Annotated in this window: 43 protein-coding genes, 2 tRNA genes and 1 pseudogene; 30 read left to right on the top strand and 16 right to left on the bottom strand. The window is 38.6% G+C overall.

What is annotated here, in order from left to right; genetic code table 11:
• Nucleotides 1-194: 194 nt before the first annotated feature.
• From CRJ00_RS04835 to CRJ00_RS04810, 6 genes are all read right to left on the bottom strand, one after another.
• Entirely contained in the window at nucleotides 195-1,451 is a 1,257-nt protein-coding gene (locus CRJ00_RS04835; protein WP_099365747.1) for a hypothetical protein, read from the bottom strand.
• A gap of 13 nt (nucleotides 1,452-1,464) precedes the next feature.
• Nucleotides 1,465-2,277 (bottom strand): DNA-methyltransferase, encoded by an 813-nt coding sequence (locus CRJ00_RS04830; RefSeq protein WP_099365746.1) that lies wholly within the window; start codon nucleotides 2,275-2,277, stop codon nucleotides 1,465-1,467.
• Nucleotides 2,270-3,331, bottom strand: a complete 1,062-nt coding sequence (locus CRJ00_RS04825) for a DNA methyltransferase (protein ID WP_099365745.1) — start codon at nucleotides 3,329-3,331, stop codon at nucleotides 2,270-2,272. Before CRJ00_RS04825 ends, CRJ00_RS04830 begins: the two co-directional genes overlap by 8 nt.
• Complete coding sequence (locus tag CRJ00_RS04820) at nucleotides 3,328-3,624, bottom strand: helix-turn-helix domain-containing protein (protein WP_099365744.1); 297 nt, start codon at nucleotides 3,622-3,624, stop codon at nucleotides 3,328-3,330. The genes CRJ00_RS04825 and CRJ00_RS04820 overlap by 4 nt, the downstream gene beginning before the upstream one ends.
• Nucleotides 3,625-4,440: 816 nt before the next feature.
• Nucleotides 4,441-4,513, bottom strand: a tRNA-Lys gene (locus CRJ00_RS04815).
• 469 nt (nucleotides 4,514-4,982) lie between these two features.
• Entirely contained in the window at nucleotides 4,983-8,165 is a 3,183-nt protein-coding gene (locus CRJ00_RS04810) for a S41 family peptidase (protein ID WP_099365743.1), read from the bottom strand.
• A 95-nt stretch (nucleotides 8,166-8,260) separates the two neighbouring features.
• Between CRJ00_RS04810 and CRJ00_RS04805 the strand changes: the two genes are divergently transcribed.
• The 5 genes from CRJ00_RS04805 to CRJ00_RS04785 all read left to right on the top strand — a co-directional run bounded on the left by CRJ00_RS04805 (nucleotide 8,261) and on the right by CRJ00_RS04785 (nucleotide 17,872).
• A complete protein-coding gene (locus tag CRJ00_RS04805; RefSeq protein ID WP_099365742.1) occupies nucleotides 8,261-9,442 on the top strand; it encodes an MFS transporter in 1,182 nt (393 codons plus the stop codon).
• A 348-nt stretch (nucleotides 9,443-9,790) separates the two neighbouring features.
• Nucleotides 9,791-12,913: a SusC/RagA family TonB-linked outer membrane protein gene (locus tag CRJ00_RS04800; protein WP_099365741.1), complete on the top strand. Its 3,123-nt coding sequence runs from the start codon at nucleotides 9,791-9,793 to the stop codon at nucleotides 12,911-12,913.
• Nucleotides 12,914-12,930: 17 nt separating this feature from the next.
• Nucleotides 12,931-14,886, top strand: coding sequence for a RagB/SusD family nutrient uptake outer membrane protein (locus CRJ00_RS04795; RefSeq protein WP_099365740.1), 1,956 nt, complete (start codon nucleotides 12,931-12,933; stop codon nucleotides 14,884-14,886).
• On the top strand, nucleotides 14,855-16,189 hold the full coding sequence (locus tag CRJ00_RS04790) for a DUF4959 domain-containing protein (RefSeq protein ID WP_218962185.1): 1,335 nt from the start codon (nucleotides 14,855-14,857) through the stop codon (nucleotides 16,187-16,189). Before CRJ00_RS04795 ends, CRJ00_RS04790 begins: the two co-directional genes overlap by 32 nt.
• Before the next feature lie 9 nt (nucleotides 16,190-16,198).
• Complete coding sequence (locus CRJ00_RS04785; protein WP_209023086.1) at nucleotides 16,199-17,872, top strand: DUF4998 domain-containing protein; 1,674 nt, start codon at nucleotides 16,199-16,201, stop codon at nucleotides 17,870-17,872.
• Between the two features lie 114 nt (nucleotides 17,873-17,986).
• Here the strand turns inward: CRJ00_RS04785 and CRJ00_RS04780 are convergent, their stop codons facing one another.
• On the bottom strand, nucleotides 17,987-18,589 hold the full coding sequence (locus CRJ00_RS04780; protein WP_099365739.1) for a hypothetical protein: 603 nt from the start codon (nucleotides 18,587-18,589) through the stop codon (nucleotides 17,987-17,989).
• Nucleotides 18,590-19,122: 533 nt separating this feature from the next.
• On the opposite strand from CRJ00_RS04780, the gene CRJ00_RS04775 reads away from it, so the two are divergent.
• From CRJ00_RS04775 to CRJ00_RS04710, 14 genes are all read left to right on the top strand, one after another.
• Nucleotides 19,123-20,937: a fasciclin domain-containing protein gene (locus CRJ00_RS04775; protein ID WP_218962184.1), complete on the top strand. Its 1,815-nt coding sequence runs from the start codon at nucleotides 19,123-19,125 to the stop codon at nucleotides 20,935-20,937.
• 68 nt (nucleotides 20,938-21,005) lie between these two features.
• Nucleotides 21,006-24,179: a SusC/RagA family TonB-linked outer membrane protein gene (locus tag CRJ00_RS04770; protein WP_257213690.1), complete on the top strand. Its 3,174-nt coding sequence runs from the start codon at nucleotides 21,006-21,008 to the stop codon at nucleotides 24,177-24,179.
• Nucleotides 24,180-24,200: 21 nt separating this feature from the next.
• The gene (locus tag CRJ00_RS04765; RefSeq protein ID WP_099365736.1) at nucleotides 24,201-25,727 is read left to right on the top strand and encodes a RagB/SusD family nutrient uptake outer membrane protein; all 1,527 of its coding nucleotides are present in this window, start codon (nucleotides 24,201-24,203) and stop codon (nucleotides 25,725-25,727) included.
• Between the two features lie 21 nt (nucleotides 25,728-25,748).
• A complete protein-coding gene (locus CRJ00_RS04760; protein ID WP_099365735.1) occupies nucleotides 25,749-27,197 on the top strand; it encodes a fasciclin domain-containing protein in 1,449 nt (482 codons plus the stop codon).
• A 21-nt stretch (nucleotides 27,198-27,218) separates the two neighbouring features.
• Nucleotides 27,219-29,978, top strand: a complete 2,760-nt coding sequence (locus CRJ00_RS04755; RefSeq protein ID WP_099365734.1) for a SusC/RagA family TonB-linked outer membrane protein — start codon at nucleotides 27,219-27,221, stop codon at nucleotides 29,976-29,978.
• 21 nt (nucleotides 29,979-29,999) lie between these two features.
• Complete coding sequence (locus CRJ00_RS04750; protein ID WP_099365733.1) at nucleotides 30,000-31,520, top strand: RagB/SusD family nutrient uptake outer membrane protein; 1,521 nt, start codon at nucleotides 30,000-30,002, stop codon at nucleotides 31,518-31,520.
• 28 nt (nucleotides 31,521-31,548) lie between these two features.
• The gene (locus CRJ00_RS04745; protein WP_099365732.1) at nucleotides 31,549-33,444 is read left to right on the top strand and encodes a sialidase family protein; all 1,896 of its coding nucleotides are present in this window, start codon (nucleotides 31,549-31,551) and stop codon (nucleotides 33,442-33,444) included.
• Nucleotides 33,434-34,687, top strand: a complete 1,254-nt coding sequence (locus tag CRJ00_RS04740; protein WP_099365731.1) for a sialidase family protein — start codon at nucleotides 33,434-33,436, stop codon at nucleotides 34,685-34,687. Before CRJ00_RS04745 ends, CRJ00_RS04740 begins: the two co-directional genes overlap by 11 nt.
• 120 nt (nucleotides 34,688-34,807) lie before the next feature.
• A complete protein-coding gene (locus tag CRJ00_RS04735) occupies nucleotides 34,808-35,500 on the top strand; it encodes a FadR/GntR family transcriptional regulator (RefSeq protein ID WP_099365730.1) in 693 nt (230 codons plus the stop codon).
• A 102-nt stretch (nucleotides 35,501-35,602) separates the two neighbouring features.
• A complete protein-coding gene (locus CRJ00_RS04730; RefSeq protein WP_099365729.1) occupies nucleotides 35,603-37,246 on the top strand; it encodes a sialidase family protein in 1,644 nt (547 codons plus the stop codon).
• A gap of 12 nt (nucleotides 37,247-37,258) precedes the next feature.
• Nucleotides 37,259-38,170, top strand: coding sequence for a dihydrodipicolinate synthase family protein (locus tag CRJ00_RS04725; protein ID WP_099365728.1), 912 nt, complete (start codon nucleotides 37,259-37,261; stop codon nucleotides 38,168-38,170).
• Between the two features lie 8 nt (nucleotides 38,171-38,178).
• On the top strand, nucleotides 38,179-39,246 hold the full coding sequence (locus CRJ00_RS04720) for a Kelch repeat-containing protein (RefSeq protein ID WP_099365727.1): 1,068 nt from the start codon (nucleotides 38,179-38,181) through the stop codon (nucleotides 39,244-39,246).
• Between the two features lie 2 nt (nucleotides 39,247-39,248).
• Nucleotides 39,249-40,508, top strand: coding sequence for an MFS transporter (locus tag CRJ00_RS04715; protein WP_099365726.1), 1,260 nt, complete (start codon nucleotides 39,249-39,251; stop codon nucleotides 40,506-40,508).
• 9 nt (nucleotides 40,509-40,517) lie between these two features.
• Nucleotides 40,518-41,921 (top strand): sialate O-acetylesterase, encoded by a 1,404-nt coding sequence (locus CRJ00_RS04710; protein ID WP_257213689.1) that lies wholly within the window; start codon nucleotides 40,518-40,520, stop codon nucleotides 41,919-41,921.
• Nucleotides 41,922-41,988: 67 nt separating this feature from the next.
• Here CRJ00_RS04710 and CRJ00_RS04705 read toward each other — a convergent pair.
• Nucleotides 41,989-42,060: transfer RNA gene (locus tag CRJ00_RS04705), tRNA-Arg, on the bottom strand.
• 106 nt (nucleotides 42,061-42,166) lie between these two features.
• On the opposite strand from CRJ00_RS04705, the gene CRJ00_RS04700 reads away from it, so the two are divergent.
• The 8 genes from CRJ00_RS04700 (at nucleotide 42,167) to CRJ00_RS04665 (ending at nucleotide 49,493) form a co-directional block, all read left to right on the top strand.
• Complete coding sequence (locus tag CRJ00_RS04700) at nucleotides 42,167-42,889, top strand: 2OG-Fe(II) oxygenase (RefSeq protein ID WP_306473099.1); 723 nt, start codon at nucleotides 42,167-42,169, stop codon at nucleotides 42,887-42,889.
• Between the two features lie 34 nt (nucleotides 42,890-42,923).
• Nucleotides 42,924-43,163 carry an Ada metal-binding domain-containing protein gene (locus tag CRJ00_RS04695; protein WP_099365725.1) on the top strand — a complete coding sequence of 80 codons (240 nt, stop codon included), beginning with the start codon at nucleotides 42,924-42,926 and terminating at the stop codon, nucleotides 43,161-43,163.
• A gap of 327 nt (nucleotides 43,164-43,490) precedes the next feature.
• Nucleotides 43,491-44,123, top strand: coding sequence for a peroxiredoxin (locus tag CRJ00_RS04690; protein WP_099365754.1), 633 nt, complete (start codon nucleotides 43,491-43,493; stop codon nucleotides 44,121-44,123).
• A 73-nt stretch (nucleotides 44,124-44,196) separates the two neighbouring features.
• Nucleotides 44,197-44,511: a thioredoxin family protein gene (locus CRJ00_RS04685; RefSeq protein WP_099365724.1), complete on the top strand. Its 315-nt coding sequence runs from the start codon at nucleotides 44,197-44,199 to the stop codon at nucleotides 44,509-44,511.
• Nucleotides 44,492-44,749, top strand: coding sequence for a DUF6952 family protein (locus CRJ00_RS04680; RefSeq protein WP_099365723.1), 258 nt, complete (start codon nucleotides 44,492-44,494; stop codon nucleotides 44,747-44,749). The genes CRJ00_RS04685 and CRJ00_RS04680 overlap by 20 nt, the downstream gene beginning before the upstream one ends.
• 292 nt (nucleotides 44,750-45,041) lie before the next feature.
• The gene (locus CRJ00_RS04675; protein WP_099365722.1) at nucleotides 45,042-47,483 is read left to right on the top strand and encodes a PIG-L family deacetylase; all 2,442 of its coding nucleotides are present in this window, start codon (nucleotides 45,042-45,044) and stop codon (nucleotides 47,481-47,483) included.
• A gap of 12 nt (nucleotides 47,484-47,495) precedes the next feature.
• Nucleotides 47,496-47,693, top strand: a complete 198-nt coding sequence (locus CRJ00_RS04670) for a hypothetical protein (protein WP_099365721.1) — start codon at nucleotides 47,496-47,498, stop codon at nucleotides 47,691-47,693.
• Between the two features lie 105 nt (nucleotides 47,694-47,798).
• Nucleotides 47,799-49,493, top strand: coding sequence for a sodium:solute symporter (locus tag CRJ00_RS04665; RefSeq protein WP_099365720.1), 1,695 nt, complete (start codon nucleotides 47,799-47,801; stop codon nucleotides 49,491-49,493).
• Here the strand turns inward: CRJ00_RS04665 and CRJ00_RS04660 are convergent.
• The 8 genes from CRJ00_RS04660 to CRJ00_RS04625 all read right to left on the bottom strand — a co-directional run bounded on the left by CRJ00_RS04660 (nucleotide 49,490) and on the right by CRJ00_RS04625 (nucleotide 55,596).
• Entirely contained in the window at nucleotides 49,490-50,410 is a 921-nt protein-coding gene (locus tag CRJ00_RS04660; RefSeq protein ID WP_218962183.1) for an N-acetylmuramoyl-L-alanine amidase, read from the bottom strand. The two genes, CRJ00_RS04665 and CRJ00_RS04660, sit on opposite strands and share 4 nt — an antisense overlap.
• Before the next feature lie 5 nt (nucleotides 50,411-50,415).
• Nucleotides 50,416-51,465, bottom strand: a complete 1,050-nt coding sequence (locus tag CRJ00_RS04655) for a DUF3078 domain-containing protein (protein WP_257213688.1) — start codon at nucleotides 51,463-51,465, stop codon at nucleotides 50,416-50,418.
• 1 nt (nucleotide 51,466) lies between these two features.
• A complete protein-coding gene (locus tag CRJ00_RS04650) occupies nucleotides 51,467-52,228 on the bottom strand; it encodes a hypothetical protein (protein WP_134776018.1) in 762 nt (253 codons plus the stop codon).
• A 66-nt stretch (nucleotides 52,229-52,294) separates the two neighbouring features.
• Nucleotides 52,295-53,146, bottom strand: coding sequence for a glucosaminidase domain-containing protein (locus tag CRJ00_RS04645; protein WP_099365717.1), 852 nt, complete (start codon nucleotides 53,144-53,146; stop codon nucleotides 52,295-52,297).
• A gap of 10 nt (nucleotides 53,147-53,156) precedes the next feature.
• On the bottom strand, nucleotides 53,157-53,606 hold the full coding sequence (locus tag CRJ00_RS04640; RefSeq protein WP_167554205.1) for a glycoside hydrolase family 73 protein: 450 nt from the start codon (nucleotides 53,604-53,606) through the stop codon (nucleotides 53,157-53,159).
• A 78-nt stretch (nucleotides 53,607-53,684) separates the two neighbouring features.
• Entirely contained in the window at nucleotides 53,685-54,320 is a 636-nt protein-coding gene (locus CRJ00_RS04635; RefSeq protein WP_099365715.1) for an O-methyltransferase, read from the bottom strand.
• 209 nt (nucleotides 54,321-54,529) lie between these two features.
• Nucleotides 54,530-55,162: a GTP cyclohydrolase I FolE gene (folE, locus tag CRJ00_RS04630; RefSeq protein WP_099365714.1), complete on the bottom strand. Its 633-nt coding sequence runs from the start codon at nucleotides 55,160-55,162 to the stop codon at nucleotides 54,530-54,532.
• A gap of 20 nt (nucleotides 55,163-55,182) precedes the next feature.
• The gene (locus CRJ00_RS04625; RefSeq protein WP_099365713.1) at nucleotides 55,183-55,596 is read right to left on the bottom strand and encodes a 6-pyruvoyl trahydropterin synthase family protein; all 414 of its coding nucleotides are present in this window, start codon (nucleotides 55,594-55,596) and stop codon (nucleotides 55,183-55,185) included.
• Between the two features lie 49 nt (nucleotides 55,597-55,645).
• On the opposite strand from CRJ00_RS04625, the gene mqnB reads away from it, so the two are divergent.
• The 3 genes and pseudogenes from mqnB to CRJ00_RS04610 form a co-directional block, all read left to right on the top strand.
• The gene (mqnB, locus tag CRJ00_RS04620) at nucleotides 55,646-56,272 is read left to right on the top strand and encodes a futalosine hydrolase (RefSeq protein ID WP_099365712.1); all 627 of its coding nucleotides are present in this window, start codon (nucleotides 55,646-55,648) and stop codon (nucleotides 56,270-56,272) included.
• Between the two features lie 76 nt (nucleotides 56,273-56,348).
• Complete coding sequence (locus CRJ00_RS04615; RefSeq protein WP_099365711.1) at nucleotides 56,349-57,335, top strand: pyruvate dehydrogenase complex E1 component subunit beta; 987 nt, start codon at nucleotides 56,349-56,351, stop codon at nucleotides 57,333-57,335.
• 146 nt (nucleotides 57,336-57,481) lie between these two features.
• A pseudogene (locus tag CRJ00_RS04610) lies at nucleotides 57,482-57,671 on the top strand (IS5/IS1182 family transposase); the annotation flags it as partial.

Raw genomic sequence — 57,671 nt, 5'->3', positions numbered from 1 at the left:
ATATTTTGGATGCTGTCAAGTATAGATATTGAGGCGTGTGAAGGTTTTGGTTCAGATGTTGGTTAATATAACTGAAAGGTTAAAAGATACTTTTAATGTAAGAGAATATCTTTACTTTTAATAAGTTCTTTTAAAATGTTCTTGATTTTTCAAGTTTACTAATAATGTTTTCAGCTCTTTTGATATTTATCCTTTTATATAAAGTTTAAAGGGTCAAAGTTCTCATCTTCAAATGTTGTTGCATTGTAAGTTTTAAATATCGCTTCCTCTAACCAAATAACTCTAATGTTTTCCATTGTGCAGAATTCAATAAGACTACTTAGTGGTCTTTGGGAGTATACTATAAACTCATTTATATTTTCATAACCCATTTGTCTATTTACAATAGAAAATTTATAATATTTAAGCTGTCCTACGCCTTTAATCGTTTGTTTTTCTTGATCAGAGATTGAATTTAAAATTGTTTTAATTTCAAAAACTAAGGCTGTTTCATCCAATGTTGATAAACAATCAAATTTACCTTCGTACAATTCAAATCCTTTTTGCTCACAAAATACCCCAAGTCTTCTTACTATTTCTTGATGTTCAGCTAAACGCTGTTGACGGATCCTAATTGATTCTGTGTAATCAATACTTACAGTTGAAATAATATTAAAAATGGGATCAACGGCAATTGTGTCAGATGTCACAGACCTATATTGAGAATATGGAATCCCATCCTCGTTTATTGTTTCCTCTGGTATAATGGTTAAAACTTCATCCTCCGTAATTATAACTTTTCCAATGGGATAAGAGTTATTCCCCTTTCTTGTAATATCTCCCAATTGTTCTGCAATTCCCGGAAGAATTTTAACTGCATTTTTTGCCATAGCTTCTGAAGTACCGGTTACAGCAAGTATTTCTTGGAATGTTAACTCAGATAGATGTATTATTCTATCATATTCCTCAGGGGAATCATTTTCAGCTTCAAGTGAAAGCATCAATTTCTTTGTTTCAATTCCTGATTTATCTTGAACAAGTTTTAGTAAGATTCTATATGGATGACTTATTTCCCCATCATTTCCTTCTAGCCCCAATTGTAAAAAAGAATTTTTCCATAATTCTCTTTTTATCCCTACACTTTGGGAAGATAAAAGTTGTATTGCTTGAGGACTAAGAACACCAGATTTATTCTCGTAAACCGTCAAAAAACCAAGAAGTTGAAATAGACGTCTAATATCCCTAGCGACAGTTAAATACCCTCTATTTGACTTTGGTTTTTCTTCTTCTAATGCAAGAAATTCATCTACTGTAAGGTGCTTTTCTCTATATGTATAAATACCATTTCTTGTTAAAATCTCACCGAAATTTTCATCTTTTAAGGCTATTTCCTCATCTATCAGTTGTTTAATTGATGATAATGCATTAAATAGTTTGTCTAAATCATTGAATTGATGAGGAAAATTTTTCATTAATTTTCAGAATTTAAGTTGAAACAAATATAACATTTGTTTCAACTTTTTCAATATCTTGCTTTTTGATGTTCAATTCCTTTATACGAGAATTAGCTATTTTAATATATTCTTTGTTTTTCTCATAAGCAATAAAGTTTCTATTATTATTAATTGCACTAACACATTCACTACCTGATCCAGCAAAAGGAATAAGAATTAAATCATTCTCGTTAGAAAAGTGTTTAATAATTCTATCGCAAATTGCTAATGGCTTTTGCGTTGGATGATTAACTTTTTCCTGTGAAAATCGTTTTCCTGCTAGTACAGGAATATTCCAAACATCTCCTGCATGTTTTCCATCTGGATGAGGTGTCCAAATTTTACCGTTTTTTGTTATTTTGTTTTTTAATCGTTGCGTACTCTTATATGGTTCTCTTATTTGATGATAAGTGTAATTGTCAGTTTTAGAGAACCAAAGAATTGGTTCATAATTTGCTGATGGAGAATTTTTATATCCTGAAAATCCATTTTCATAATACCAAATTATTTGCCTTCTATACTTTAAATTTTTTTGATATAAATGAACATGAAGATGACATAAATAATGATGGATACCATAAACGAAAATAGATCCTGTTGGTTTTAATTTCAGAATCGCAACATCAAGCCATTTTTTAGACCATACAATCCAATCTTCTACATTATTCCAATTGTCTGAAGAATTTCCAAAATCCTTATTCAAGTTATACGGCGGGTCTGCAATAATTAAATCAATTGACTGATCTTCCAGTTTATTCATTTCTCTAATACAGTCTCCTTGGTATATTTTATTTATCTCAATCATCTTTTTTTTTGATATTTTGGAAAATTAAAACGTTTTGGTGGTGCATATTCGGAACAAACGAAAAAGGATATCCATAAGGGTAAATACTTTTATGCCTTTGATACAATATCTTAATTCCCTTTAGAGCAAAATTCCCCTTTTTTTCTATCTCGTTAGCTAAATCCGCATGGAAAGTATAGTACTTTTCTTTTTTTCTAAAGTCACTAACAATTACACACATATATTTCCCTACTTTTAAAGGCTTAGAACAATCGTTAAAAAACTTAGCAAGTGTATTAAGGAATTGTTTATAATCCTCGATATTAGCCAAATCTTCATTATTGTCACTATACTTATAGTCTAAATTGTTTTCCACTCGTTCTTTACCTTTGTGGTCAACAGTTTCTAATATATTCCAATAAGGAGGACTTGTTACAATAAAATCAAATTCATTACTTTTAAACTTCTTAATTTCCTTTTGACTATTACCATTTATTAAATACTGCTTTTCTTTAAAAGGAAAATTATCAGGAACCTCTAATTTGATTCTTTGTAATCCTAGATTATGATACTTTAGATTTAATTCTATACCGTATCCAATTCTTTTATTGTAAGCACATGCTTTGACTGTTGATGCTACACCAGAAAAAGGATCCAGTACTTTATCGTTTTCTTTTGTAAAAAATTGAATAAGTCTACCAACGTCTTGAAATGAAAAAGGCGCGGGATGTTGCTTTTCAATTTGTGCATCTTTATTGCCTGCACCCAAGCCCTTTTGACTAAATACTGTAATTGTTTCAGGTAACCATTCTTTTGCTGTCAAATCATTCAATCCGTTATTTATTGCGAATGCAGACTCTTCACTTGGAAAAAGAATAGCATTCGCCTTATCTAAATCACCTGCGGAGTGAAATAAAGCAACATCATCCCAATTATCAATAAATCTACTTGGAATTCTCAATTGAACTCTATTTTTCAAAATTTCATTGAGTTTTCTTCTCGCAAGTATATTTTGTTGTTCCTGTTTTACAGGAACTACTTCTTTTTTCTCTTTTTTATAGAAATGGTATTTCATTTAGTTTTTTTCTCGTACTTAACCTGCTCTTCTGCGACTTTTAAGGCATTTATAGCCTCGTCTTCATTCTTGACAATATCATAAATCTTCGAACCAATCCACAAAGCATCTAATTCAGCGTATGAATAGTTGAATGTTTCACTAATTGTTTTCAAGTGTTCTCTTTTCAATGCCTTTTGGTCAGATTCAACTTTACTTAAAAAACCATCTCCAACCTCAAGTATGGATGCTAATTGCCTTTGAAGCATACCTTTAGATTCTCGTAATTCTCTTATTTTTTGTCCAAGTGTCATTTTACCAAATTTAGACTTGACTAATTTAGGTCAAATATAATAATTATTTTTGAATTCAGTTTTCTTATTTCTCCCTTTTAAGTTATCCTTAAAAAATCAATACTGAAAATAAGGGGGGGCTAACCAATATTAAATTTTAAACTAAAATTATGAATATTTATAATAGGTTATAAGGCATTCCGTTTTGGAATTACCGCCATTAATATACGCCAAACCAAGCTATAAATAAAACGGTTTCCCGTAATTTATTTATAGAGCTACGCTGTTTGTCATAATTATTGGCTTGGTAATCCCTTCACTCCATAAAAGTTCCTTTGTCTTTTAACTAGGTATTGACATACCTGGTTAAAATCCAACCACTTTTAGAGTTTGGCTCGCCTGCTGATCACTTAGGCTTCGATGTTGTCATTATTTTTGATATACCCACCACACAATTCATTTTCAAAAATATCGCCAACAGTCTTCGTATACTTCGTATATATCGTTGAATCGTCCTTGCGGACTTTTTTTCAACGACCTGCGTTCAACTCGCAGTCGGCGAGCAATTCTGAGCTTGTGCAAATTGGAGGGGCACGGAAAATTTCAATGGGTTTAAATTGTAAAAAATGGAGTCCAATATCTTGGTCTCTTCAAAAAGTGAGACGAAAGTGAGACGAAAACAAACATTTTTACTGCTTTTTCTTTATTTTTATGAAAGGAATATTTAATAGAATTTTTTAATCCTCGTTTTAACTGAACTTAAAAAAAACAGGCATAAAGCGCACTTCAGAGTCATAAAACAAAAAACCATCCCTATTATCTAGAGATGGTTTCCAGTGACCCCGCTGAGGCTCGAACTCAGGACCCACAGATTAAGAGTCTGTTGCTCTACCAACTGAGCTACGAAGTCGTCATTAATCCAAATGTACGAACAATTAGGCAATATCATAAGAGTGATTTGATACAAAACTGCTTTCCATCCAAAAATGTAGTAGTCAAAAACTACATTTCAAAATTCACAGTTAAATAATCTCCTTATTCTAATGTCTGAAATACCTTATAACAACCTTAAAAAAATCTGTTCTAAGGGTATCCCAACTATTTATATTTTTCAACATTATGAAACATTTTTTAAAAATTTTGAAAAGATTTTATTTAATATATCCCTTCTAACATTTTTTTTTTTGCCTCAGGAAACCACCTGGTCTAACTGGCTTTAGAATTCACTAAGAGTTGAATAATTAGTCCGGAAGGGATAATCAGATACAGCTGTCTAAATGCACATGGATAGCAGCCTATACTACCTATTAATAAAACAAGCCCCTGTATTGAATTCCATACAGGGGCTTAATTTTATCTGTTGTTTATTATTTTCTTGCCTATTTCTTCAGGTCCTTTAAGATTTCCTGCACAGCGCGTTCCAATTGCGGATCTCTATCCGCCATGCGGTCTGCTGTCGTATTCTTTACAGCGATATCTGGCGCAACACCCGTTAACTCCAGATCTTTTCCGTCCAGGGTATAACATCCCCAAGATGGCAATCGGTAGAAAGAACCATCCACCAATCCTTTACCAGAGGTAAAGATAATCCAGCGGTAAGTCTCTGTTCCGATGATCTTGCCAAGTTTTAGCTCCTTGAATCCTGCAGCCGTCATCTCTGCATCACTTAAGGATTGCTCATTGATCAATAGCACTATAGGTTTGGCAGCGGGAGCAAAATTACTCTGAGGCGATTTCTTACCGCCACGGTACTGCCATTGCAAATAAGGTTTCTGCGACAAAAAGCGTAATACCTCATCATGAACATTTCCTCCTGTATTATACCTCAGGTCCAAAATGATGGCATCTTTATTGTTTTCCTGCTCGGCCATATCCAACAAAAAGGTGTTCAGTTCGCCTGCCCCCATGTTCTTCATGTGCGAATAGGCAATACGGTTGCCACTCATTTGATCTACCTTCGAACGGTTTCCTTTGATCCATTCATCATACAGTAATTCCTTAAAGGCTGCCCCACTTTGCGGACGGATATTCACATCCACATCTTTTCCATTTCTATTCACCGTCAATTGCAGTTCGCTCGCTAAGGAAGGCATCGTCAGGTAATAATCCCGATCCAAGGATCTATCAATCTTGGTACCATTGACTGCCACCAGCACATCCCCTACCTGCAGATCAACCCCTATACGGGATGCCGGACTGTTTCTTACGATCCGCGAAATCTTGTAGGGGTTCGATGGATCATAGGTAACCCCCAATTCATTGCTCACAAAATTGAAGTCTTTTCTTTCATCAGATCCCATCGTACTGAATCCCATGTGAGAGGAGTTCAGCTCGCCCAACATATCGTTCAACATGATCCGGAGGTCTTGTCTATTGTTTATTCCAGGCAGGTAGAAAGCATATTTTTGCTTGATGCCTTCCCAATCCACCCCATGGAAGGAAGGATCGTAAAAGTTCTCCTCCACATTTGCCCAGGTCTCATAGAACATCTGTTGGAATTCCTTATCCAGATCCCTGTTGAATTTGGAGCTGATCTCTACCCGCTCTAACCGGTTCTGATCGATGTTGTACTTTTGTAAAGTGCCCTGTGCCAGTACAAAATACTTTCCATCCACTTCGATGATGTGGCCGAAACCTCCATCCATCACTTTCTCGGTTTTTGCTGCTGTAAATGGTTCATACGTTATCCTGTATAGCCCAAAATTTCCTTCATGATTGGATTGGAAGAACAGAAACTGTTTCTCGCCTTTGGCAAATGCCTGTGGACCACTTTGTGAACCCGCAAATGGGCTCACCTGTTGGATCCGGTCCAACAGACCATTGAAATCGATGCTGACCACATTTTTCTTGGTTTCTGTTTTCGGCTCTGGCTTTGCTGCAGCGGTTTTTACCGTTTTATCTTTTTCAGGCGTTTTCATATTGTTGCTGGTATCTTTCTGTTCCTTTTTAGGTTCTGCAAAAAGCTCATCAAATTTGCTCAAGCGATAAGGTTCATCGAAATTCTCCAAGGCCATCCGGAAGATGCTGGCATTCCCCATTCCCATTGGGTAAGATGGCTTGGTGCGATTTCCGGCAAAATAGATATACTTTCCATCAGCAGAGAATACCGGAGAGGTTTCCGATACGCCTGTATTTGTCAGGTTATGGGTTTTGTTATTGGCTAGGTAGTGAACAAAAATATCCTGTTCAAAATTACGCATGGCTGTGAACAGCACATACTGACCATCCGGTGAAAATGAAGGGGATGAATTTTGGAATGCCCATAATTCATCCTTCACAATGGTATTGCTCTTCAGGGAATTCAGATCCAAGATCCTTACCTCATCTCGGCCTGATAGGTAAACCGCCTTTGTTCTTTCCTTATTGAAATTGATATCCCTATTGTTCCTCTTGTCGGAGGTCAACTGTTTGGTCTCCCCTTTTCCATCTGCTGAACGGCTGAACCAGTTCTGGTATCCAGCAAAAGTCTGGCTGAAAACCAAGGTCTTGTTGTCCTTTAACCAGATCACTTCCATTACCCGCTCGCCCGAAGATGGCATTTGCCGAACAAATTTTCCATCGATATCCGAAACGAACAACTCTCCACGTGAAACAAAGGCCAGTTTTTTACCATCCGGAGATACATCATAATTAGAGATTTGGCCCTTAACATCAAATTCCTTCGATTTTCCAAGCACTTGGTTTCTACCAAGAAGAATAGAAGGTTGAGTTGTTTTTTTACTGGCTACATCATAGATGTACAATTGATAGCCTTTTTCGAAAATTACCGAAGAGCCATTGGCCGCCACTTGTGGCGAACGGATGGATTCCTTAAAATTGGTCAGTTCCGTTTTCCTGCCATTCTCAAAGGTGTAAAGGTTGTATTCATCGTTTCCTTCATCCGAAGCAAAAAAGATCTTGCCGGACTTATCCACCGTTGGCCATAGATCCTTACCGATGTAATTCGTGTATTCCTTGAAGGATTTATCCTTCGGATTATACCCTTTAATATCCGGGTTGAAAGCTCCTTTATAGCGCTTTCTATTGGCAGCTGTATAACTCTCCCAAGTATCAGTAAACAAGAGTTCTCCACTTGGGGTCTCTACCATCCCATGGATATAGTTGAAAAAATGGGGAATGATACGTTGGGCTGTCCCGCCCTTGCTGTTGACCTTATAACTGCTCATTCGGTTTTCCCTTCCGGATGTGAAGTAGACATTCTGGCTATCCCAGCTCCAACTATCCACCTCATCGGAAGATTCGTGGTAGGTCAGCTGTTGGATGTCACCGCCTTCCAAGGGCATCACATACACATCCATATTTCCATTCTGATTAGCTGAAAATGCCAACCATTTCCCATCGGGAGAGATTCTTGGGGAAACTTCATTTCCAGACATGGCCGTTAAGCGTAAAGCATTTCCTCCTGTACTGGGCACTTTCCATAGATCACCTTCATAACTGAAAACGATGGTTTTCGCATCAGGACTCAATGTTGGGTTCGAAAGAAAAGTGGGTTGAACTTGCGCCATGCATGCACTTCCTCCAGCCAGGAGCAAGGCAAGGGTTAATATTGATTTGTTCATGTATTAGGTGTCTAATATGTACTGAATGAACAAATGTAACATTCAGAAACCCAAATTCCATCTATTTATCTAATTTTGCTGAAAATCACAGGTACATGACTTCCCAGACAGCAATAAAACCCAACATCAGTCAACAATATAAAAAAAGGATCCGTTTAGCCGTATCCCTATTTTATTTCGGACAGGGGCTTGGTTTTGCGACATGGGCAAGTCGGATCCCTACTATCAAAACCGCATTAGGCCTTTCTGAAGCCCAATTGGGAACTCTATTACTGATGATCCCCATCGGTCAATTGCTGACGCTCCCTCTAGCTGGTTTTTTGACCAATAGGTATGGTAGTCATCGTTTATTGCCTTGGGCATCTGCATTTTATGCGCTTCTGTTGATCATTATTGGTTTTTCCCCAAATATATGGATGCTCGGCGCTTCCCTGTTCTTTTTTGGCGTCATGGGAAATATGTGCAATATATCCGTGAATACACAGGGTGTGTTGGCGGAGGAGCTGTATGAAAGACCCATCATGTCCTCTTTTCATGGAGCCTGGTCATTAGCCGGGTTTACCGGTGCACTGATCGGGATATTAAGCATGAATCTGGAATGGACCAGCATACAACAGTTTGTAGGAATTTGTGTGCTGCTCCTGGTCAATGTATTGCTCAATAGGAACTTTCTAATTCCCGAAATCAAGAAAGAAGAGGAGAAAAAAGAAAAATCGAAATTCAAACCTGATGGTTTGATCATTCAGCTTGGTATCATTGGTTTCTTTAGTATGGCTACAGAAGGTGCTATGTTCGAATGGAGTGGCGTCTATTTTTCAGAAGTGGTAAAAGCTCCAGAAAAACTGATCATCCTAGGATTTGGATCTTTTATGGTGATGATGGCTTTGGGACGCTTCATAGGCGATGCTGTCATCGCTAAAATTGGCAGACAACGCACTTTGCAGATCTCAGGGATTTTGATGTTTTTTGGCATGTTGGTTTCGGTTATTTTCCCTAACCTATATGTATGCACATTGGCGTTTATGCTGGTTGGCCTTGGTGTAGCCTGCAATGTCCCTACGGTTTACAGTGTAACAGGAAAACATAAAACCATTCCCGCAGGTGTTGCATTGGCTATGGTATCCAGCATATCCTTCCTTGGATTCTTAATGGCGCCGCCTTTGATTGGGTATATCGCCGAACTGTTCAACCTTCGCTATTCTTTTGCCTTGTTTTCTCTTTTTGGTTTGCTGATGTTCATCATGTGCAGTAGACTTAAAATCTTTAAAAGAGATTAATTGTTGCATGGATAACCATGAACGCCCATTTTAAAAAAACCTGCATATCAGCACTATCTAGATTAAACAAATTAATCCATGGTTAGTGTTTTATACAAAAATGAATATCTTCCTTTTCGTTTATTGAATTTCGAAACATAAAATAAGGCAAATCCATCTTTTAGCCCCTCCAAACCTATTTTTCAAAACAAAAAGCAAGGTTAATAAAGCTTTAATAATTTTTTAATGATTATTTTCTTTGTTTATATAAGCTTTATCAATAACTTTAAAACAACAACCGAATAAAAACTTATTTACCTAGGATAAACATATTACATCCTAAAATTTTAAACCTAACTAACTTATTTTATGGAAAAACCTCAAAACAAGCTGTTGGTTTTACTCATTTTTCTTACGTTGCCATTTCTTTCCATGGCCCAGCGTCAAATTACCGGTGTGGTAAAAAACGCAACAAATGGGGCTCCGATAGAGGGGGTCAGCGTATCGAAAAACCAAGTACCACAGACAGCGACCAATTCCAATGGAGAGTTTCAAGTGACGGCCAATGTAGGCGATAGCCTATCTTTTACCGGCGTTGGTTTCAAAAAGATTTCCCAAGTGGTAGATGCCCGAAACATCATGGAAATTACCATGTTCGAGGACGGCAGCGACATTGAGGAAGTAACCGTTGTAGCTTTTGGAACACAGAAGAAAACCAGTGTCGTGGGAGCTATCACAACGGTTAAAGCCGCAGATCTAAAGATCCCGGCATCCAACCTAACCGGCTCTTTTGCCGGAAAAATACCTGGCGTTATTTCCTATCAAACGTCGGGTGAACCAGGAGCAGACAATGCCCAGTTCTTCATCCGCGGGGTAACCACCTTCGGATACCAAGCCTCTCCGTTGATCTTGATCGATGGTTTTGAAGCCTCCGTTGATAACCTAGCCCGCTTACAACCTGATGATATCGAAAGTTTTTCCATTTTAAAGGATGCATCCGCTACGGTATTATACGGTGCCCGTGGAGCAAATGGTATCATCATGGTGACCACAAAAGCTGGTCGTGAAGGGCCGGTATCTGTGAATGCACGTGTGGATGTAAATACCGCCATGCCAACCAAGATGATCGATATGATCGACGGGGTGGAATACATGCGGTTGTACAACCAGGCCCGCATTACTCGTGACCCGGTGTTGGGCGCTTATTATTCCGAGCAGAAGATCCAGTCTACCTTGAACAATGAAAACCCAATGATCTATCCTAACATCAACTGGTACAACACCTTGTTCAATCCATCAACCACCAACACCAAAGCCAATGTGAACCTATCTGGCGGTGGACAGGTGGCCACTTATTACGTATCTACAGGATATGACAAGGAGTCGGGGTTATTGAAAGTGGATAGCCGAAATAATTTCAACAACAACATCGATATCAACCGGCTGTTTATCCGTTCGAATGTTATCTTCAAATTGACCAAAACCACCACGTTGGATACCCGTATCCAAGGTCGGTTTGAGCGCTATACCGGACCATATGCCTCTGCGAGTAACATCTTCCGAATGACCATGAACAGTAATCCGGTGGATTTTCCGGCCGTATATGAGCCAGATGCACAAAATGAATTTACAGAGCATACGCTCTTTGGAAATACATTCGTAACAGGTTCCCTAAAACAGAACCCTTATGCAGAAATGGTTAGGGGTTATGAGGACCGCAACGAAAGTAATATCGTGGCACAGGCTACTCTTTCCCAAGACCTTGCCTTCTTGACCGAAGGGCTGAAAATCCAAGGTAAGGCTTCGGTTAGTACCTGGAGCAAGTATTCCAGCCGCCGTAATTACAATCCTTTTTACTATGACCTGGAAAACTATAACCAGATCACTGGCGAATATACCCTATATCCCTTAAACCCAACAACCGGACAAGGATATTTAGGAGATGTGGTTCCGGGAAGAGATGCCAATGGTCATTATTACTTTGAGGCTCGCTTGAACTGGAACAGAAATTTCGGATTACATAATATAGGCGCCATGACCGTAGGGATGATGGAAGAAAAGCTTCTTACCGCAGGAAACAGTTCATCCATCTATGAAACCTTACCTGAACGTAACATGGGTAACTCCGGACGTTTGACCTACGACTTTGACAACCGCTATTTTATGGAGCTCAGTTATGGCTTCAATGGTTCGGAAAAGTTCACCGGTGAAAAGCAATACGGGTTTTTCCCTTCCGCAGGTGTATCCTGGATGGTTTCCAATGAAAAGTTCTTCGAACCTTTAAAACCTTTCTTCAGCTCGTTGAAATTACGCGGAACCTGGGGTCTGGTGGGTAATGATGCCATCGCAGGACGTGCTGGTCGTTTCTTCTACCTTTCCGACATCAGTATGGGTGGCGGCGCTTACCGTTGGGGAACCAGTTTCATGAATTCCTATGGTGGCTATTCCGTAAACCGTTATGCCAACCCGGATATCACCTGGGAGCAATCAGAAAAATACAACTTCGGTATGGAAGCCAATTTCATGAACGAATCCCTAAAAATTACCGCCGACTTCTTTAAGGATATCCGTAGCAAGATCTATATGACGCGCCAGAACTTCCCTTCTTCAGCAGGTTTAGAGGCTAGCGTAAGTGGAAACGTAGGGAAAGCAAGTTCCCAAGGTTTCGATGGATCCGTTGATTACATGAAGAACTTCAATGAAAACTTCTGGTTATCCGGTCGTGCCAACTTTACCTATGCCGTTAATAAGTTATTGGAATTGGATGAGCGGGATTACCCAGACGCTTACCTAAAACGTCAAGGCCAGAATATTAACCTTCAATGGGGCCTATTGGCAGAACGCTTGTTCGTTGATGAAAACGAAATCAACAACTCACCGCTTCAGGATTTCGGTGAATATATGGCAGGCGATATCAAATACAAAGACATCAATGGCGATGGGGTGATCAACAGCAACGACCGTATCCCAATGGGATACCCAACAGTACCAGAGATCCAATATGGTTTTGGTCTGTCCATGGGCTATAAGGCCTTCGACTTTTCATTCTTCTTCCAAGGGAACAAAAACGTATCGTTCTTCATCAATGCAACCAGTGAGTCCAACCTATCCACCGGTAATTTTGGTATTGCCCCTTTTGCAAACAGAAGAAATACCTTAGCTATCATTGCCAATGATTATTGGAGCGAAACCAATCCGAATACCCATGCTTTCTGGCCAAGACTGTCCACCGACCCGATTGAGAACAATATCCAACAATCTTCTTGGTGGTTGCGTGATGGATCCTTCCTTCGCCTGAAATCCGTTGAGGTCGGTTTCAGCCCGAAAACATTAAAACGTTTCGGTTTGAATCCTGGAAGCCGCATCTACTTTTCTGGAGAGAACCTTTTCGTTACCAGCCCATTCAAATTATGGGATCCGGAAATGGGAAGAAATGGATTGGGATACCCTCCTAACAAACGTTTCAACGTAGGTATTCAATTGACTTATTAATCTAAAAGAACCGAGAAATGAAATCATTAAAATATATCATACTTGCAGCGACATTGGCATTGGGTTCTTGTAGCAAGTACCTCGATGTAGTACCCGATAACACACTTCGATTGGAGGACATTTTCAACCTCAAGATCGATGCTTATAATGCTCTGGCAAAAGTATATAGCTATATGCCACAGGACGACAAGACCCACGTGACAAGTTGGACACTTGGGGATGAATGGATCGGCCGTCTGGACCTGAACAACACACAATCGAACCTGCGTGCCATCCGCATCATGCGCGGCCTGCAATCACAGACCAGCCCACAATTAGGCTTTTGGTCGGGAACCGAAGGAGGAAAACCATTGTATGTGGGCATTCGTCAGGCCGATGTCTTTCTGTCGAACATCGATAATGTGAAAGACATGACCGAGGGGGAAAGAAAAGATTGGAAAGCACAGGTCAAATTCCTAAAAGCATATTATACCTTCCTTTTGGTGCAACGCTATGGACCGATTGTCATCCCAGATAAAATGGCAACTCCAGAATCTACCAAAGAGGAACTTTTCATTCCAAGAAAGAAAGTGGAGGATTGTTTCAATTATATCTTAACCTTAATGGAGGAAGCGATTCCAGATCTTGTAGAAAGAGCCACTTCCAACAACTTGGGTCAGGTAGATCAGGTAGCCGCCAAAGCGATCAAAGCGAGGGTACTGTTCTTCCGAGCCAGCCCATTCTTCAATGGTAACCGCGAATACTTCGGCGATTTCTACGATAAGGATGGCCAACCGTTCTTCCCTTTGGAGGAAAATAGGGAAAAATGGAAAGAAGCATTGGATGCAATCAACGAATCCATTGCCTTATGCGAGGCCAATGGCATCGGGCTCTACCATTACGAAAAAGAACCGTTTATCTACGATCGGGAGGCATTTGCAAGCAACAAAGATCGTATGCAAAAACTATACGATTTAAGGATGTTGATCGTAGATCCTTGGAACAAGGAATTGGTTTGGGCGAACTCCAACCTTGACTATTACGAACAAGGGGAACTGGCGCATTCTTCCAACATCCGTCTGCCGGAAGGATACGGAGATGGGGTGGTCAATACCGCCACCTTCTCCTGGCAATGGATGGCAGCGACCTATCAGATGGCCGAGCGTTATTATACCGAGAACGGATTACCTATCGATCAGGATCTATCCTATGACTACAACAACCGTCATGAGATCATCCGCACACCAGGAGCTGCTGAACCTGACTATAACCATTGGAACGGCTATATGCAGCCCGGTGCAGAGACCATCAAACTCTACATGAACAGGGAACCACGGTTTTATGCCAACTTGGGGATTACAGCAGGATATTGGAGGGGACATGCCGTAAGGATCAACACCATGATGTACGGAAATGCTCATGGGGGATATAATTCTTCCCAACATACCACGGATTTCCTGACCACAGGTATCGGGACCCAAAAGTTCGTTCATCCGGAGTCCCAATCGGGGGCTTGGCAGCGTACGATCAAGTTTCCATATCCTATCATCCGTATGGCCGATCTATACTTGATGAAAGCGGAAGCGATGAATGAGTATACCGGACCATCCCAAGCGGTGTATGACGAGATCAACAAGATCCGTAATCGTGCCGGCGTGCCGAATGTGGAAGATGTATGGTCCGATCCATCCTTGGCAAGAACTGTTGGCAAACACCAGACCAAAGAAGGATTGCGAGATATCATCTTGGAAGAAAGAAGTATTGAATTTGCATTCGAGGGTATTCATTTCTGGGATATGTGGCGTCACAAAAGGGCGACTTCGGCATTCTCCTCGCCTATTTGGGGATGGACGCATACCGGGACCACAGGGTCAACCTTCTTTGTCCTGGAGGTAAAACAAGAGCGTAGATTTACCATCACGGATTGCCTATGGCCAATCAGTTTAAATGAAATGAACACGAATGGACAACTTATTCAAAATCCAGGATGGTAATTCCATTCAACACTTATTCAGAAAGATCATGAAAAAATTAGCTATAAATATTCTATCCCTCCTAGTCGGAATAGCCGTTCTTTCTTCCTGTAAGGAAGTGGAGCGCTTCAAACCGAACAGTGATGATAGCACCCCTCCAGGAAAAGTAACCCTAAAGACCTATAAGCCTCTTTATGGGGGTGCCCGATTTTATTATACCCTGCCCAATGATGAGGATTTAATGGGTGTCGAAGCGATTTATACCAATCCGAAAGGAAAGAAATTCACCTTTGCCGCTTCTTATTTCACGGACTCCCTGGATGTCTATGGGTTTCCAAGCACAGACGAGTATTCGGTTCAGTTATTTGCCGTGGATCGTACAGGGAATCGATCGGAGGCATTGGATGTAAAGGTCAATCCTCTGGAGCCCGCCTTCAGTAGGGTGGCGAACTCCTTACAGGTAAAACCGGGTTTCAGCTCCTTCTTTTTAGATTGGGAAAATGAATTGATGCAGAACATCAATGTGTATGTGGATTTCACTTTTCCACAGAATGGCGAAACCAGAACCCTGACTTCGGTTTTCTCATCCAACTTGGAAAAGGACCGCCGTTTTATCAACGACCTATTTCTTAATCCATCAGAGAAAGTGGATGTGAAGGTTCGGGTAGAAGATACCTATGGAAACATCACAGAAACAATCGACAAGGGGCAGATTTCCCTTTATGAGGATAATAAGATCGAAAAGAGCGCCTGGGTTCTTCCAAACCCGAACGATTCCATTGGAGGAGTTCCAATGGTTTTTGGTAATGGCTATGAAGGTAGGAACCGGTATGTGATCGATGATATCATTGACCGTGGCGATAACCTGAATTTTATGCACACCAATAGCCGTGGAAAGACCGGAAAGACCGCAGACGGGAATATGCCTTGGAACTTTATCATTGACCTAGGGGCTCATTACGAACTCAGCCGGATTATCACGGTTCAGCGACACTCTGGAGGCTTGGCCAACATCAATCGCGGTCAATACTACCGGAACGAAAATGTCGGATTGTACAACATGTACATCTGGGATGATGCGACCAATTCTTGGGAATTTGTTTCCCAGAACAAGATCATAGTTCCTTTGGGACTGAGTGAACTGGAGTTTGTGAAAAAAGGTGAAGCGGGCGACATGGCCTATATGTATCCGGATGAACCGGCCTATACCAAACCAACACGTTGGTTCCGGTACGAAGCAGTAAAGAGTTTCAACGGAAATTATACGCTGGATGATGCAAACTGTCTTTCGGAGATTACACTTTATGGTAAAAAATCTAATTAACCTACAATTATGAAAAAGATATCAAGCAAAATCGGAAGCTACTTCTTCATGTTTGGGGTATTGGCGGCCATGTTTTCCTGTAAGGGCATGTATGATAACATTGAACCCTATTCGAATGAGGTGGTCTATCCGGCAAAATACGACACTATTGTTAGTAAAATAGGTTATGAGCGGGTGGAATTGGATCTGATGAAAGCAGGACGCGTTCCTTCCAGCCAGATCTCCATGGGAAAATCCAGCAAGACCATCGTGGAATATGACGACAAACAAATTGTAATCGACTCCTTGGTTTCCTGGGTAAATGTGGTAAACCTGACCCAGCCGAAGTTATACCGGATCAAGGTCTATACCATCGACGAGTTCAACAATAAATCGGTTCCTCAGACCATCGCGGTAATTCCTTATACGAAAGGGGATGTGGATAACTTAGTGGTTGCCTCTCCCCGGATCCTAACTTCGCCATCTGCCGCGGTATTGGATTGGACCACGTCCCTATCCTCTATCCTTTTGGACTATAACAGCATGAAGTATGAGTACACAGATAAAAGCGGTACGAAGGTTACAGGATATAAGGAGGGAAACCCACGGATCTTTGCGGCGAACCTCAACGCCGGACAGCCTTTCAATATCCAATTGACCTACAATATTGTACCAAAGGTGAATGGGAAACCGATCTTGGATTCCGTACAATTGGTTAGTCCATTGACGATCAATATGCCAACGGGTTCAACGCCATTTAATGCGGCCGAACGGGATATCCTTGCCGCCAACGGGGTTACTACCTTCACTGCGGATGGCGTAGCTTCCATCAAAAAGCTGACTTTCCCGGTACATACCAACACCCTGCAGGATCTTTTCTATTTCTCCGGAGTGGAGGAGCTGGATTTGACAGGTGGTGATATTTTTGACCTGAAAACCCAGGCATACAATCGCAACAGCATCAGCAAAACTATTGGAGGGGGTGATTATTTACCTTTTATTCGGAAAGTAACGCCGATTACAGATGCGAATGCACAGACCATGGTGGATCTCTTGACCTTAGGCTTGATCAAAAAGGTAAAATATGTGCCAAATTCCATGGGTATCGACCATTTGCTGCAGCCTTTTGAAGCAGCTGGGGTCATTGAATATGTAACTGTTCCTAACGAATCGCTGATCCCAATGAATTTCTTCTTGGACGGTAAGATTCAGGATGCTAACAGCTGGGCACTTGATCTTGTGAATCCTGCCACATCATATCCTGCAGGTACAGGTATTGTGAACCCCATCAAGGCTACGATGAAAGGAAAGAACGGAACATTCGTGTTTGTGCTTCCTAAGGAGTACCGTTTTAACCTGCCGGAATATCGTTTCTTGAAATTCAAGGTCTATTCGCCTGCAAAATCTGCAATTAGTGGGGTATATGCACCTTATCAGAGGTTATGGCCACGGTTCATGAATTATTTATGGGCTTTTAATACGGAAAGTACATTTGGTCAGGAATTGTGGAACACCAATGCGAACGATTATAAGATCGCAGATGAGAATTTGCAGAAGTGGACTGATGTTACGATTGATCTGAATACGTTGATGAACCGTCATACGAGGGTGATCGCGATGAATATCGGTGGCGAACCATCATTGACGTTTAATCCGCCAGCGGAAATAACCTATTACTTTGCGAATTTTAGGTTCTCAAAATAGCAATTTCATAATCTTAATAAAATGTGTTTGAAAGGTGCAGTCGGGAGATTGCACCTTTTGTATTTGATCTATTAGGTTTTTTGCTTTTGACTTATTGCTTGATTAATTTTCATCTTATGGTTTTGATTCCTTCAATCTTAATTGAACCATCCAATGGTTGGGATTTGCTTTAATGACTTCCTGTTTTAAGCTTTCATCTTTTTTGGCCATGGCCTGATAGACTTTTAATGGAATGGCATTGGGATAGATTTCCCTGGCATTATCTACTAATGTCTCTGCCTCTTTATATCGTTTATCCGCATTATAGGCTTCTGCTTGATAGATATACAGGATAACTGGAAGTTTGCCATAAATTTCGTTTACTTCCATGTTCAGTGCCTCTATTAGATCAACCTGAAATTTAGAGTTGTTTTTGGCCTGCGGATTTGATATATAATTCTGATAACCAAAAAACAATTTTATTAAATGGGAGTTCCTAGATTTTTCATCACGTAATAGTTCGCCTACTTTTTTAATAGACGGCATTTGCTGGTTGATGGTATCCGCCTGTAACATCTCTTCAAATAGATCATCGAAGACTTGGTAGACTGTCTTGTCATTTCCATCGATAATAGTGGTTTTTCTGAGGGAGTCTACTTTCTGTTGTATTTGCAAATTGCCTTGAGCATTGCAAAATAAAGGGGTTAGTAGGATAAATAAAGAGATTAATCTTAACATGTTAGTTTTTTTAAGGTATGGGTTAAAACTAAGCAAAAAGAAAAGGAGAAATGATGGGATGTTTTAGACTTAACAATTAAATAATTGTGGATTATAAACCTAACTTATAAGACTGCTCATTATTCGTTTCCAACTTAACTTCACAAAATTAATTAAAACTAAAAGATTAATTTCCTTTAAAATAAATACCGAAAGGCTAAGCAACCATAATCACAATACTATATAACTATTAGTAAAAAATTAAAAAACAATTTGATAATATAAAAATAAAATTCAAAGCCTTGATTTTTTAAAAGTAATATTTATATTTGTAGTACATAACAACATTAATATAATTTATATTCGTTGATTATGAATCAATTATAACAAACAAAAGATATTATAAACCTAAGTAAATTGCTATGCATACTACTATTTTACGTTGTTATACTTTATTATTGATATTGAGTCTGATGACCTTGTGCGCCTGTAACAAAACCTTCGACACATATTATGATCCCGAAAGCACTTTAGGCAACAACATCCTCGAGGTTTTGGAAGAAAAAGGAGAATTCAAACTTTTTATTTCATTAATTGATCGTGCCAATTTGAGAAAATCCTTAAGTGAATCTGCTATATACACTTGTTTGGCTCCAAAAGACGAATTTTTAAACGCATATTTTTTGGATGAACTCAACTATAATTCCTTAGACCAGGTACCTATTACCGAAGTTAGGGCCTATATTAATTATCATTTTATTAATGGAATGTATTATACTTATGATCTTGAAAAACGATACACCTCTACAGAAAACCTTATTAACAAGAGTAGGGTAACTAATTATAAAACTAGATCTGAAGGAAAAAATATTGGAAAAAATATTAGAATTTTTTCACCTTCTTTCTTTACTATTCAAGGGGAAGATTTTGAATTTAACTATCAAAAAAAAGGGGATAAATCTTTTTATATAGAAGGAGTAAAAATATCCACTTCACAATGTGATATTGGAGCTAGAAATGGTGTCATTCATATTCTAGACTCCCCATTATTTCCAAGTTTACGGACTGATTTAGCCATTTCCAAAGACCCAGATCTTTCCATTTTTAGCAGTTGGATTGAAAGACATTCTCAGTATGTTCTTGGAGAAGTAGACGAACAAGGAAATGTAGATACAACATTATATAAAAACTTTTCCTTTGGGCGAAATTTAGCTGATGAAAACACGCTATCTACATTATTCGCTCCTACTGATGATGCGATTAAAAAATATTTCGAACCTTATATGGATCTTATAGATAACACATTAGACTCCGTTCCTAAACATGTGATGTATTCTCTAATCCGCTCTTCAGTACATGCTAATCTATGGTACCATTCAGACTTAGTAAGAAACCAACCCCAATGGAATGCATTAACAGGTTACATTCTATTTGGCAATCCTGTATTAGAATCTATTATTGGAACAACCCCGGCAAGTAATTCATTTATTTATAAAACTAACCGAGTAATGGAATCTCCAGAAATGAGCAGCGTTCGTTCAGGTATCATGATGAAATATAAAATATACAACCAATGGTATTGGATGATGACAAATAAAGGATTAGGCGCTGGAATTGTGGATGTATTGTTTTATCAGCATAGTCCAAAAACACTCTTAGTTCAAAGCGATGAAATATGGGGTTCCCCTTTTGCTCAAGATATGGATCAGATACAATTAGAGAAAAGATTAAAAGAGTGTAGAGCGGGAATTTTTCATTTTAATGTCCTTACTGACGGTGGATTTAAAAAACGATTTTATCCTACAGATGAAGGCTATATCTTATTTGACGATAATAAATTTTTTGATCACACTGGGCATTCCGTGAATCTAATTACCAAAAGCCCTGTTTGGGAAAAACCAACTGGTTCTATATATGAAATTGATGGGTTTTTAAATCCATTGGATAGGTTAGATATTAATAATACTGTTTGGAAAAAAATCCAGTCTAACAGCAATTTATCATCCTTTAAAGCCATTGTTGATAAAGCCTTAATGGCCGGAGAACTTCAGCTCACAGGATTCTTTACCTATTCTGTTTTTGCACCTTCCAATGCGGCGCTTTCAGCTGCAGGCATAAGCCCTTCTAGTTTAACAGCTGAGGCTGCTAAAAACCTGATTAATAGACATATTGTAACAAACAGGCATTTATTTACTGATGGTGTTTTCACAGGTCAACTAACTAATAAAAAAGGAGAATATTTAACCTTTTCTGGTGCATGGAATACTTTCTCAATTCAATTTCAAAATAATGTGGCATACCCTATACCTTCTTCAAGCAATGTACAAGGAAGTAATGGCGTACTACACGTAATAAATAAAGTGTTATAATAATTTACCTGACCGTTATGTACAAACTTATTCGTTGGTGCTGTATTCTAATTTTCATGATACAACTCATGACTCAAAATGCATTTGCTTTGCAAAAGCAATTAATAGGGAAAGTTTATGATCAATCACAAACAAATCCATTTGGACAAGTCTCCATTCTATTTGTCAACAACAATGATCTAATCTTAAGTGCACATAAAAGCGAAGAGGATGGAAGTTTTCAAGTAAACATACCAGCAAATGCAACAAAAGTTGTCTTTTCAAATGTAGGTTATTTAAAACAAGAGATTAAGCTTTCAAATGTATCTTCCTCTTTAACCATTATTATGATGGTTGATAAAAAACAGATTGAAGAAGTTGAAATCGTCGCAACTTCAAAACCAAATGCTGATTTAGGCTTTGTGAATATAAATAAGAGAGAACTCTCGAGTTCTATTGCTTCAGTAGACATGAAAGGGATAGAAAATCTTCCAGTAGTCTCTGTTGATCAATTTTTACAAGGGATGGCGCCTGGTCTTCAGGTAGTATCAAACAGTGGTGATCCTGGTGCAGCTGCCTCTATACGTATCAGAGGGATATCCAGTATATCTGGAATTAATGATCCATTATGGATAATTGATGGTGCAGAAGTAATAGGAAATAATTACTCTGTACAGAGTATATCAGATTTTGGGTTTAGTCCCATCGGCGACCTTGACCCTGCGGATATAGCTTCAATAGATATTTTAAAGGATGCATCTGCTACTGCATTATATGGCTCAAAAGGAGCGAATGGTGTAATTGTAATCCGAACGAAAAGAGGCAAAAGAGGAAAACCTATTTTCAATTTTAATGGCCGTTTTACAATTTCGGAAGTTCCTCGCACTATCCCAATGTTAAATGGTGATGAACATCGTATTTATTCCATTGAGCGTTGGACAGGGGGAAATGATAATGGTACTGCTCTTCCAGAGCTAAGAGGCGATTTAACACGTGCAGATGCTTGGAAATTTAACAACAATACCAATTGGATAGATGCGATAACTAGAACAGGAATATACCAGCAATATAACACATCATTAAGTGGTGGTGGTGATCGAATAAATTATTATTGGGGATTAGGTTATACCAATCAATATGGAACAACAAAAGGTACCGGATATGATCGATTTAATACTCGGTTCAATCTAAATTATCGTGTCTCTGATAAATTTGCTGTAACAGCAGATTTGACATATACCAATTCCCTAACTGATAAACGTGGCACAAAGCATCCATATAACATAAATGGAGACAACGAAATGAATCCATTACGAATTGCAAGGCAAATTCCTGCCTATTTTCCTATGTATTCTAAAAATGGATTAGACTATTTTGTGGATCGGGATGCCACTTCAGTATCTTTCTATTCAAGATATAACCCTTTGGCTATCATCGATTATTCACAATTTTTATCTAAAGCAAACAGGCTAATGGCTTCAACAAGTCTTAATTACAAAGTACTTGAAAACTTAGAATTCAACATGCAAGTTTCTACCGATTTTCGTGAAGCATCTGACGATTATTTTTTGCCAAGCTTTGCAACAGATGCTATCCCTGGTGAGAGTTTTTATAACGCTGGTCTTCAGTCGGAAGGTTACCAATTATTGGTAAACAATGTAAACAAATTATTATGGAAACCAATAACTTCAGAAAATCATCGCTTAACCATTACGGGGGTGGCAAACCTTAGTATGGACAAAAGTAATAATATGGAAATACGCTATTTCAATGGCGGTTCACCACATTTAAAATCCGCAGATGCATCTGCAAGGATATCTTCTATTAGCGGCGGTTTTTCTGATCAACGATATATAGGCATGTTCATTCAAGGGCATTACGCCTTAATGGACAGATATTTTATTACTGCAACTGCAAAATCTGAAGGTGATTCAAGATATGGAAGTAAAAATGCTTATACCGTATTTCCTGCTATTGGTGCTGCTTGGGATCTAACAAGAGAAAAAGTCTTCGAAAAACTACCCTGGATTTCATCCCTTAAGCCTCGGTTTGCCTTTGGAATTACAGGAAACCTTCCAAGAATTAATAATATATATGACATAGCATATGCAACAAGAGAGGGATATTTAGGCGAAACTTATATTTATCCGGATAAGTTTGCGTATGAAAACATCAAAGAGGAAAGAACAACAGAGTACAATTTAGGCTTAGACTTTGGTTTCTTAAAGGATAGAATAAGTGGACAATTTGATATTTATAAAAGAACAACCAACGATCTTCTTTTAAAAGAAACGCTGTCAAGTACTTTAGGTTATGAAAACCAATTTGTGAATTTCGGAAAAGTAGAAAATTCAGGAATTGAACTTGGGATTACCATTGATGTTTTAAAGGCACAAAAAGATAAGCCACGATTAAAATCCTTTTTTAATATTGCACTTAATCGAAATAGACTCATTGAATTGCCAACTAATTTTGATGCCTCTTCATTCTCCGCAACTCGAAATGGATTCGCCTCCAAATTACAGGAAGGAGATGTTATCGGTGCGTTTTATGGCTATAAAGCTTTGGGAGTTTATGCTCATGATGAAGACGCTTATTTAAAGGATCCACTAGGAAATTTAATATTTGAAGCAGACGGAGTAACACCGAAAATAATGAGATATGGTTCTGTAACCGGGCACCAGTTTCAAGGGGGAGATATGATTTATGAAGATCTAAATGGTGATGGGATAATCAACCAACTTGACCGAGTACAGATCGGAAATGCCAATCCAACTTTTTTTGGTGGATGGAATAATACGCTTGGGTATAAACAATTTACCTTGGCATTAAACCTTCAATATCAATTTGGCAATGACATTATCAATGGTTCTCGAATCATAATGGAAGAAATGTCTGATTCCAAAAATCAAGCACATTCCATTCTTTCCAGATGGCGAAGACAGGGAGATAAAACGGATATGCCCAGGGCCCAACCAAGTAGCGATTGGAACCGGATAGCTTCCTCGCGTTGGGTAGAAGACGGTTCATATGTGCGATTAAAATCTTTGTCATTTACTTATGAAGCCAATGATCTTTTAAAAAAATGGGGAATTAGACAATTAAGCCTATTTGTTACCGGATTTAATTTACTCACTTGGACAAATTACCTTGGTGTAGATCCAGAAGTCCCAATAAAAGGCTCTGTTTACCTATTCGGAATCGATGATAATTACACGGCTCCACCTAAACAATATACTTTTGGTTTTAGGTTTAATTTATAATGAATAATAAAAAATTATAGCATGAATCGATTAATTATATGTTTCCTGGCAATTTTTTCCTTCTCACTACTTTCCTGTGATAAGTTTTTAGATGTTGAAGTTCCAGACAATTTGGTACATGATGAATATTGGCAAAATAGAGAACAGGTTCTAGCATCACGAAATGGCATGTATGCTACTCTTCATAACAACATCAATATATTTCAAGTTTGGGGCGACATAAGATCTAGTCTATATACCCCTGGTCCTGGATCTTCGTTTAGCAACGATTATCGACAGTTCATGGTACATGACATTTATCCGACAAATGGTTTAGTTCGTTGGGCATCAGTATATACGGGAATTAACTGGATAAATTCATTTATTAAAAATGCCCCAACCGCCCTACAAAATGATCAGACATTTAAAGAAAGTGAACTTCAAATGTTCATGGGAGAAGCTTATGCTTTACGTGCGTTGAATTATTTCTATTTGATTCGAGCCTTTAAAGAAGTTCCAATCATGGAAGAACCTTATGAATCAGACGCTCAAATATTCAATACAGCGGCCCATGCAGAAGAAGAAGTACTAAACTTTATAGAAAAGGATCTGGAAAAGGCCTTAGCTAATACTGCCTCAGATTTTGAGAATATTAATGATCGTTTTGGTCGAATAACCAAAAATGCAGTTAGAGCAATTTGGGCTGATGTTAAACTTTGGAGAAATCAATACCAAGAAAGTCTTGAATTGTGCGAGTCTTTAGAAGACTACAAATCTAAGCTTGTGGATCCTCAAGATTGGTTTAGCATATTTAATCCAGGAAACTCGAGTGAAAGTATATTTGAATATCAATACTTACAGACAGGTTTCTCTTCTCCAATATACGGTTGGTTTGCAAATTTTCAACCTACTAGTGCTGGCGCCAAATATCTTGCAAACTCTATCAACATTGAAATTGATGGCCTCGAACTTTATCCTCCCCAAGATCTTATCAATTGGAGTGCAGATACCATCCGCTTAAAAAATTATGCAGCCTTTAATATGACCCCTGTAAATTATTCAGCGGGGTCCGGATATGAAATATATAAAATGACTGGACAAACTCCTTATGTTCCAAGTTATAGACCTTCGGGAGGAAGAAACATGAATTATATCTTTTACCGATATAGAGAAATTCTTTTTATCGAAGCAGAAGCATTAGCCCAACTTGGAAGATATGCAGAAGCTGAGGAAAGAATAAATTTAATCCGAAAGCATTGTGATATTCCTGCCTTAACCCCTGGAGCAATGGGAACTGATGTAGAATTTATGCGATTTCTGTTAATGGAACGAGAATTCGAACTGGGATTTGAAGGAAAAGAATGGTTCGCTGCAGTACGTATAGCGCGTAGGCCAGGAATGGAAAGTGTATTGTTAGAAAAAACTGCAGAAAATAATTCTTTAAAAATCCCATATCAGGTAATTAAAGCTCGTCTTCTGAATTCAGAAAGTTGGTTCTTGCCGTATCATGAAACAGAAATCGAAAATAATAAAGCATTAATTCAAAAGGATTATTACAAGAATAAATAAAAACATAAAATAAATTGAATCATGGTGAACCTCAAAAAGCTATATGTTTGGGTATTGATTTCAAGCTTTGCATTTTTAATCCACTTTGGGTGCAAGGATAAATATTCAGATATACGATACGATACAACTGATGAAATTCAGATCATGGATTTTCTTGATAGCAGCAAAACATTAAGTGTGTTCAAAGAATTGACAGAGTATGTCGGTCAGAGAAATTTATTGAAAACTGCAGGTTCTTATACTCTATTCGCTCCAAATAATTCGGCATTTGAAAAATTGTTTCAAACTCTAATTTTAGATGGAAAACCAATTAAAAAAATTAAAGACGCCCCTAAAGAATTCTGGATTTCATATTTTAAATACCATCTTCTGGATAAACGAATCAATACTAATGAATTTACTCACGGCCCATTACCTTCCCCAACATCCTATAGCTTAAAATATCTAATCGCCGATATTAGTGAATCATATAATGCCATTAAACTGAATAATGTGGCGACTATTGTCGAAAGCAATATAAATTTCAACAATGGATTTATCAATATTCTAGATGCCGTTTTACCTCCTCCTACATCTTCAATTTATGATATGCTAGTTGAAAGTGGAAAGTATAATACTATGCTGTCTATTTTTGAAGAAACAGATCTTACGAAATATCTAAAAGATAGCGTGGTTACTTTGTTAATCGAAACTGATGATGCTCTTAAAAAAAGCAATTTTGATAAAAATGAAATAGAAAATTTAAAAGATTGGGCATCTTACCATATTATCCCTGATTCTGGATATTATCTTAACCTGTTAACTGCTCAAAGATTTTATCCATTATATAAAAAAGAGGCTCTTTCTTTTTCTGTAGATAACTATGGGAAATATCAAGTTAATGGAAAATTTAGCTTTAATCAATCTGCTAATTTTGGAATCGATAAAATTGGTCAAAATGGTATATATCATAGCTTAGACACTCCCCTTCAAATTACACCAGCAGTTCCTTCTAAAATAAGATTAAACCTATATCCCCCAGGAAGTAATTATGGAAAGCAAAATGTTTTTACTTCGCCACCAGCTTCCATAAGACTCAATAATGGGACTCAAAGTTATCATCAAGACAGAAAACTAATGATTGTTCAATTTGATGCCACTCAAGCTGGGGATTATTTTTGGCTTACAGTTCCAGATGTTCCTGCTGGTAAATATAGGATTAGAATTATGCAGCGAATGGCAGCAACAAGAGGAAAATTTATGACTATTTATAATGAGGAAATCGTCAAAGAATTAACGGATTTCGCCAAAAAAGATGGAGATTTTGAAGAGTACAGTTACTTTGCTTTTAATTATTGTGGAGATATTACAGTTCAAGAAAGATCTGACGTAAAATTGAATTTTGTATTTCTTGATTTTGGCACTAATAAATCTCCTGGTTATTGCTGTGACCTATTATTGGACATTCTGGAACTCATCCCTATAAATTAACCTGTTGGACTATTAAATATCATGTTTACAAAAAAATATATCATATCCATCTGTTTTGCTATTCTTATGGCAAATAGCAGTATTTATGCCCAAAATATAGCCGCAAAACCTGCGACAGTAGACAGTCTACATCGTTTGGATATTGCCCCTTCCACCATATCTATTGTCGGGAAACTATATGAAAAGCCCAACATATCAGTATCGGAAAGTGGGAATCTAGGAGCCAGCCCAGTATTGATGATTCGTGGGCTAAATAGTATTAATTTATCCAGTAGCCCTTTAATTTATATAGATGGAATTCCTATGAGATACTCTGGGGCAAATCCTACTTTCTTAAGTACTTTTGAACCAGATCGATTAGGTTTTTTAAACCCAAATGACATCAATAATATTCAAGTTCTTTCCTCTGGTTTTGAAATGCCAAAAATTGGAGGTCGAGGATCCAACGGTATATTAGAAATACATACAGAAAGAGGTGAATTTGGTGGAACGAAAGTTGATTTCATAGCTAATTATGGATTAATCTCCTCCAATTTAAACGTGCCACGATTGGATGCTCAAAGCATGAAATCCTATTTATGGTCTAGATTTCAAGAAGAAGGAATGTCGCCAGCCCAATTAGACCAACACCCTATATTTTCTGAAAGTAATCCAAAATATAATTTTCAAAATGATTGGTTAAACATGATTAAAAGGGATGGAGTATTTCAAGACTATCACCTGAAACTTAAAGGCGGTGATGGTGATGCAAATTATCTTTTTGCTGTTGGCTATACCAATAAGGAGGGTTTAATAAAAGAAACTAATTTTGAACGAATTGGTCTTCGATTTAATTTAGATTATCAGTTGGCTCCAAACATTTCTATTTACAACAATTTATCCTACACGAACACAAGTGGGCATTATAAAGAGTTTGGATCCGATTATAACACGCACCCCATTTATATTGCAAGTGCTAAAGCGCCATTTTTAGGAACTAATTTCGTAAATGCTGATGGTAGTCAGAGTCGAATTCTGGCGAGTGTTGACACGCTTGGATTAAGCAATCCCCTTGCCCTTGTTAACAACCTTTCTAACAAAAATCAATTTAATCGAATTGATGGAGTAATGGGAGTAAACTGGAAAATTAGAGGTGCTTGGGATTTGAAATCAGATCTTTCAATTTCTTATTTCAATTTATCTGAAAAACAATTTCGGCCAGCATTAGGAATTGTCCCTGACTTATACCGAATCCGACAAAACTCTCAAAGAAGCTCAAGTGAATTTTATTTGAATTGGAATGGTATACTTTCCAATTCAGGGAAATTTTCAGAAAACCTAAAATATAATACAAGCATACAAGCAGCAATTGAAACCTATGAAGAGAAAAGTGTATTTGGAAGAAAGATAAACGCTGGAACTGATGATTTCGAGACACTACAACAAGGGGTTGTTGATAGCGCTTCGAACACAAGGTATAGATCAAATTTAATGAGTTACATTGCTGAAGGTATTCTTCATTGGAATGAAAGAATAAGTCTTAACGCCTCTTTGAATGTCCAAGGTTCCTCAAATTTTGGTTCAAATTCTCGCTGGAATATTTACCCAGGCGCTAAAGTTTACTTTTATATATTGGAGGAAAAACCATTGAACAAATGGAGTATAAATTTAGGTTACAATAGAACTGGCAACCATGAGGTAAGAGGGTTCTACCATTTTAACCAGTATTATCCTGAAAACTATTTCGGATATGGAGGTGTATATTTTGGTAATATTGCAAACCCAAGTCTTCGTCCAGAAATAACTGACAATTATGATATACAAAGTATTATAACGCCATTTGGAAATCGATTACAATTAAATTTAGGCTATTATTTTAAGCATACTACCAATCTTATAACTCATAAAACCATTCTAAACGAATTAGGATTGCAAGATAGATTTGAAAATGCTGGATCTATAACTAACCAAGGGCTTGAATTAGGTCTGACTTCACAAATCATTGCTAAAGAAAACATAGCATGGAATTTATCAACTTCAGTTTCAACGTTAAAAAATAAAGTTACTTCTCTACCAAATGGTGCAATTGAACAATCAATTGGCAATATAACTGGAATTGCGAAAGAAGGAGAACAATTGGGATCCTATTATGGATATAGAGTATTAGGAGTATTTCAGAATGAATCAGAGGTTAATTTAAAAAAATCAGATGGCACAGTATATCATCCAGGAGATTATGTCATAGAGGACATCAACAATGATGGAATAATTAACAGTTTAGATAAGCAAATCATAGGAACGGGTTTACCTAAATTTTTTGGTTATTTTTCGACAACATTCCAATATAAAAATTTTGGACTCAACCTTCTTTTCAATTTTTCTCAGGGTGCAGATATATACAATAGCTTTAAGCAGCAAATGCATCTTATGAAGGATTTTGCCAATCAAGACCCATCCGTTCTAAACCGCTGGCGATCGGATGATGAAACAGGTAACGGCTTGAGTAGAGCAGTTTTAGACGACCCTTCAAATAACGGCGCATCTTCTTCTCTTTGGGTAGAAGATGGAAGTTACTTAAAATTAAAACAAAGCTCGCTCCATTATAACATAAAGGGTAAACCATCACAGTTTTTTAAAAATATAATGATTTACCTAAGTGCAGACAATCTAATTACTTGGACAAAATATTCCGGTTTCGATCCAGAAGTAAATGGCTTGAACATTTCCTTATTAAGAAATATAGACTTTGGTGCTCCTCCTTTAGGCAAAACCTTCAAACTAGGTCTTAAAACTTCATTTTAATTTTTGCAAAATTTTTTATTTATGAAAAATCGCATTCGCTTATACACCCTAATCCCTAGTCTATTTTTTATAACGCTTATGGCATCTTGTTCTTCCTTTTTCGACGTGGAACCCTATAATTCAGTTGTGGAAGATAATTTTTATAAAAGCCAAAAAGACCTCAATGCATCAGCGTTGGGAATGTATGCCCCTTTAGCTCGAGATGTCCACAAATTTCTTTTGTGGGGAGATGCTCGAGCAGATATGGTTACTACAGGTCAAACTGAACCAATGCCTTATATAAATGAGTTTGTTATCAATAATGTTAGTATTGAAAATCCCTTTGCTGATTACAATAATATTTACGAAACCATAGCACGATGCAATAGGCAGATGGAAAAGGTTTATGATGTAACTAGTAAAGATGATAAGCTTTTGCCCAAAAGTGCAAATGCATATTATGCAGAAGCTGTTTTACTGCGTGCAATATGTTATTATTATTTGGTGCGTACATTTGAAAACTTTCCAATTATTCGATCTGATTATGCGGAAGAGGTTTCTTATATAGATGAAAAAGGAAATACAATTAATCGCAAAACATCTGAAATAACCTCAACTGAACTTCGTGGTTTATTAAAATTCCCAAAAGATAAACAAGAGGTTTGGAGAATGATCTATAATGATGTTTTAAGTGTTCTCGGGATGTTGCCTTTAAACTTTATGTGGAACAATGAAACGCTTCCTTCTGAGGAAAGGTATGGTCGAGTTTCCCAACCTACTGCAGCAACTTTTGCAGCAGAAATTGCCATTTGGCTTGGTGAATATCAAACCGCCTCAGCTTTTTGTAATTCTCCGATAGTAAACAATCAACATTCTTTAGGTACAGCAGGAGCATGGCCAAATCAATTTACGGCTAGTTTTGCAGCTCAGCACAGCATGTTTCTTTTGGGATTTAGATTCGACAACAGCTTTGAAACCAATAGGTTACAAGAATTTACTTCAAACTTAGCACAAGAAGGAGGTAAGTATTTTTTAAAACCATCATCCCACGTAATAAACACCATATTTTCCCATGAAAGTTCGGATGTTCGGACAAATTTTAGTTATAAAGTTTTTGACCAAGACACAATTATTTGGAAATATATCGGATTAGATAATGTTTCTTCAAGGAGACCCGCCTATAAAAGCAATGCTAGCTGGCAGATTTTCCGTTCTGCTGACGCATGGCTACTTAAAGCTATTGCTGATTTACATCTAAATGATTATGCCTCGGCCTTCAATTTTATCAATATGATTCGTGAATCTCGTGGGTTGGTAAAATATTTACCAACAGATATAGATTATACAAATAAAGAATTGATGTTAGAAATTATTTTCACAGAACGTGCAAGGGAATTTGCATTTGAGGGTAAACGTTGGTATGACCTTATGTTATGGTCACAGTTAATTGGGAAAAATATTTTAGCAGAAAAGGTAGCTTCTAAATATAATGGAGAAAATAGAAATTCTGTGTACCAAAAACTTCTAGATCAAAAGAGCTGGTATTTACCTGTTAGTAAATAATTGAAATCTAATTCCAAATTGATTAGAAATGAAAAAAATAATTAAATATTTATTAGGCTGTAGCATTTGTTTAATAATTTTCAACTCCTGCTATAAAGAGCAACATTGGGATTTTCCAGGCCCTTATGAAGAAGAAAAAATTACACCGGACTCCCTCCCGTTTCCATTTGATGAAAATAGAATGGCGGGCATTTGGTTAATGAAAGACGGTAAACCCGATCTACAAAAAATTTTGTTTAAAGGTTATACGGACTATTATGCTGGTGGAGACACCATTTCATGGGTGCAAGAACAGAATGGCATGCGTTTAATTCAACACAGAAATCCTTATCCTATTACTAATGCGGATCATGTGGGTGGAAGAGAGAATAGTTATCGCAATAATTATGCTGTATCCAAATATTTTGTTCCTGTAGGAAAAGGAAAAAACTTCTATATGTACTTTAAAGCAACCATTGGAACATTTAATGGTACCGCAGCTGGTATTGTACTTGGAAATAGCTGGGAGAACGGAAGAGAGTTTATTTTCGGTTTTGATGGATTTTCAAACATTGCGCCTCAGTTTTTCCTTGATTTTTATGAACGAACTTTTTCAGTAAATCCAGAAGCAGGATGGCCAACTGTTAACGAGGTTATAACACCTGGCGTTCCTGCTGAATTTGAAACCGCAATAGTAGATAATTTATTCTATATAAAAATAAATGGTGTACTGTGTTTCAAAATGCAATTGCCTGAACAAAAACTGTTTTTTTATACGCCCAGTATTCGGCCATGGAGAAACTTTTTAACTATTCATGATTTTTATATTGAATCTCAAGAAGCATTTACAGTCAATTATGCTTTTTACAATAAAGAGTTCAATTATAATTTTATCCAACGTCCAGCTTTAACAACAGATAATAATGGCGATGTGTTGTTATTTGCTGAAGGGAGGGGAAGTTATGAAAATGCCTATCAACGAGTCGCTCAAACTTCTAGACCTATAGCTAATACCGATATTATCTTACGTCGATCTTCTGATGGAGGAAAATCCTGGTCCAAAGAAATTGATGTAATTGCTGGAGAAAATTCTAATGATACTTATGCTTATCCACAAATATTAAAAAACAACACTGGAACACTCTTTTTATATTATAGCAAGATTGACTATATACAAAATGGCACCTCTTTTATACTTGAGCCAGGCCAACAAAAAATTTATCAACGCATTTCTAACGATAATGGAAATTCTTGGTCAGGAGAACAAGACATCACCAATCAAATAAAGACCCAATCAGTGGATGTCCAATTTGGTTCTGGTCATGGAATAGTTTTAAAAAGCACCAATAATAATGGCCGATTAATATTACCAATGAATGTTGGATCCAATAGAGTACAAGTAGCCGTATCAGATAATAATGGCTTAGATTGGAAATTAGGTGGCGAAATCCTAGGAAGCAATCTAAGAAATCCATCAATAGTGGAGTTGGCCGACGGTAAATTGATGATGTTACTATCGCACAGTAATGTTACCCCAAGAAATAAAATGGTTTCTTATAGTTCCGACGGAGGTACCACATGGACGACCGCAACATCTTTTTCAAATGGAATCAATACAGGAGATTTTGGTCATACTTTTCCTTCTGTCCTTGTCCAAAATGATGCTGGAAAACTATTTTATGTTTCCCCACTAGGACGGGGAACGGATGTTCGTTCGTATGGAATGAGTCCTGTATATGCCAATTCCCCAACACTTTTCACAAGAGATCAACAAAATCAATCATTTATAAACCAAGGCCCTTTGTTTGATAAGATGGCTTATAATACTTACCTAGTTCCAGTAGGAAATCTAGATGCAGTACTTTTACCATCAGGCAAAATCTTGATTGCTACCGAGGGAGGAATAAATACACCATTTGAAGGAATTATTACTTATGAAAAATAACCTGTTTTTAATAATCAATGCCCTTTTCGTCGTTACATTATTATCTTGTACAGATAAAGATACTGGATTAACTTCTGTTTTAAAATTTGAGAAAACACCTTTTATTCCTGATGAAGAGGATAATAAAATAATTAAAGAGAATGTGAGAATATTTGAACAAGGAAAGGATGGTTATCATTCTTATCGCATTCCAAGTATAGTCACAGCTCCCAATGGTGATTTAATTGCACTTGCTGAAGGAAGAAAAATGAGCAGTTTAGATTATGGTGATATTGATTTAGTGGCAAAAACGTCTTCTGACAAAGGAAAAACTTGGTCCGCGTTAAGAATATTAGTACATGAAGGGGAGGGCACTTGGGGAAATCCTACCATTGTTACAGATTTTGAAAAAAATAAAATTTGGATTTTTCTCTCTTGGAATTCTGATAAACATAGTCAACATGGAGGTACTTTTAATGGAAAATACTACCCAGAAGTTTCTCAATGGGGCGACAGAAGGGTTTATTCTATGTTTAGTGATGATAATGGGACAACATGGTCAAATCCTGTCGATAGAACAGAAGATTTAGTTCCAAAAGATTTTGTGTGGGATGCTGTTGGCCCAGGTTCTGGAATTCAAATTGAAAATGGTCACACAAAGGGTAGATTAATTATACCAGCTGGTGAAAGAAATATTTATAGCGATGACCATGGAGTGACTTGGAAATATCAAAGGATACCTAAAAATACTTTTGAAGGTAGTATTGTTGAACTTAGTAGTGGCTTGTTATTAAGAAATGATCGTGCTGTAACAAATATTTGGAATAAAGGAAAAACAAGATATACCTCAAGGGGCTCTATTGAAGGTGGATTTTCAAATTTTATATCTGACCCAAATTTGATTGATCCAAGATGTCAAGGCTCTATTCTCCGTCAATCTTTTTATCCGAATTTGATGGTGTTTTTGAATTCTGCAAATAATGAAGGTGACAGTATGAAAGATCGATGTAATATGACTATTCGTTTAAGTAATGATGACGGTAAATCATGGTTTGCTTCTAAACAGTTGACTTACCATCAAATTTCACAAGAAAGTTTATGCAGGTTAGGTTATGGTGGTTATTCCAGCATGACTAAAATAAATGATGTAGAAATCGGAATATTAGTTGAACAAGTTGATAATCCATCTGCAGGATCTGCTATTAACAGAAGACATTCAATAGATTATCATCACATAAACTTAAATTGGATTAAGTCCTTATAAATGTGACAGATGCTAGTCACAACTTCTTGGGTTTTCTTAACATTTTTTTTATATTACTAACTTTTAATCATAACTTTTATGTTATTTTGTAGAACATAAAAGTAATTTAATACCATTTACATGCCAACAAAGGATTTGATGAATGACCTAAAACCCATTGAGGTCAATACACGGGCGGATTTAGTTGAAATTCAATTGCGCGAATATTTAGATAAAAAGGGGCTGAAAACCGGGGATGTTTTACCAACTGAAATGGATTTATCTGAGGCATTAGGAGTTAGTAGAAATGTATTAAGGGAAGGATTGAGTAGATTAAGAATGTTAGGATTAATCGAGTCTAAAAAGAAAAGAGGAATGGTTTTAACTAGCCCAGATATTTTAGGTTCATTTGAACGGGTACTTAACCCACAATTCATGGATACATCAACTTTAAAAAACCTCTTTGAACTCCGTTTAGTTTTAGAGTCTGGATTGGCAGATTTATTATTTCTTAGGAAGACTGATAAGGATATAAGAGAATTAGAAGGTATAATCAAAAAAGAAAAATCAGGGGATAATGATGTATTTCGAGTGAATAGTGAAATAGCTTTCCATGGAAAACTCTATGAAATCACAGGAAATGACACCTTAAAAAGGTTCCAGATTATGCTCTTACCTGTCTTCGATTACGTTTTAAAGAACGAGAATAGAAGCATTAAATCAAATGTTACCCATGCAGATTTGGTTAATATTTTGAAAACAGGCAGTAAGGAAGATTTTGTTTTAGCAATGCGAGAACACCTAAGACCTCATTATGAATATTTAAATAAATAAAAAAAATATAGGATATCCTATGGATGTCTTATATTTTTTTATTATTTTTATTTGTAGTACATAAGTACTAAATAACTAATCAAAAAAACCTAAGCTTAAAGGATGATAAGACTAAATACATTAAAAATCAGCTTAATATTATTTTTTCTAAATAACATTGCCATAGCACAAAATTTACGTGTTGACATAAAAACTTACCAGTTGCCAATCTTGGCAGACCAATCCATTAATGTCATAAAAAGATATGTTATTCACAGCGACATTGCTTTATACAATCAAAAAATCGAATTGCCAATCACCATTGATAAATTCAATAACCAAATTGTAAAACAAATTGAGTTATGGCAATCAAATACCGACACTACTTTATTAAAAGATGGAAACAAAGAAAAATTTGAGAAACTTCAATCACAAGTGTTCCAAAAAGCAAAAACTAACTTAATGGCAGTCACAAATATTAAAAAGGGCGCAAACTATTTTTGGTTGAGTGTACAGGTACCTCCTGTGAAAAATCTGCTTACTCCCCTTGATATATCCTATGATGCATTAAAGTTAAACGGTAAAAAAATAAAATTTCAAGATCTAAAATCAAGTTCTCATAGATATGCTGTTGCAGTTCGAAGACACAAACAAGATAGAGTACATACCAGTCGGATTCCTGGAATTATTACTGCAAAAGATGGTTCTTTAGTTTCTGTTTATGATGCAAGATACGAATCAGGAAGGGACTTACAAGGCCATATGGATATTGGTGTATCAAGAAGTCTAGATGGTGGGCATTCATGGTTACCCTTTGAAGTAGCTATAGATATGGGTGAATTTGGAGGCTTGGGGCAAAAATGGAATGGCGTATCTGATCCAAATATTATTATAAACGAAAACAATGGAGAAATTTTCGTTGCCGGATTATGGATGCACGGCGTAATTGATGAAACCGGAACTTGGTACCCTGGAATAAAAGATGGAAAAGAAATTTGGAATCATCAATGGAAAACCAAGGGTTCTCAGCCTGGATTCGGCATAAAGGAAACTTCTCAATTTCTTATGGTTAGGAGTCAAGATAACGGTAAAACCTGGTCAAAACCTATTAATCTAACAGAAATGTGCAAAAAAGAGGATTGGTGGCTATGGGCTCCTGCCCCAGGACATGGCCTTACCATGAAAAATGGCACCTTAGTAATGCCTACCCAAGGTAGAGACAATTCTGGAAAAGCATTTTCAAATATTACTTATAGTAAAGATGGAGGGAAAACCTGGTTAACATCTAATCCGGCTTTGCCAAGATCCACAACAGAATGTATGGCAGTTGAACTTGAGGATGGACGAATCATGTTAAATATGCGATCAAACCTAAATAGCACAGAAAAGGGAGAAAAAAACGGAAGAGCCGTTGCTACAACAAACGACATGGGAAAAACTTGGATTGAACATCCTACATCTCACCATGCATTAATTGAACCAACCTGTATGGCAAGTATCCATAAACATCATTATTCTGAATCTGGAAATGAAAAAACTCTTCTTGTTTTCTGTAATCCAAACTCAAAATATGAAAGGGTTAATATTTCATTGAAAATCAGCAAAGACAACGGCAATACATGGATTACAAAAACATTACTGGATGAAGGAAAAGGAAGGGGATATTCATGTATTACTTCTATTGACAAGAACACAATTGGAATTTTATACGAAAGTAGTCAGGCCGACCTTGTTTTCCAACAAGTTTCTCTTAAAGAATTATTGTAAAAATTATAGAAAATGAATAAAATAAATGGACTGATTGCAGCAACCTTTGCTGCCTTTAAAGCAGACGGCTCTATTGATTTAGAGAGTATTCCAAGCTATGTTGATATGTTAATCAACCAAAAGGTCGTGGGTGTATTCATTTGTGGAACAAATGGAGAAGGTCCAAGTTTGAGCACTGAAGAACGAATGCAAATAACTGAACGGTATCTAGAATGTGTCGCTGGTAGAATATTAGTTTTAGTCCATGTTGGCCATAGTTCAATTGAAGAAGCTAGAAAATTGGCCACGCATGCGGAATTAAATGGTGCAGATTATATTTCTTCCGTTTCTGCGTTTTACTTTAAACCTAGCTCGGCTCAAAATCTAGTGGACTGCATGGCCAATATTGCTTCTGCTGCTCCTAAAACTCCATTCTTTTACTATCATATCCCAGCAGTTACTGGCATTCAATTAGATCTAATTGAATTCCTAACTCTTGCAGAGGCACAAATACCTACCCTTGCTGGAATCAAATATACAGCTTCCACTATTCACGAATATCAAGCATGCTTGAATTATAAAAATAGAAAATATGACATCTTGTTCGGCTATGATGAATTGTTATTGCCCGCTTTAGCTGTTGGAGCAAAAGGAGCTATTGGAAGCACTTATAACTATGCTGCTAAATTATACAATAAGGTTGTTCAACTCTTTCATGAAGGTAAACACGAAGAAGCAGAAAAACTTCATTTTAAAGCTGTTGAAATGATTCGCTTATTGGTTAAATATGGTCCAATTCCCACCCAAAGAGCTATTATGGAAAAAACAGGCGTATTTTTAGGAAATTCACGACTACCATTAGCTAATCTTTCCCAAGAAAATATTTCAAATCTTTACAAAGAACTTGAATATTCAGAATTTTTAGATATTGTAGCCTCTTGTTAAAAAATGCTATGCTGTTTAATGCACTTAAAATCTTGATTCTTATGTTGATTCCAACCGCTGTTTTAGGACAGGAAACAAAATTAAAATGGGAATGGGTTTACCTAAAGCCAATTCCTGATGCAATTGGCTATGCAGGGGCATATGTCGGCGTTGTAAATGATTTTTTGATTGTTGCTGGTGGAGCAAATTTCCCAGATGGAAAAGCTCCATGGGAAGGAGGTGAAAAAGTTTGGACAGATAAATTGTTCGTGTTAAAAGAAAAAGCGGGCAATTGGTCAGAATCAACTAAACTTCCCCGAGTCATGGGATATGGCGCTACGGTTTCTTATAATAATAAAATGTACATCGCTGGAGGAAGTGATGAAAACCAGCATTTGGATTCTGTATATGAAATATTTTGGGATAAAACTAAGAATTCAATAGCCTATCAATCCATAGCTAAATTACCCAGCCCTATTGCAAATTGTGCTTCTGTAAGAATTAACAATTTTTGGTATGTCCTTGGAGGTTTAAAGTCACCAAATTCTAAAGAAGCTGAAAATAACTGTTGGAGGTTAGATCTTCAAAACCCTCATAATGGATGGGAAATCTGTACCAAATTGCCAGCAGAAGGTAGGATGCTTGCAGTAGCTGCAAATTTCAATGGAAAGTTATTAATCATGTCCGGTGTTTCCTTAATAAATGGCGTTCGAAATTACTTAAAAGACGTATATGAACTTAATGATGATGGAGAGTGGATTCAAAAAACTAATCTTCCAACATCTTTTGCCGCGGCAGCTGGACCTGCATTTTATGATGCCTTTAGCAAAAATCTATTTGTAATTGGTGGAGATGATGGACGCTTGGCAATAACTACTCCAAATCATGATCATCCAGGGTTTTCGAATAGAATTTTCATATATGATGGAAAAGAGTGGAATAATAAATCAATAGTAAAGATGGAAACTTTAGATAAAGTCTGGGTTCCAGTTACGACTGGCACTACCTATTGGCGAGGAAGCCTTATTATTCCGACAGGAGAGATTCGACCTGGAATCAGAAGTCCAAAAGTTTTGGTTGGTCATATAACAAAATAATCATGATAAATACAGCTTCTAAAGGATACAGCTGGTTATTGGTAGGCCTACTTTGGGTGGTGGCATTTTTAAATTATTTTGATAGGATTCTAATCACTTCTATGCGGGATCCAATCGTGTCAGATTTTAATTTGAATGATTCTCAATTCGGTCTATTAACTTCAGTTTTTCTATGGTCATATGGAATTGTAAGTCCCTTCGGCGGCTTCCTAGCTGACAAATATTCTCGGAAAAAAGTCATCGTTTTATCTGTTTTAATTTGGTCAGCAGTTACTTTATGGACTGGCTATGCTAATTCTTTTGAGGAAATTTTAATTACACGCCTGCTCATGGGTATAAGTGAGGCCTGTTACATCCCTGCAGCATTAGCTTTAATCACCGATTATCATTCTGGAAAAACACGCTCCTTAGCTACAGGTTTACATATGTGTGGGTTATATACTGGACTAGCTCTGGGGGGCTTGGGCGGATTTATTGCGGAATATTGGGGATGGCGATATGGTTTCCATGTATTTGGTTTATTTGGAATCGTTTATTCTTTTGTTTTAATATATTTTATTCGTGACAAAAAGGAAGTAAATCAAAACACAATCAATCCAAGTGAATTAAATTTTCAATTAGAAAAAGATGAAATTTCCGAAAAGTATTCGGTGAAAGAAATTTTAATATCCTTATTCAAACTTCCTTCATTTTACCTAATCCTATTTTATTTTGCTGTATTAGGAATGGCCAACTGGTTTGTCGCAGGATGGCTCCCTACGTTTCTTAAAGAACAGTTTCATTTAGATCTGGGAACTGCAGGAATTTCCGCAACAGGGTATATGCAAGTTGGTTCTTTTGTAGGAGTAATATTGGGTGGCATTGTAGCAGATCGCTGGGCACAAAAAAATCCGAAAGGAAGAGTGAATGTAATGATTATTGGCTTTTGTATAGGGGCACCGTTTCTTTTCATTATGGCATCTACTCAAATGTTTGCTGTGGCCATAGTTGCGATGTTGATATACGGCCTTGCCAGAGGTTTTAACGATGCTAATTTAATGCCATTACTTAGACAAGTGGTTAATGAACGATATATTGCAACAGCTTATGGTTTCCTGAATTTCTTGAGCACGATTGTGGGGGGCGTCATGGTGTACTTAGGAGGTGCTTTAAAAGATGCGAATATTAGCCTTTCCATTATATATCAAATAATTGCTGTTATTCTGTTATTGGTTTCATTATCATTAACTTGGGTTCAGATAAAAAAGACTAATTCACCTTAAACAAAATTCATGAATAAGACTATTTTTTTTACGCTTATATTTTTTATAGGGATTTATAAAGTTCAGGCACAGAAATTACGTCTTCCATCTTTTTTTTCAAAAAACATGGTTTTACAGCAGCAGGAAAATGTTAATTTTTGGGGTTGGGCAAGAGCTGGGCAAGAGGTAAAAATTTTAGCCTCTTGGTCAAAAGATACTATAAAAACTATAACTTCTGGAGATGCTGAATGGAAAACATCTATTTTAACCCCTATAGCGGGGGGGCCATATAAAATCTGGTTTCAATCTCAAGATCAAGAAATAACCTTAGAAAATGTTATGGTTGGTGAGGTATGGCTGTGCTCTGGTCAGTCTAACATGCAATGGTCAGCCCTTAATAATGTTAAAGAAATGAAAGAAGCATTACCTAGCATTTCTAATAAAAATATCCGCTTTTTACAAATAAGTAATATTGCTGCACAAAACCCACAAAATGATATATATGATAAATGGACAGAATGCGATCCAAAAAGTGCAGAAGCTTTCTCAGCAATAGGTTATTTCTTTGCTGAAAACTTAAATAAAAATTTAGATATTCCAATAGGGATAATAAATACAAGCTGGGGAGGATCGGCGGCAGAATATTGGGTTCCTAAAGAAGATATATTAAATGATCCAGAGTTGTTTAAAAATTCAAAATTGCAAAAAATTGCACCAAGAAAACCATACCAACCCAGTGTTTTATGGAATAGTATGATTCACCCTTTCGCGGGCTATAATATTGCAGGAGCTTTGTGGTATCAAGGAGAGGATAATACAATCTCTTATTGGGGCTATGATCGTTTAATGCAAACCTTAATAAGTTCCTGGAGAAAAGCTTGGAATAAAGAATTCCCCTTCTATTTTGTTCAAATAGCACCACATTCTTATAAATACGAAAAACCAAATGCAGCATTACTTAGAGAGCAACAAGCCAAAACTGCAATAAGTATTTCAAAAACAGGTATGGTCGTAACTACCGATTTGGTAGATAATATAAAAGATATTCACCCCCAAAGGAAAAGAGCTGTAGCTCTACGACTTGCCGATTTAGCATTAGTAAATGATTACGGTTTCCAAAAAAAAGATTATCAATCACCCATTTATAAAGACTATATCATTGAAGATGATAAAATAAGAATTCGATTTTACCACGCTGAAGGAAAGTTACAAGTCAAAGATAAAGAAATGACGGGATTATATATTGCGGGAAACGATCATGTTTTTAAACCTGCCAATTTCAAAATTGAAAATAATGAATTGCTGGTTTATTCTAAAGAGGTCCCCAAACCTATTGCAGTAAGGTTTGGGTTCAGTAATACTTCTATGCCTAATTTATTTTCTTCAACAGGTCTACCTGTTTCTCCATTTCGCACAGATAGTTGGGGATTTTAATAGAGATTTATCAATTATAAACTTTATAAAAAAAGCGAAAAGAGCATCAAATGATGCTCTTTTTCTGTAGCCTCGAGCAGAATCGAACTGCTATCAAATGTTTAGGAAACATCTATTCTATCCGTTGAACTACGAGGCCGTGCTGCAAATCTAATATTTTACCACCAAAAAACTTAGCAACATCTGGATTTTTTCTTTGTCCTCAATTTTGGAACTTTATAGTAACATATAGCCCCACTACCAAAATGATGAAAAACCCCAACATACCAGAAAAAATCGCACAACTTGATTGGACCTCCATCAACGAATCCATGAATCAACATGGCTTTGCCCTTATCCCTAGCCTGCTCACTTCCCAAAACTGCGAAGAGCTCATCCAAAATTACGATAACTCATCCCTATACAGAAAGACCGTTAACATGGCAAGGTATCGCTTCGGATTGGGAGAGTACAAGTACTTCAACTACCCCTTACCAAACATTATCCAAGAAGTAAGAACAGCAATATACCCCTATATAGCAAACATCGCCAACCTTTGGTTTCAGGTCTTGAAAATAGATAGGACATACCCTAATAACCATTCCGAATTTCTAAAAGAATGTCACGATAATGAACAGTTAAAAGCCACGCCATTAATCCTAAAATATGGAGAAGGAGGATTTAATACCCTGCACCAAGATTTATATGGCGATGTTTATTTCCCGATCCAGATGGTACTCTTTTTGAATGAGGCAGATGAGGATTATACGGGAGGAGAATTTGTGCTCACCCAACAAATTCCAAGAGCACAGTCCAAAGCAACAGTCCTACGTCCTAAAAAAGGAGATGCATTGCTGTTTACTACGAATTTTAGACCGGAGAAAGGTGCAAAGGGCTATTATCGGATTAATATGAAGCATGGGGTTAGTGAGGTAAAATCTGGGGAAAGATATACCTTGGGAATTATTTTTCATGATGCCTTGAGTTGATTTAGGTTATGTTGAGTTGATTTAGTTTATAAATATGATTGAGCATGTGAATTTAAGTCCGCAAGAACTGCATGGGATGATCCGTAGAAAGGAAATCCTTTTCGGTGGGAATAGAAAATTGAAGATCTATGGAAAATTAAGCTGCGGTTCTGGGAAGAGAATGAAACGTGAGAATAGGGTGTTTTTTAAGGATGAAGAGGAAGCTTTGGAGGCCGGTTATAGACCTTGTGGAAATTGCATGAGGCGAGGGAGTTTCTTCGCTCTGAAACCATAGTGAAAGCAAGGTGAAAGTATGCAAAATGTATGTAATGGTTAGTTTAGCATGCTTTTTTCTTGGTTTAAGTATGCTTTAAGCACGATTTCAACTTGAAAACAGGCTTTTTACATAGTGAAAAGAACGATTTTATTTTTAGCACTTCGCTTGGATGGAAGATTGCTTCGTTCCTCGCAATGACGCAGAGATAATTGAATAATAATATAAATCATATCTATTAATGATCCCCATCACATATAGACAAAAATGATACTCAATAAACAATATCAATACTTTTCAGGCTTAAAAAACCTTACCTTTGTACCAAGAAAAAGAAAAGAAAATATTATGAGTTTTACAGGTAAAAATTTCCCGAACATTACAGTAGATGCGATCGATTATTTAGGTGATAACTTCACGTTGAACTTATTCGAAAAAGCTCAGCAAGAAAACAAAAAGATCTTGTTATTCTGGTATCCAAAAGACTTTACATTTGTATGTCCTACAGAATTACATGCTTTCCAAGAAGCAGTTACTGAATTCGAAAAAAGAAACACCATCGTTATCGGTGCATCATGTGACTCGGCAGAAGTACACTTTGCTTGGTTAAACACAGCAAAAGATAACGGCGGTATCGAAGGTGTGGAATACCCTATCATTGCAGATACCAACCGTAACCTTTCCAGTGTATTGGGAATTTTAGAAATGAAAGAAGTTGAGCACCCAGAGTACGGTACTTTGGTAGAAGGATCAGCAGTATCTTACCGCGCAACTTACTTGATCGACGAAACGGGTAAAGTATTCCATGAGTCGGTAAACGATATGCCTCTAGGCCGTAACGTTAAAGAATACATCCGTTTGGTAGACGCTTACACCCATGTTCAAAAACACGGTGAAGTTTGTCCGGCAAACTGGGAAGAAGGTAAAGACGCCATGAACGCTACACGCGAAGGCGTTGCTTCTTACTTAGCACAAAACTAAGACCACCCTTTAAAAAAGAGGAGGCCAAAATCTCCTCTTTCTTTTTATAAATACATCTATAAATCAATCTATCATGTTACAAGAATTAAGCGCAGACAATCTACAAGAAGTAGTCAACAGCAATGATGTTGTGATGGTACAATTTTCAGCTTCTTGGTGTGGCAATTGCCGTATCATGAAACCAAAATTCAAGAAACTTTCTACAGAGAACGAAAATGTGGAATTCGTTATCGTGGATGCAGAAAAGTTTCCAGAGTCAAGAAAATTAGCGAACGTAAATAACCTGCCTACATTTGCCGCTTTCAAAAACGGTAAATTGGTAAACCAGGTTCAAACAAATAAAATCGAAGGATTAACAGAATTATTAAATGAAGTTACCAGTAATTAAACACCTCGTTGAGTTCATCAAAGAAAATGATGCCGATTTCGTGTTGGAAACCATTGAAACATTGGAATCCCTAACCGAAGTTTCGCAACTCAAAGATGAAGAACTTGACGTCATCGGTGAATTGATTTCAAATATGTACGGTGCCATCGAGGTAAACAAACTTATCCAAGATGGAACACCACAAAAAGATGCCCTGAATACCTTTATGAAGCGTGTTTTAGGCTCCATCGACAAATAAACCAGCAATTTATCTGCCCTTCTTGCAGTAAATTATATTTTCTTTTCCACAAAAACCTGTGTATAGCTCGGTTTTTGTGGAAAAGTTTTTTTTAGGAAGCCCCTATATTCCATTCTATTTATCTTACTTTTATATTCATTAAAGGTTAGACCAAATTAGCGCATCATCCTGCCAATTGAACCCATGATTGGATCACGGGGTTTAACGTCAAAAGATTTTTAATTGTTGGTAAAAGGAATCAAATTAATTTGATTCCTTTTATTTTTAAGGCAAACTTCCTTATTTTTAGGCTATGATCCTACGAATCCTTAGTCTACTTATATTCCTAGCCCTTCAAATCCCAACCCTTCAGGCTCAGCAAGCCCTATCCGCTGCGCAGATCAAACTGCAGATCGACAAATTAAACAGTCTCGGTTCGGTGCTGTATTTTGCGGCCCATCCGGATGATGAAAACACTCGACTGATCGCTTGGCTGGCCAACGAAAAGAAGTTCAAAACCGCCTATCTTTCGCTTACGCGTGGCGATGGTGGTCAGAACCTTTTGGGTACCGAGCAGGGAATCGACCTGGGATTGATCAGAACACAAGAACTACTCGCTGCCCGCAGCATCGATAAGGGCGAACAATACTTTACTTCAGCCTATGATTTCGGTTTCAGCAAGACCCATGAGGAAACCTTTTCCTTTTGGAAAAAGGAGGAAACCCTACGCGAAGCGGTGTACCTCATCCGCCAATTGCAACCCGATGTGATCATTAACCGCTTTCCGCCCGACAGCCGCGGCGGACATGGCCATCACCAGGCTTCAGCCATGTTGGCCCATGAAGCTTTCCTCGCAGCTGCTGATCCAAAACGATTTCCAGAACAGCTGAAAACCCTAAAACCTTGGCAGGCCAAACGCCTCGTTTGGAACACCGCCAATTTTGGAGGCATGAACAATACTTCCGAAGATCAATTAAAAGTCAATATAGGCGCCTACAATCCACTCATCGGATATTCCTATGGCGAAATATCAGCGCTCAGCAGATCCCAGCATAAAAGCCAGGGATTTGGCGCAGCTACACAACGTGGAGATGTTATCGAATATTTTGATCATGTAGCGGGTGATAAAGCGCAAAGCGATCTGTTCGAGGGAATAAAAACCGATTGGAGCCGATTGAATGAACCAGGGTTTACCCAACAGATCGAACAGGATATTACAAGCCTGCAAAATGGCTTCGACCCGAACCATCCCGGCAAGAGTATTCAAGCCTTGGCAAAGCTTCACCAGGATATCCAAAAACTGAAAAACTCATTTTGGAAATCCCAAAAACTAAAAGAAGTGGAAGGGCTGCTGCTGGCTTGTGCCGGTATGTATGTGGAAGCCATCAGCAACAAGCCAAGTGCTGTCATTGCTGAGGCAGTACCATTTAGTTTGGATATCATTTCCAGGTCGGAAGAGGCCGACGCCAGTTTGAAAAGCATCAATGGAAAACCTGCAAACCATCTACTTACCTACAATAAACCGGTAACCGTAGAGGGTCAAATAACGGCCAACCAAAGTTCCCAACCCTATTGGTTGATCAAACCTCATTCCCTAGGGAAATTTGAGGTGGAGGAAAGTAACTTTGGAAAACCGGAAAACATGGATCCCATTAGTGTGGAGCTAGTATTTCAGATCGCAGGGGTCGATATCCCGGTTAAGAAACCGATCAAATACAGGTACGTTGATCCGGTAGATGGCGAGATCCTTCAGCCCATCAGCATCAGTCCGAAGTTTACAGCAGTATTTACCAGCAATAACCTCCTGATCCAGGAAAACGAAGAGAAAACTATTGGAATCACGGTGATGAACCATGGTCCAAAAACCGAAAAGGGCAACCTAACATTTACCCAGAGCAATGGGCTGCAGATCCATCCGAATAAGATAGCGGTGGAAATTCCTGCAGGACAAAGCTGGTCCGGACAGATCAGCATCAAAAACCCTAAAAATACCGCCAATAGCACGGTAAGCCTGCAATTCAATGGCGAAACACTGAGCGGCTATAAAAATATCAACTACCCTCATATCCCAAGCATCACCTGGTTCCCGGCATTGACCCTTCAGGTTAAGAAACTGGATCTGGTCAATCCGATCAAAAAAGTGGCGTATATTGCCGGTGCAGGCGATCTTATCCCTTCATCACTGGAGAATATCGGGATTCAGGTGGACCAATTGACGGAGCAGCTTATTACGGCCTCCAGCCTTAAAAATTATGACGCCGTTGTGGTTGGCGTACGGGCTTATAACGTAAGCAAGCATATCCAACGTTGGATGCCAGAGCTGTTGAAATATGTTGAAGATGGTGGAGTTGCTTTGATACAGTACAATGTAAATTCCCGGATGGGAACGACGCAGCTTGGGCCTTACCCCTTCCAGATCAATCGTAGCCGCGTAACAGAAGAGGATGCCAAGGTAGTCTTCAACGATAAAAACGACCCGGTGCTAAATTATCCCAACAAAATTACAGTCGCTGATTTTGATGGCTGGGTACAGGAAAGAGGCTTATACTTTGCGGATCAAATTGATGCGAAATACCGTACTCCGCTTACATTTTCCGACAAGAACGAAAGCCCCAACAAGGGATCCCTGCTGATCGCCAATTATGGAAAAGGGAAATTTGTATATACTTCTTTGGCATTTTTCAGACAATTGCCCGCTGGAGTGCCCGGAGCTACTAGATTATTTGTAAATTTGTTGACTAAAGAAGAAAAATAATAGAATAATATAATGGAAAATCAAATCGACAACTCAAAAGAAATTAATGTAAAAGGAATTATCTTGTTAACCGCTGTAATCTTAGGTGGTTTAACAGCATGGATTGCTACAGGAACATTTTTAGGTGTGATCGGTGGAACGGTTGCTGCATTGGTTTTTGCCATCATCTTCATTACTGCCTTGTTGCCGAATAAACCGCATGACAGATAATGGACTTCCTCCATTTGTACGTAGCTGGAGACAATTCTATTGGTTAATTGTACTCTGGTTAATCGTATGCATTGTATTGATGTATTTCTTTACTAGATACTTCGGATGAGTAGTATCGATTGGATAGTACTCATCCTTACCTTGCTCTTGATCGTCGCCTATGGGATCTATAAGAGCAAAAACGTCAAAAGCATTGACGGCTATATCCTTAGTGACCGCTCCTTACCCTGGTATACCGTAGGGTTATCGGTCATGGCGACACAAGCCAGTGCCATTACCTTTCTTTCGGCCCCTGGCCTAGCCTATACATCGGGCATGAGCTTCGTGCAGTTCTATTTCGGACTTCCACTGGCCATGATCGTCCTCTGTGTCACGTTTATCCCTATATTTCATAAACTAAAGGTCTATACGGCCTACGAATTCCTCGAGAAAAGGTTCGATGTGAAAACAAGGGTGCTAACTGCCTTTTTGTTCCTGATACAACGGGGGATCTCGACCGGGATTACCATCTTCGCGCCTTCCATCATCCTTTCCAGTGTACTACACGTCGACCTCACCCTGACGACCTTAGGGATTGGAGCACTTGTCATCATCTATACAGTATATGGTGGGACCAAGGCAGTATCCTATACCCAATTGCTGCAGATGGGGATTATATTCGCCGGCCTATTATTGGCGGGGGTTCTGGTGGTGCATCTATTGCCCCAGAACATTGGTTTTAAAGAAGCCTTGCATATTGCGGGTAAATCCGGAAAGGCTAATGCCATAGATTTTAAATTTGACCTCGACAACCAATATACCGTTTGGACAGGATTGATCGGTGGATTCTTCCTGCAGCTTTCCTATTTCGGAACGGATCAAAGCCAGGTCGGCCGCTACCTCACCGGTGCCTCCGTAAAGGAAAGCAGGATGGGATTGTTGATGAACGGGCTTTTGAAAGTACCGATGCAGTTCTGTATCCTATTGATCGGGATTTTGGTATTTGCCTATTATCAGTACCATACACCGCCCCTTTTCTTCAACGAGAAGGAAACCCTGAAATTGGAGCAGAGCCAATATGCCGGAGAATATCGGCAGATCATGCAGGAGCACCAGCAGCTTAGCCAAGAAAAAACCTTGGTCGTAAATCAATTGACCGATGCTTTATCGAGCGATAACCAGGATATTATTGCCGCCAGCCGAGATAAACTATCCGCATTCGATGAAAAAGAAAAAGAACTGAAGGCGGATGTCGTATCCCTTATCAAGAAAAATGACGAGAATGCAGACACGAACGACAACAACTATATCTTCCTTAAGTTCGTGATCGATGTGTTCCCTAAAGGCTTAATTGGGCTATTGATTGCGATTATATTCCTGGCTTCCATGGGGGCCACCGCAAGTGCGATCAATTCCCTTTCCTCCACCACCGTCATCGATATCTATAAACGCTTTGTCCGCAAGGATGGAGATGATGCCCTTTACCTGCGCGCATCCCGCATCAGCACCCTATGTTGGGGTATTTTCACGGTGATTATCGCCTTGTATGCCAATAGACTGGGAAATTTGTTGGAAGCTGTGAACATCCTGGGTTCTCTTTTCTACGGCACAATCCTAGGGATCTTCCTGGTGGCATTCTATGTTAAACAGATTGGGGGTAAAGCGGTATTCTGGTCGGCGGTTATTACCGAGGCCATCATCATCGGGATCTGGAAGCTAGATATCGTTGCTTTTCTCTGGCTCAACCTGATCGGCTGCGCCTTGGTCATCATCATCGGCCTACTTCTACAATCTGCTTTCCCAAGAAAAGAAATCGCTTAATAGTATTTCCGATAGAGGTCGTAGAGGACCATTTTATCGTATTCCGTGAGGACAAGCGTCCGATCATTCTTGATATATTTATGCTTGAATACCCGAATGACCGATTCTGGCCTGGTCATATCATAGCCCATCAGTTTCAGTGCATCCATAGGATTAAAATTGGCCGGGGCAGGCATTAAGGCATTCGGATTGTACCAGATGCCGAATCCACGTTGGGCCAATCTTTCCCAAGGGAAGAAAGCACTTGGATCATCCTTTCTGCCCGGTGCAAAATCACTGTGTCCGATAAAGTTCTTTTGAGGAATGGTATATTTCGTCTTTAAGGTATCCAATAAAACCATGAGGGACTTGATCTGGGCTTCTGGAAAGGGTTCATTCCCATTGTTGTCCAGCTCGATACCAATGGACACAGAGTTCATATCGGTAATATTCCCCCAGGATCCACGACCGGCATGCCAGCCTCGCAGGTAATCGTTCAGCATCTGAACCACACGACCGTCCCTACCGATCACGTAATGGCTGCTCACCTTGCTATGTGGCACCTGAAAAGTGCGGATGGTCTGTGCCATACTGGTTTGAGAGGTATGGTGGATCATGACGAAATGCGGCTTCCGCACATCGTAATACATGGCTGCTGCAAAATCAGCTTGTTTATTGATCCCTGCACGGAACATATTCCATGCAATCTCTTCAGGGGTCAATGGTGCAACCACCTGAACTACCTGGCGTTGCGAATCTACCTTTGTCTCTTCCAACAAGGTATCCACGTTCACCACGGTATTCTCTACAATCGCTGAGGGGGTAATGACAGAAGTTGTTGGTTGCTGTAAAACCTTTGTCTTCTTTGCGGTCGAACAACCGATCAAAAAGACCACCCCACACACCGCAACAACCAATCGTCCTGTATTTTTTAGCATCTATCTTATTTAGGTAAATTTAATAGGATTCCTAAGGCCAATGATTCACTCCACTGCACTTTACCGATCATGTTGTTATCATAGATCATGGTACCGCCTAAAGAAACATTGATCAACGAGGTAATCCTTGAGCTGAACGTCGCATCCAAACGATGTGATGGATCGTTCAGATCCAGGTAATCCGCAAAAAGGTTATAACGCGCTTTCAGATTGATGTTTTTAGCGATGTTCTTATCCAAGTTTGCTGTCAGCTGGAATGCCAGTTCATTTTTAAAGTTCTTATCTTCTTCTACACCGTAACGTGCTCCTGTTCCTCTGTTAGGATCTGATGGATGCAGGTATTCACCGTAACGGTCATAATATCCTTGTCCAGAACGAGGTCTGATACGCTGATCCAAAATCAAGGTCTGACGTGCTGTACCTGTACCGAAACGTAAGGAGAATTCCTTGTTTGGCTTATACTCCAAACCGACAGATTCCGTGAAATAACCCGGCGACATGAAAGATGATTTAACACTTGTAATGGTGTCCTTACCTGTTTCTTTATCTCTACCGTAGTTATAAGCGTTGTCAAACTGCGTTTCGACCGTGATCGAGGTATAGATCGCCCAACTCTTCGATAGTTTGTAGGAAAGCTTATTATCCCAGAACAACCTGTCGTTATTAGGTCTTGGCATCTGATCTTCGTTTTTCAGCTTACCGTATTTCATGTCCACCTCGGTGGTAAAGTTGAAATTGTTTCTGTTGAATTCTGATTTATGCCAGAACAGACCCATTAATGCCCAGGAGTTAAGACCCCCTAATTGCCAGGATTCGCTGAACTGTGCCTGATTGAAATTTAGACCCAATTTGGTCCAGTGTTTCCAATAGTTCACTTTCAGATCCAATTTGGGAATAGGAACATTGATGTTCTTAATATTCAGGGCTTTTTGTTTTTCTTGTTCGCTGATGCTAGAATCTGGTTTTACGCGCAGCTCCTTAAGATCTTGAGCATGCATCTGGGTAACCCCTAAAACAAAAATGAAAACAGGTAATAGGTAAAATTTTATTCTCATATTAATTTTCTTTTTTGACATCCATTTTTATATCTGGCAATTCTCGCAAAGGTCGTAAATTTGGGTGTAGTTTATAGACTTCGTACATTTTTTTTACATGTATACCCAACTCTTCCTTGCTCATCGTTGATATTTGCTCATAGGATGGTTTAAAGATTTTCATGAACACCTGCAAATCCTCCCCTTCCAATCCAATCAGATTGTGCACAAAATCGGGCGTAAAAACATATTCTACTACGTTCTGCTCATGCAGTTGACCGATATGTGTGGTAAATCTTCGGGCGTTCTTGGCCTCTTTACTGATCTTGCTATAGAGATAGTCTATGCTCAGACCCGCCCCTGATGGACCAACGGAAAGCGCTTCGCGAGGTGCTGCCAGATCAAAGGCTTTTTTATAATCGCGCTTCATCTCATCCAGCACATCATCCGGATTCCTACGCCCTACAACACGAATCTCCTGAATTTGTTTGACAGCTTCCTTTAAATAGATGATCAAGGCCGGTTGTTCCTTGATTTCGATGGTATCTGAAATATAACCGGTCTTCCGAATGATCAGCTGATCTCCCGGGCTGACCAGGATATCAAACTCTCCCCTGGAATCGTTGTAGGATTTCTGATTGGTATTCACGTTCCGGATCAAGACCTCTCCAACGCGTTGCTTATTGAAGGCATCATACACAATACCTTCCAACCTTCGCTGCGCAAAGCCTGAGTGCGGAATAATAAAAAGTCCGAATAAAAGAAAAAGTAATAGCGGTTTCACTCCTATAAAACTACATGATAGATGAATAGGATGCTAATATTTAACATCTTTTAATAGCTCTTGTAACTATTTTGATACGACCAACAATTGCCCGACCGACACGGCATCGCCCGTAAGTCCGTTCATTTCCTTCAATGCAGCAACTGTAAGGTTGTTTTTAGTCGCGATAGCGGTTAGTGTGTCCGAAGCTTTGACTTCATAGATCTTCATGGCTACTGGCTTCTTGATTTCCTCTACGGGAACAGGAGGCTCTACTTCAGCCTTCTTCTCAATGATCTGGTCTACCTTTTCGGCCCTGGCCACAACTTCCGTTTTGCGTTCCGGAATATCATATTGCTGCAGGTTGTACCGTTCGATCAGATCGATCAGAAGCTGTGGATACCTCGGATTCGTAGCATAGCCTGCATCCTTCAATCCCCTCGCCCAACCTTTATAGTCGTTCTTACTCAGTTGGAAAAGTTTCTCATAGCGTTTTCTCAATAAGAATTGGGAATGGTCTCTGAAGGATTGTTCAGGATTGTCATAGACACGAAAGCAATCGTTGGGATTGTCATCCGATTTGGTAACCGATCTTCCGCTCCAAGTTCCTCCACATTTGATTCCGAAGTGATTGTTCGCTCGAGTAGCGAGGTCGCTGTTTCCATTTCCGGATTCCAAGATGGCTTGGGCAAGTTTGATACTCGCCGGGATGCCATATTTGTTCATCTCTTCGATGGCAATTCCTTTGTATTTTTCGATATAGGATAATCCGGAGACCGAGGTTCCTCGGTTGCCAGAAGTCGTTCCTGTCCTACCCGTGGAGGAGGTTATGGTGCCTTGCGATTTGCCTTGCGGACTTTTCATCACCGATCCCCTCTTCGTTCCACATGAAACAAAAAATAAGGCCAATATTAAACTGGCCAGCCATACCTTCTTCATCTAAAAGAAATTAATTAAGGTTTGTTTTCTCGTCGTACTTCTCCAGATCGTAACGGTCGATCGTGGAAATAACTTTCCTCGACCAATCACTCGTTTCCGAATAGCCAGAACGTGCAATCCCTTTTACCCAAGATTGATAATCCTTCGAATCATGCTTCTTGAACAAAGGTTGAGTCGCCTTTCTTCGCTGCAACAATCCTACGAAATCACGGTAAGATTCGCTCGCTGAATCATATCCCTTATAAGCGGAACGGATCTTCGTGCTGTTGTTCTTCCCTTTGATTCCAAAATGGTTGTTGAGATAACGTGCGATACGGCTATTGCCATAGGCACTTTCATGGATGGCAACCGCCAAGATAACAGAAGCTGGTACTCCTGTTTCACGCATAAGCTTCTGCGCAGCCGGGCTGTGCTTAGCGATATACGATTTTGTTGTGTAGTCTTGAGCGAATACGCTCATAGATGTCAATGTAGTAAGTATACATACCACAAAAATCTTTCTACAATAATTTAGCATAAAACCTGTTTTAGTTTAACACTACTTCTTGCGTAGCACAAAAAGCCCATCTCTGATTGGCAATATCAACTTCTCTACCCTATCGTCACTTGCCAGTGTTTGATTTAATTCAATTATTTGTTTTGTTTGATTGTCCGGCTTATCATCAAAAACCTTGCCTTTCCATAAGACATTGTCAATTAACAATAATCCTCCCGGTCTTACCCGGTCAATCAGTTCATTGAAATAGTATAAATTCCGCTTCTTATCTGCGTCTATAAATACTAAATCGAATATACCTTCGATCTTCGCGATCTCCTCGGCTGCATCTCCTATATGATATACAATCTGGTCCGTATAGGGCGATTCATCAAAATAACCTTGAACACGCTCCTGTTGTTCCTCATTGATATCAATGGTATGAAGTTTTCCTCCTTCGGCCAATCCCTCTGCTAGACATAACGTGGCGTATCCTGTAAAGGTGCCTATCTCTAAGGCTAAGCTCGGTTGGACCAATTTGCTCAACATCGAAAGGACTCTTCCTTGATAATGTCCCGATAACATATGGGGCATGGTTTCTCTCAAGTAGGTCTCTCGATTGACCCTTTTCAACAACGAATTTTCACCGTCCGTAGTATCTTCCAAATAGGCTTCTAAGCGTTCAGATTCTTCAAACATACCGGGCAAAGATAGGAATTAGGGCCTTACCATTCCAAGCAATTTTTATTAACACCCTCATTATCAAAATCTTGATAAGTAACAAAGGATGTCCAAATTTGCCTTAAAACGGGATTTTTTATTTTTATACTAATTGTGGAAAAAGTGAAAAGAGCATAAAAAAACCTACCATATGGTAGGTTAAATCTTTATTAATTCTTTCTTAAATTTTAATCTAAAGAAGCCGTGATCAATCGGATGAATTCAGAACGGGTTACATCGTTTTGGAAAGCACCGGTAAAAGCTGAAGTTGTGGTTACGGAGTTTTGCTTTTGTACCCCACGCATCGCCATACACATGTGCTTACATTCGATCACAACCGCTACCCCTGCAGGATTTAGGGTTTCCTGAATACAATCGCGGATTTCGTTGGTCAAACGCTCCTGAACCTGTAATCTTCTCGCGAATATATCCACCACACGCGGGATCTTGCTCAGACCCACAATATGCCCGTTAGGGATATAGGCGATATGGGCTTTGCCAAAGAAAGGCAACATATGGTGCTCACACATGGAATACACTTCGATATCCTTCACCACCACCATCTGGCTATATTCCTCTTGGAACATGGCTCCACGCAATACTTCCGCAGGATCCACATCATAGCCATGGGTAAGAAACTGTAAGGCTTTGGCAACACGCTCCGGGGTTTTCTCCAAACCTTCGCGCTTAGGATTTTCGCCGATAGCCTCTAATATATCCACATAATGTGCGGCAATTCGTTCAACATTTTTCTCGTTGTACTGATCTATTTTAAGATAGCCATCTTGCTCGGCATCTTCAAATTGTTGAAATTTGCTCATTTAGTAATTTAATTTGGGGATTATTCGCCGAAATATTCGACATAGTTGTTTTCCGTTTCATGCAAGCGTACGGCATGTAGAAACACCTTTTCCTGCTCAAAAAACGGCTTAAGGATGTTGAAGATCTCCACAGCGATCACTTCGGTGGAAGCCATCTTGTCTTTCATGAAATCCACATCCAGGTTAACGTTCTTATGGTCCAATTTATCGATGATCTCTCTAAGGATGATGTCTTTCATGCGTTTCAGGTCGATCAAGAAGCCTGTTTCCGGGTTGATATGTCCCTTCACAGTCACAAACAAGTCGTAATTATGGCCGTGCCAATTGGGATTGGAACAGTTGCCAAATACGCGCTCGTTTTCCTCTGGAGACCAGTCTTCACGGTACAATTTATGGGCGGCGTTAAAGCGTTCGCGTCGTGTAATATAAATCATAATACAAAGATAAGGCAAATAAACGTAATTTAGTACTTTCAGATAATATATGAAGATACTGTTAGTTGCTGCCACAGACCTTGAAATTGCAGATTCCATTTCCAGCTTTCAAGAATTCGATACAGATTATTTAGTTACCGGGGTTGGCATGGTCGCTACGGCCTATGCGATGGGTAAGCACCTGGCCAACAACAAGTACGATCTTTTGTTGAATGTGGGCATAGCCGGCACCTTCAATCCTGCGGATGAAATGGGAACTGTAAAACGGATTGTGTCCGACCGCATCTTTGATCTGGGTGCCGAAACCAAAGATGGCTTTATGCCGATCGAGGAAATGGGCTTTGGCAAATCGATCTTTCAGGAGCGGCTGCCAGCTATTTCTTTAGGGCAATCCTTCGAATCGTTGAAGAAGTCCACTGCTATTACCGTTAATAGAGTTCATGGCAGTAAATCCAGCATTGAACAGCTGAGAAAAACCTTACCCCTTGGTTGTTTGGAGAGCATGGAAGGCGCCGCCTTTTTCTATGTTGCTGAGGAACAGAACTGCCCTGCCATACAGGTCCGTTCGATCTCCAATTTGGTGGAAGAACGCAATGTATCCCACTGGGACATCCCGAAAGCCCTTCAAGAACTCAACTGTTGGCTGCAGGGTTTTCTACGTTTGCATCGAAAATAGTACAATGCCGCTACGGAAATTCAAGAAATAATAGTATTTTTGCCTAATCTAAACAAACGACATTATCGGTATACTGATGAGAGAAATACAATTCAGAGAAGCACTTCGTGAAGCGATGAACGAAGAAATGCGCAAAGACGAAACAATCTTTTTAATGGGCGAGGAAGTCGCTGAATATAATGGTGCTTACAAAGTAAGTCAGGGTATGCTTGACGAATTTGGCGCTAAACGTATAATTGACACGCCTATTGCAGAGCTTGGTTTTGCTGGTATTGGTGTTGGTGCAGCCATGAATGGTCTAAAACCAATCATTGAGTTCATGACCTTCAACTTTTCCTTGGTTGCTATTGACCAGGTGATCAATGCCGCAGCAAAGCTTCACCAGATGAGCGGTGGGCAGTTCTCTTGTCCGATCGTTTTCAGAGGCCCAACCGGTAATGCGGGACAACTAGGTGCTCAACACTCCCAAAACTTTGAAAACTGGTATGCAAATACGCCAGGATTAAAAGTGGTTGTTCCATCAAACCCATACGATGCTAAAGGACTTTTAAAATCATCTATCATCGATCCAGATCCAGTGATCTTCATGGAGTCTGAGGTGATGTATGGTGATAAAGGAGAAGTTCCTGAAGAAGAGTATTACTTAGAGATCGGTAAAGCGAATACCATCCAAGAAGGTACGGATGTAACGATTGTATCTTTTGGTAAGATGATTCCTCGTGTGGTTATTCCTGCAGTGGAAGAATTGAAAAAAGAAGGTATCAGCGTTGAGTTGATCGACTTACGTTCTGTACGTCCAATCGATTATGCAGCGATCATTGAGTCTGTTAAGAAAACCAACCGTTTGGTGATCGTAGAAGAGGCTTGGCCATTGGCTTCCATATCTTCAGAAATCACTTTCAACGTACAAAAGAATGCATTTGATTACTTAGATGCACCTATTATCCGTGTTACATCTGCAGATGTACCTTTGGGATATGCACCAACGTTGGTAGAAGCTTCACTTCCTAGCATCGCTAAAGTAGTGAAAGCCGTTAAAGAAGTATCTTATATCAAGAAGTAATTTTAGCTTCTCTATAGAAAAGGCCTTAGCATTCGTGGAGGGCACTGAAAAAGTCCCCTTTTAGAATGGGCTAAAAAAAGGAGTGGAAAACAACAGTTTTCTGCTCCTTTTTTCGTATCTTAAAGTAGGCTTTAACGGATATCAGGATGCTTTCTACCCAACAAAAAATTCAGTTCAGTTCCTATTCGGGATTGTACGATATCATTGTTCCAAAAGACAATCTACTTCGCAAAATCAACGATCTTATCGATTTCAGTTTTATACATGAGGAACTTTTGGAGAAGTATTGCCAGACCAATGGGCGTACAGCAGAGAGCCCCATCAAGATGTTCAAGT

The sequence above is a fragment of the Sphingobacterium sp. 1.A.4 genome (assembly GCF_002734245.1).
GTDB classification, from domain to species: Bacteria; Bacteroidota; Bacteroidia; order Sphingobacteriales; family Sphingobacteriaceae; genus Sphingobacterium; species Sphingobacterium tenebrionis.
This window is presented reverse-complemented; position numbering and strand designations above follow the sequence as displayed.

Bases quoted from the DNA above. Each gene is read 5' to 3' on its own strand.
- CRJ00_RS04835 (WP_099365747.1), bottom strand. From the start codon at position 1,451: ATGAAAAATTTTCCTCATCAATTCAATGATTTAGACAAACTATTTAAT.
- CRJ00_RS04830 (WP_099365746.1), bottom strand. From the start codon at position 2,277: ATGATTGAGATAAATAAAATATACCAAGGAGACTGTATTAGAGAAATG.
- CRJ00_RS04825 (WP_099365745.1), bottom strand. From the start codon at position 3,331: ATGAAATACCATTTCTATAAAAAAGAGAAAAAAGAAGTAGTTCCTGTA.
- CRJ00_RS04820 (WP_099365744.1), bottom strand. From the start codon at position 3,624: ATGACACTTGGACAAAAAATAAGAGAATTACGAGAATCTAAAGGTATG.
- CRJ00_RS04810 (WP_099365743.1), bottom strand. From the start codon at position 8,165: ATGAACAAATCAATATTAACCCTTGCCTTGCTCCTGGCTGGAGGAAGT.
- CRJ00_RS04805 (WP_099365742.1), top strand. From the start codon at position 8,261: ATGACTTCCCAGACAGCAATAAAACCCAACATCAGTCAACAATATAAA.
- CRJ00_RS04800 (WP_099365741.1), top strand. From the start codon at position 9,791: ATGGAAAAACCTCAAAACAAGCTGTTGGTTTTACTCATTTTTCTTACG.
- CRJ00_RS04795 (WP_099365740.1), top strand. From the start codon at position 12,931: ATGAAATCATTAAAATATATCATACTTGCAGCGACATTGGCATTGGGT.
- CRJ00_RS04790 (WP_218962185.1), top strand. From the start codon at position 14,855: ATGGACAACTTATTCAAAATCCAGGATGGTAATTCCATTCAACACTTA.
- CRJ00_RS04785 (WP_209023086.1), top strand. From the start codon at position 16,199: ATGAAAAAGATATCAAGCAAAATCGGAAGCTACTTCTTCATGTTTGGG.
- CRJ00_RS04780 (WP_099365739.1), bottom strand. From the start codon at position 18,589: ATGTTAAGATTAATCTCTTTATTTATCCTACTAACCCCTTTATTTTGC.
- CRJ00_RS04770 (WP_257213690.1), top strand. From the start codon at position 21,006: ATGACTCAAAATGCATTTGCTTTGCAAAAGCAATTAATAGGGAAAGTT.
- CRJ00_RS04765 (WP_099365736.1), top strand. From the start codon at position 24,201: ATGAATCGATTAATTATATGTTTCCTGGCAATTTTTTCCTTCTCACTA.
- CRJ00_RS04760 (WP_099365735.1), top strand. From the start codon at position 25,749: ATGGTGAACCTCAAAAAGCTATATGTTTGGGTATTGATTTCAAGCTTT.
- CRJ00_RS04755 (WP_099365734.1), top strand. From the start codon at position 27,219: ATGTTTACAAAAAAATATATCATATCCATCTGTTTTGCTATTCTTATG.
- CRJ00_RS04750 (WP_099365733.1), top strand. From the start codon at position 30,000: ATGAAAAATCGCATTCGCTTATACACCCTAATCCCTAGTCTATTTTTT.
- CRJ00_RS04745 (WP_099365732.1), top strand. From the start codon at position 31,549: ATGAAAAAAATAATTAAATATTTATTAGGCTGTAGCATTTGTTTAATA.
- CRJ00_RS04740 (WP_099365731.1), top strand. From the start codon at position 33,434: ATGAAAAATAACCTGTTTTTAATAATCAATGCCCTTTTCGTCGTTACA.
- CRJ00_RS04735 (WP_099365730.1), top strand. From the start codon at position 34,808: ATGCCAACAAAGGATTTGATGAATGACCTAAAACCCATTGAGGTCAAT.
- CRJ00_RS04730 (WP_099365729.1), top strand. From the start codon at position 35,603: ATGATAAGACTAAATACATTAAAAATCAGCTTAATATTATTTTTTCTA.
- CRJ00_RS04725 (WP_099365728.1), top strand. From the start codon at position 37,259: ATGAATAAAATAAATGGACTGATTGCAGCAACCTTTGCTGCCTTTAAA.
- CRJ00_RS04720 (WP_099365727.1), top strand. From the start codon at position 38,179: ATGCTGTTTAATGCACTTAAAATCTTGATTCTTATGTTGATTCCAACC.
- CRJ00_RS04715 (WP_099365726.1), top strand. From the start codon at position 39,249: ATGATAAATACAGCTTCTAAAGGATACAGCTGGTTATTGGTAGGCCTA.
- CRJ00_RS04710 (WP_257213689.1), top strand. From the start codon at position 40,518: ATGAATAAGACTATTTTTTTTACGCTTATATTTTTTATAGGGATTTAT.
- CRJ00_RS04700 (WP_306473099.1), top strand. From the start codon at position 42,167: ATGATGAAAAACCCCAACATACCAGAAAAAATCGCACAACTTGATTGG.
- CRJ00_RS04695 (WP_099365725.1), top strand. From the start codon at position 42,924: ATGATTGAGCATGTGAATTTAAGTCCGCAAGAACTGCATGGGATGATC.
- CRJ00_RS04690 (WP_099365754.1), top strand. From the start codon at position 43,491: ATGAGTTTTACAGGTAAAAATTTCCCGAACATTACAGTAGATGCGATC.
- CRJ00_RS04685 (WP_099365724.1), top strand. From the start codon at position 44,197: ATGTTACAAGAATTAAGCGCAGACAATCTACAAGAAGTAGTCAACAGC.
- CRJ00_RS04680 (WP_099365723.1), top strand. From the start codon at position 44,492: ATGAAGTTACCAGTAATTAAACACCTCGTTGAGTTCATCAAAGAAAAT.
- CRJ00_RS04675 (WP_099365722.1), top strand. From the start codon at position 45,042: ATGATCCTACGAATCCTTAGTCTACTTATATTCCTAGCCCTTCAAATC.
- CRJ00_RS04670 (WP_099365721.1), top strand. From the start codon at position 47,496: ATGGAAAATCAAATCGACAACTCAAAAGAAATTAATGTAAAAGGAATT.
- CRJ00_RS04665 (WP_099365720.1), top strand. From the start codon at position 47,799: ATGAGTAGTATCGATTGGATAGTACTCATCCTTACCTTGCTCTTGATC.
- CRJ00_RS04660 (WP_218962183.1), bottom strand. From the start codon at position 50,410: ATGCTAAAAAATACAGGACGATTGGTTGTTGCGGTGTGTGGGGTGGTC.
- CRJ00_RS04655 (WP_257213688.1), bottom strand. From the start codon at position 51,465: ATGAGAATAAAATTTTACCTATTACCTGTTTTCATTTTTGTTTTAGGG.
- CRJ00_RS04645 (WP_099365717.1), bottom strand. From the start codon at position 53,146: ATGAAGAAGGTATGGCTGGCCAGTTTAATATTGGCCTTATTTTTTGTT.
- CRJ00_RS04640 (WP_167554205.1), bottom strand. From the start codon at position 53,606: ATGAGCGTATTCGCTCAAGACTACACAACAAAATCGTATATCGCTAAG.
- CRJ00_RS04635 (WP_099365715.1), bottom strand. From the start codon at position 54,320: ATGTTTGAAGAATCTGAACGCTTAGAAGCCTATTTGGAAGATACTACG.
- folE (WP_099365714.1), bottom strand. From the start codon at position 55,162: ATGAGCAAATTTCAACAATTTGAAGATGCCGAGCAAGATGGCTATCTT.
- CRJ00_RS04625 (WP_099365713.1), bottom strand. From the start codon at position 55,596: ATGATTTATATTACACGACGCGAACGCTTTAACGCCGCCCATAAATTG.
- mqnB (WP_099365712.1), top strand. From the start codon at position 55,646: ATGAAGATACTGTTAGTTGCTGCCACAGACCTTGAAATTGCAGATTCC.
- CRJ00_RS04615 (WP_099365711.1), top strand. From the start codon at position 56,349: ATGAGAGAAATACAATTCAGAGAAGCACTTCGTGAAGCGATGAACGAA.